Raw genomic sequence first — 55,635 nt, forward strand, 5'->3', positions numbered from 1 at the left:
GGAAGTGCAGCTGGTCATCACCGACCGGACCCTGTTCACCGGCCGGCACGGGGAAACCGTACCCGGCGGGGAAACCGTGCCCGGCGGGGACGCTTCGCCAGGAAGGACGGGAGCGCCGGTAGCGCCTGGACGGCTGAGCGGCGTTGGAGTGCCGGTAGCACCCGGAGGGCCGGGCCGGTCCGGAACAGGATCACTTGGAACGCTGGGGCCTTGGGATGCTGGCGGCACGGCTGGGCCATTGGGAGGGTCGGGCGGGGACGCGCCCGCTTACTTCCCCGGGTACGGGATCGTCCCCGGAGGATGGGCCCGGGACCTGATCCGCTCCGCCCTCGGACTTGGGAACAACCAGCAACCTTGCCCGGCGGCGGCCGGCCGGCAGGAATCTCCACCGGGTGCGGGTGCCGGTGCCGGTGCCGGTGCCCAAGCTTCAGCTCCACCTGACGAACAGCGAACCCCGGTGACCCTGCGGCGCCTCTACCTGGACCCGGTGTCCGGGGAACTGACAGCGATGGAGTCCAAGGCCCGGGCCTTCCCGGCCGGCCTGGCACGGATGATCCGCACCCGGGACCAAACCTGCCGTACACCCTGGTGCGACGCTCCGATCCGGCACATCGACCACATCGAACCCCATGCGGAAGGCGGGCCCACCAGCTACGCCAACGGACAAGGACTCTGCGAAGCCTGCAACCAGGCCAAGGAAGCACCAGGATGGAATTCATCGTCCACTCCAGTCAGTTCCCGCAGGAATGACGTCTCACCCCGGCACACCGTCCGAACAACGACGCCCACCGGGCACACCTACATCTCCACTGCGCCACCCCTGCCGGGAAACCCGGCGGTGGCCTGAACGCGGTCCCGGCCGATGTCATCCCGCCAGAGGATGACAACGGCCGGCAAGCCCGTGTCAGTCGCCGAAACGCAGAAGAACCTTGCTGCTGACCGACGCGTTCCTGGCAACCTCAAACGCTTCCAGCGCATCCTCCACGGCGAACTCGTGGGTGATCACCGGATCCGCCTGCAGGGTTCCGTCGGCCAGTGCCGCAATAACCTCATCGATTTCGTCGTTGAACCGGAAGGAGCCCACCAGTTCGAGCTCCCGCGTGATCGCCAGGGAAATCAGCGCCGGCTGCTCCCCCGACGGCAGCAAGCCAACCATCACAACGCGTCCGCCGCGGGTCGCACCCTGCACGGCAGACATCAGTCCGCGGTAACTGCCGGACGATTCGAAGCAAATGTCGGCATCCACCGCGGCAATACCCTCGGCATCAGTGGCCAGCAGACTGCGGTCAGCACCAACGGCACGCGCGGTTTCCAGCGGGAACTCGTGCATGTCCGTCGTGATGATCTCACCCGCGCCGCGTGCCCGAAGCACCGCGGTGATCAGCGCACCGATCGGGCCCGAGCCAGTGACCAGCACCCGTTTGCCGCGGACATCGCCGGCCCGGGAAACCGCGTGCCAAGCCACAGCCGCAGGCTCCACGAGCGCGGCCCGCCGCAGCGGCAGGGTCTCCGGAAGGACGCGGAGCATCCGCGCCGGCAGGTTCACGAACCGGGCAAAGGCACCCTCGGTATGCGGGAACCGGGCAGCACTGCCCAGATACGTGCAGCCCGGTGACAGGTTGGGCCGGCCCTCAGGGTACCGGGACCCGTCTCCGGGACCGGGCGTCGCCGGATGAACGGCCACGGCAGTCCCTTCGGCCGGTCCGGTACCGTCGGCAGCAGCGCGGGCAACCCGGCCCACCACCTCGTGGCCCAGCAGCATCGGCGCCTTCAGGATTGATTCCCCGGCAGCTCCGTGCTGCCAGTAGTGCAGGTCGGACCCGCACACCCCGCCGTAGACGATCTCGACAACAGCCTCATCGGCCGCCGGAGTTCCAGGCTCCACGGGTTCAACCCGCAGGTCACCGGCTCCGTGGGCTACTACTCCTAGAGTTTCCATGGTTTTCCTCCTCAGACCACAGTGGTCATGCCGCCGTCAATGAAGACGACCTGCCCGTTGACGAACTTAGATGCATCCGACGCCAGCCAAATCGCCGGACCGACGATGTCCTCCACGCTGCCCCACCGGTGCGCCGGGGTGCGCCCGAGGATCCAGGAGTTGAACGCCTCGTCATCGACCAGGTTCTGGGTCATCTCCGTGTGGATGTAGCCCGGAGCAATGGCATTGATCTGCAGGCCCTCGGCGGCCCACTCGGCCGTCATGGCGCGGGTCAGGTTGCGGATGCCGCCCTTGGACGCGGTGTACGGCGCGATCGTCGGCCGCGCCAGGTCAGTCTGCACGGAGGCAATGTTGATGATCTTGCCCCGGCCGCGGGGAATCATGTGCCGCGCCGCTTCACGGCCCACCAGGAAAGCACTGGTCAGGTTGGTGCGCAGCACGCGTTCCCAGTCCTCGACGTCGAGCTCCAGCATCGGCACCCGGTGCTGCACACCGGCGTTGTTCACCAGGATCTCCAGCGGACCGACTTCGCGCTCAACCCAGGCAACGCCGTCGGCCGCTTCAGCAGCGTCCGTGACGTCGAAGCGGCGGGCGAAGATGCGGTCCTCACCGAACTCGGCGGCCAGGGCGGCACGAGCGCCCTCCAGCCGGTCCGCATCCAGGCCGTTCAGGACAACGACGGCGCCGGCAGCTGCCAGCCCGCGGGCAATCGCGTTGCCGATCCCCCGGCTGGAACCGGTGACCAGGGCAACCCGCCCGGAAATATCAAACATGTCTGCAGCCATCGCTGCCGCTCCTCTCCGGCACCCGGGAAGTCCGGGTACCAAAACGGCCGGGAGCAAGGCTGCTCCCGGCCGGATGGATGTACTAGAACCCTGAGGCGACCAGGTAGATCGCGAGGGCCAGGATGAAGCCGACGACGCCGATCAGCGCCTGGCCAACGGTCCAGGTCTTCAGCGTGGTCTTGGTGTCCATCTGGAAGAACCGGCTGACCAGCCAGAAGCCGGAGTCGTTGACGTGGCCGGCGAAGACCGAGCCGGCGGCCAGCGCCAGCACAATCGCCACGGTCTGCACCGCGTTGAAGTCCGGGTTGTCCAGGACCACGGGCTGCACGAGGGCGGCTGCGGTCGTGAGGGCAACGGTGGCCGAACCCTGTGCGACACGCACGATTGCAGCGATCACGAAGCCGGCCACGATGACCGGCAGGCCAATGGCGTCGAGTGAATCAGCAATGGCGTTGCCGATTCCGCTGGCACGCAGGACACCGCCGAACATTCCACCGGCACCGGTGATCAGGATGATGGAGCAGACCGGGCCGAGCGCGGAGTCCACGACGGTCTCGATCAGGGTGCCCTTCTTGCCCTGGCGGCGGCCGAGCAGCCACATGGCCAGGAAGACGGTGATCAGCAGGGCAACCGGCGTTTCGCCGAGCATGCGCAGGATCTGGACCCAGGTGTCTTCCTTGTTGACCAGTTCCGCAGTGGCGGCCATGTTCAGGCCGGTGTTGAGGAAGATCAGGACGAACGGGAGCAGCAGCAGCGTGATGATCGTGCCCAGGCTCGGTGCGGAACGGAATTCGGACTCGGCCGATCCCTTCGGGGCATCAAGGATGGAGGGCACGGGGATGTTGAACTTGCGGCCCAGGAAGTGGCCGAACAGGTAACCGGTCAGGTACCAGGTGGGGATGGCGACGAGCAGGCCGAAGATCAGGACCAGTCCGACGTCGGCGCCCAGCAGGCCGGTAGCGGCCACGGGGCCGGGGTGCGGCGGCACGAAGATGTGCATCGCGGAGAAGGCGGCGGCTGCCGGGAACGCGTAGGTCAGCAGCGAGCCGCCCATGCGGCGGGCAACCGTGAAGATAATCGGCAGCATGACCACAAGGCCGGCGTCGAAGAAGATGGGGAAGCCGAACAGCAGCGAGGCGACCGAAAGTGCCAGCGAGGCACGCTTCTGGCCGAACTTGTTGATCAGCGCGTTGGTGAGCACTTCGGCTCCGCCGGAGACCTCCAGCATGCGGCCCAGCATGGCACCCAGACCGACCAGCAGGGCCACGCTGCCAAGGGTGGTACCGAATCCGCTGAGCAGCGTCGGCACAATATCCACCGCCTGGATACCGGTCGCGACTGCGGTCAGCAGGCTGACCACGATCAGCGCCAGGAAGGCGTGGATACGGAATTTCATGATCATCACGAGCAGCAGGGCAATTGCTGCAACGGCGATCAGCAGGAGGCCGGGAGTACCCAGCGTCCAGTTGAGCTCAAGATCGGTCATCGTTGTCCTATCAGGATGGGATTCAGTGCCGGGATCAGGATCCGGCAGGGGTGAACGCAGCTGCAGCGGCCGCCGCGATTTCATCTAGGCTCAGCGTGATGCTCAGCCGGATCCCGGCCTCATCCTCGCCGAGGGGTTCAAGGGTGGCAAACTGCGAGTCCAGCAGGGTTGGCGGCATGTACTCGTGGTCGCGCCGGCTCAGCCGATCCGCAATCAGTTCGCGGGAGCCTTCCAGGTGGATGAACCGGGTGCCCGGCGCGTAGGAGCGGATCAGGTCACGGTACTGGCGCTTCAGCGACGAACAGGCCACCACGGTAGCGGTCCCGTTTTCGAGTCCGGCGGCCAGCTCACGGCCAATTGCGCGCAGCCAGGGCTCGCGGTCTTCGTCCGTCAGTGGATGCCCTGAGGCCATCTTTGCCTTGTTGCTGGCCGGGTGGAGGTCATCACCGTCCAGGAACGGAAGCCCCAGCCGGGCAGCTACTGCCTGTCCGGCGGTGGACTTGCCGCAGCCCTGTACACCCATCACCACAAGCGGGGGATATTGCTCGTTCGCCAACGACATGGCAAAACTCCTCAGACGCGCCATTACATCTGATTTGGTCGTGGCCATGCCAGTAATAAATCAGATTTATCAGGACCAAGATAGCACCAACCTCGACGGCGGCAAATCCTACGGACACCCGGATACCCCTAGAGGTATTTTGATTTATACCCCTGGGGGTATTACCGTTGAAGTACCCCGATCCCCCAAAGGAGTACCCATGCTTATCGAACGCATCTATGACGAGGACCTGGCGCAGGCCAGCTACTTCATCGGCTGCCAGCGCCTGGGCGAGGCGATCGTCGTCGACGCCCGCCGCGACGTCGCCCCCTACCTTGACCTCGCTGCTGCGAACGGTATGAAAATCACCGCGGTGACCGAAACCCACATCCACGCCGACTATCTCTCCGGCACCCGTGAACTGGCCGCCGCCACCGGTGCGCAGATCTACATTTCCGGGGAAGGCGGAGCGGACTGGCAGTACGGTTTCGAAGGCACCCGGATGTACGACGGCGATGCCATCACGATCGGCAACCTCACCGTCAAGGCCCTCCACACCCCGGGCCACACCCCCGAACACCTCTCCTACCTGGTGACCGACGGCGCCTTCACCGACCAGGCGGGCTACCTGCTCTCCGGCGACTTTGTCTTCGCCGGAGACCTCGGCCGCCCGGACCTGCTCGACGAAGCAGCCGGCGGCGTCGACACCCGCTTCGAGGGTGCCAGGCAGATGTTCGCCAGTCTGCGGGACAAGTTCCTCACCCTGCCCGACTACGTCCAGGTGCACCCCGGCCACGGTGCCGGCAGTGCCTGCGGTAAGGCGCTGGGCGCCATCCCCTCCTCCACGGTGGGCTACGAGCGCCTCTACGCGTGGTGGGGCAAGTACCTGGCCGCCAATGACGAGCAGGGCTTCATTCACGAACTCCTCGACGGCCAGCCCGAGGCCCACGCCTACTTCGCCCGCATGAAGAAGCAGAATAAGCAGGGCCCGGCAGTGATGGGTCCGCGGAAGCCGCTCGAGGAAATCCCGGCCGCCGACCTCGTCTCCCGGCTCGAATCCCGGGAAGCCACCTTCGTGGACACCCGCAGCGTCCCCGAGCTCCACGCGGGCACCGTCCCGGGCGCCCTGCACATTCCCGCCGCCGGCAAGACCGCCAGCTTCGGCGCCTGGGCCGTTGACCCGGAGTCAGAGCGCACCCGCCCGCTGGTCCTGCTCACCGCGAACCAGAACCAGGCCCACGCCGTCCGGGATTCCCTGGCGCGCGTTGGCGTTGACGACGTCGCCGGTTTCGTCACCAGCCTGGAAGGCCTCCCGCAGGCCGCACCGGCCACCATTTCCGCCACAGAGCTGGATTCCTTCGACGCCGCCATGGTGCTGGACGTCCGTGCCCGCACCGAGCATGCGGCCGGCAACATCCCCGGATCACACCAGCTGCACGGCGGCCGTGCCTTGTGGAACCTGGACGAGCTGCCCTCTGACGGCACGATCGTGGCGTACTGCGCGTCCGGCATGCGCAGCTCGATCGTCGGCAACGCCCTGCGCAACGCCGGGTACGACGTCGTCGAACTCGAAGGCGCCTACCCCGCCTGGGCAGCCGCCCACGCTTCCTAGCAGCAGCGAAAAACCCCGGCCTGCCTGTGCGGGCCAGGGTTCTCGCTGTCCGGGGGATTTTGCTGTCCGGGGTTTATGGTCGCCGGGTCCTGAGGCGCACCAGCCGCAGCACAACGCCCGCGGCGAAAACCGCCAGCCCGCCGAGCACCGAGGAAAGGGGCAGCGTCAGGGCCAGTACGGTGCAGGAAAACGCACCCAGAACCTGGAGGGCGCGGGGATAGCGGCGGTCGGACGCCGGCTGCGTCAGGGCCGCCAGATTGGCCACGAGGTAGTAGACCAGCACGCCGAAGGATGAGAAACCGATGGCCCCGCGCAGGTCGGCAACAAGAATCACGCAGCAGACCACGACGGCGAGCGCCACTTCTGCGCGGTGCGGCACCTGGTACTTCGGATGGATTCCGGCCAGCCAGCCGGGCAGGTCTCCCCCGCGGGCCATGGCCAGGGTTGTGCGGCCAAGCCCTGCGATGAGCGCCAGCAAGGCCCCAAGGGACGCCGCGGCAGCACCGATCCGCACCACCGGCCCGGCCCAGGCCAGCGGACCGGATTCGACGGCGGCGGCCAGCGGCGCAGGCGTGGCGGCAACGCCGTCGGGCCCCAGGGCGGCCAGCAGCGTCACGGCGACCACCGCGTATACCGCCAGGGCCAGGCCGAGCGCCAGGGTGACTGCGCGCGGAATCGTACGCCGGGGGTCGCGGACCTCTTCTCCCATGGTGGCGATCCGGGCGTACCCGGCAAAGGCAAAAAAGAGCAGGCCGGCGGACTGCAGGATCCCGTACCATCCGCCCGCCAGGAGCCCGTCGGAGAGGAAAGCCCCCGCCTCGGGGCCGGTACCTGCCCAGGCGGCAACCACCCCCAGGGCCAGGGCAGCGAGCACCACGGCAACAATAATCCGCGTCAGCAGGGCCGTGCGGGTAATGCCGCGGTAGTTGACGGCGGCCAGGAGGACGACGGCGGCCACCGCCACGGGCCGTTCCCAGCCGGCGGGTGCCGCATAGGCTGCGAAGGTCATGGCCATGGCCGCCGCACTGGCGGTCTTGCCGATAACGAACCCCCAGCCGGCGAGGAAACCGGGCCAGGGCCCCAGGCGTTTCCGCCCGTACACGTAGGTCCCGCCGGATGCGGGATAGGCCGCGGCCAGCTGGGCCGAGGAGGTGGCGTTGCAGAAGGCCACCAGTCCGGCCACGGCGAGCCCGATCAGCAGGCCGGATCCGGCGAAGGCCGCAGCGGGAGTAAAGGCGGCAAAAACCCCTGCTCCGATCATGGAGCCGAGGCCGATGAGTGTGGCGTCCGCCGTGCCGAGCCGGCGGGCCAGTGCCGGTGAATCGGAAGGTCCGGAAGGTCCGGAAGGTCCGGAACTGACGATTGGCGGCCGGGGTTCGTTGCCCATACGGCAAGTATGCCCCGGCCGCCGCAGTGTTACATGCCCAGGATTTCCTGGACCAGCACGAACCCGCCCATGGCGAGCACGAACCAGCCGAAGGCCTTCCGCAGCGCCGCCTCCGGAATCCGGCCCACCAGCCTGGCACCGATGAGCGAGCCGATGATCGCCATCGCGGTGACGGCCAGCGTCATGCTCCAGTCGATCTGGACGGTGGTCAGATAGCCGGCCAGTCCGGCGAAGGACTTCATGGCGATGACCACGAGCGAGGTACCCACCGCCAGGGCCATGGGCATGCCGCCGAGCAGCGCCAGGGCAGGCACCACCAGGAACCCGCCGCCGGCGCCCACCAGGCCGGTCACCAGGCCAACCAGGGCGCCGTCCGCCAGGATGCGCAGGAGCGGCAGGTCTGAATAGGCCTTGTCCGGATCAACGTTGCGCCGCCCGCGAAGCATGGCAATCGACGTCGCGATCATCATCAGGGCGAACGCGATCATCAGCACCACGGACGGAATCCGGCTGCCCAGCAGGCCGCCGGCAAACGCGCCGGCCATTCCGGCGGCGCCGAAGATGAGTCCGGTCTTCCAGCGCACGCGGCCGTTGCGGGCGTGGCCGATCACGCTGACCGCCGACGTCACGCCGACCACGAACAGCGACGAGGCGATGGCTTCCTTGGCACCGAACCCGGCCACGTAGACCAGGATCGGCACGGTCAGGATCGAGCCGCCGCCGCCCAGCAGGCCGAGCGACAGCCCGATCAGCAGGGACAGGCTGAGCACCAGCACAAGGGTGCCCGTCATGAGGCCGCCGGTCCATCCTGGGTGGGCCGGACCTTGGGCAGTGACTGGATCGCGGATTCACGGGTGGGTTCGGACGCCGTCTTGTTCCACGGCATTTTGGCCAGTGCCGCGCCCATGGCGCAGGAGTTGGTGGCTGCGGAGAAGGTCAGCCCGGCGCCGATGCCACCGGTCAGCATGCGCAGCTTCGGGGACACGAGGCGTCCGCCGACAAGTCCCAGGACGACGGCGGAACCGGCCACCATGCGGACCTGGCGTTCAAGGTCCCAGCGCTTCTGGCCGCGGACAACGTCCCCGCCGGCCGATGCAAAGGCAGGGACGCCGCCGGTCAGGACGTGGGCTGATCCGATGCCTGCACCGCCGAGGCGGGTGCGGGCCTGCTCGGCGCGGGTGCCGGACTGGCACACGAGGACAACCCGCTTGCCCAGCCGTTCGGCCAGCTCGTCGGTGTGCTCGGAGAGCAGTGGAAGCGGCACGTTGTAGGAGCCGCGGATGTGCATGGCTTCGAACTCGGCCGCGAATCGGACGTCGATGATGATCAGGTCATCCGGATCCTTCATCCAGGTCCGGAGGGTCTCGGCGTCGATGGAGGTTACGGCCGCCGGGGTATGGGCAGTCATGGAGGTCCTTTCGCAGGGAGGGGGAAACTCCACGATCCCATATACCTATGGGGGTATGCAAAACACCCCCGGGGGTATCTGACTAAGGCCTCTGTTCCCCGCCGCTCCAGTCTGAGAGGGTGGCCCCATGGAAACGGTGCTGCTCGGCCTGGCCGTGGGGCTGGCAGTGGGCGCTGTCGTCGGGCTGGTCGGAGCCGGCGGCGCGATCATCGCCGTGCCTGCACTGGTTTACGTGGTGGGGCTGGAACCCGACGAGGCTGTGCCAACCTCCCTGATCGTCGTCGGACTGGCGTCGGTGGCCGGCGCACTGCCGCGGCTACGCCGGGACGTAAGCTGGCCGCTGGTACTTCTCATTGCCATCCCGGGAATCCCCGCGTCCTGGGCCGGGACCGCCGTGGGAGAGCTGCTCGATCCGGACTGGCTCATGCTGTGCTTCGCCCTGGTCATGATCCTCGCCGGAGCGCGGATGCTGGCCAGCGCCGGGAACGGCAGGCCAGGTGCGCGGTCGGCGGAGCAGGGCGGCTGGGGCGGGCTGGCCCTGCGCGGCATTCCCGTGGGGCTGCTGGTCGGCTTCCTCACCGGCATGCTCGGGGTAGGCGGCGGATTCCTCATCATTCCCGCACTGACCCTGCTGCTGCGGGTACCAATGCCCCGCGCCACCGGCACGTCGCTTGTGATCATCGCAGTGAACTCAGCGTCCGGTTTCGCCGCCCATCTGGACGGCCTGAGCATCGACTGGACCCTGGCCCTGAGCTTCGCCGCTGTGGCGGTTGCCGCCTCACTGGCTGCCGCACGGCTGGCCCACCGGCTCAACGAAGCGCTGGTGAGCCGGATCTTCGCGGCGGTTATCTTTACCGTCGCCGCGGGCGTCCTGGTGCAGACCGTGCCGCATCTGCTGCCCGGCCAGGCTGCCGCAGCTCCGGCAGATCCACCGGCCGCCGGCGCCAGCCTGGCATCGAGCCGGCTGAGTTTCGGCGAACGGAGCCTCAACGTGCTGGTGGAGAACCACACTTCGGAGGACCTGGTGATCAGCGCCGCCCAGCTGGAGAGCGGCGCATACTCCGGACCCGCACCGTGGACACCGGCCGACGGCGATGCCACCACCCTCCGGCCCGGCGGCAGGGTGGCCCTTCCCGTCAACCTGCCGGAGGCTGCCTGCGGGGAGAGGGAAACAGATTTCGACGCACACGTCCGGCTGGCGCTTGGGACCGGCAGGGAGCTGGTTCTCCCGGCGGAAGACCCCTACGGGACGGTAGCCCAGGCACACGGGCAGGATTGCCTGCAGCAGGAGGTCGACGCCGTTGCATCCTTTGCCCTGGTGCCGGACCTGGAGGTCGCAGCGGACGGGCGGACCGCCGTCGTCCGCATTCGGGTGACGCCGAGCGGCGGTTCCGGTTCGGTCAGGGTGCGGATCGACTCGACGACGCTGCTGAGCGAAGCCCCGGAGCGTCCCTGGCCGCGGGAAGTCGCGGTGGAAGCCGCAGACGAGACGTCGGTGATCGAACTTCAGGCGGTGCCGGCGCGCTGCGATGCGCATGGACTGGCCGAAGACAAGGCTGGAACGAGGTTTCCGCTGGAGGTGGAGGTTGCCGGCGCGCGAAGCGGCCAGCTGCGGCTGGAACCGCCGCCGGAATTCACGGCTGCGGTGTACGGTTTTGTCCGATCCGCCTGTTCCCTGCGGTAGTGCACGCAGATCACGCCGTTGTGATCTGCGTTACAGGTGATGCTACCAAGCGGCCGGAGCAAAAGGCCAAACGGCAGTGCCTCCCCCGCCGCGACCTGCAACGACGTCCGCGCGCGGGGAGTGTCGGGGGTGCGTGAGACGATAAAACCATGCCTGCAACCCTGCCCCTGATCGATGTCACGGACATCATCCGCGTGGTTGGCGGTTCCGCGTTCCAGCGGGGGCAGGGTTACGCGAAAGGCGGGGCCGTAGACTCCCTGGACTGGGACGCGGCGGGCGGCGTTTTGCGGGCCCGCGTGCACGGCCATTCCAGCACGCCGTACAACACCATGCTGGTCCTGGAAGCGAAGCGGCAGGGAGATTACCGATTGGTGGACAACCACTGCAGCTGCCCCGTGGGGTTTGACTGCAAGCACGTTGCCGCCGTGGCACTGCATAGCAACACTGAACACCTCATTGGCCGGCAGGAACTGCGCAGCGCTTCCGCTACCCCGGCGGTGCCCGCCTGGCAGGCCTCGCTGCAGGATCTGCTGGCCGGATCGGCAAGCAGTGAACCACTCAAGGTCACCCCGCTGGGCCTGCAGTTCGAGCTGCGCCGGCGCGACGGCGGCGCATCCGGGGTGTGGGGGCCGCCGGCTGCCCGCCGGAGCGTCCGGGCACCAGCCTGGCGGCTTGGCGTGCGCCCCGTGGTCCGCAATGCCCGCGGCGCCTGGGTCAAGAACAACCTTGCCTGGACCAACCTTGCCTACCAGACGTACGGGCTGAAGCTGGACCCGGAACAGCACCGCTGGTTCTCCCAGTTCCCGGCACTGCACCGCTCCAACGGCGTCAGCTACTTTGGCCAGAACGACTCCTGGCTTTACCTGGATGACTTCGCCAACCCCCTGCTGTGGCAGCTCTTGTCCGAAGCCCGCCGCCTGGGTGTTGAATTCGTGGGGACCAAGAAGGACGTCAGCGTGCAGGTGGGCTCCGAAGCCGTCCTGGCCCTGGACGTGCGCTCGGCCCTGACCGACGCAGCGGCCCCGTTGCAGCTGCTGCCCAGCCTGGAGATTGACGGGCAGTCCTACCCGCTGGATACCGCCGGCGTCATTGGCAGCCACGGGCTGTACGTGCAGGCGGCCGGCGGACTGATCCTGCTGGCGCCCAGCCCGCGGACGCTCACCGAACAGGACCGCACCCTCCTGGCCGGAAACGCGCCCGTTACCATCCCGGAATCGGACACTGCACTGTTCCTGGAGAAGTTCTACCCCAAGCTCCGGCAGGTCATTCCGGTCACCAGCAGCGACGAATCGGTCCGGTTCCCCGAGGTTGAGCCGCCCATCCTGGTGCTCACCGCCGGGTTCCAGCCGGAGGATGAGCTGGCGCTTGAATGGGAGTTCGAGTACCGGCAGGGCACCTCCTCCACCCGGATGCCGCTGGACAGCCGGCCCTCCCCTACGGACCCCGCGGCACGGGATGTTGGGGCCGAAACCGAGCTGCTGGAATCAGCACGCCAGATACTGGGCCGGGCCCCGCACAACACCGTGCTGCACGAGATCGAGACCGCCGAGTTCAGTGAGTACATCCTGCCGAAACTGCAAAAGGCCGACGGCGTCCGCGTGGACATCCTCGGCGAGCGGCCGGACTACCGTGAACTGACGTCGGCTCCGCAGCTGAAGATCACCACCGTTGAAACCGAACGCCGGGACTGGTTCGACCTCGCGGTGATGATCACCGTAGAAGGCCGGCAGGTGGCCTTTGCGGACGTCTTCAAGGCGATCGCCAAGGGCAAGACCAAGATCAAACTGGTGGACAACACCTACCTGTCCCTGGACCGGCCTGAGTTTGAACGGCTGCATGCCCTGATTGAGGAAGCCCAGGCACTGCAGGAATGGGACACCGGCGAGCTGGGGATCAGCCGCTACCAGGCCGGACTCTGGGCCGAGCTGGAGGAACTGGCCGAGGAAACCGAGCAGGCAGCGGCGTGGCGCAGCGCCGTCAGCGGACTGCTGGAACTTGAATCCGTGGAACCCGTCCCGCTGCCGGCAGGATTGAACGCCGAGCTCCGCCCCTACCAGGTGCAGGGCTACAACTGGCTGGCTTTCCTGTGGGAACACGGCCTGGGCGGAGTCCTGGCGGACGACATGGGCCTGGGCAAGACGCTGCAGACCCTGGCACTGATCGCCCGTGCCCGCGAACAGCAGGCGGCAGCTGGAGCAACCGGCCGCCCGTTCCTGGTTGTTGCCCCAACATCGGTGGTCCCCAACTGGATTTCCGAAGCCGCCCGGTTCACGCCGGGCCTGCGGACCGTATCCATTCCGGACACCAGCGCCAAGTCCCGGCGTCAGTTGGGCGACCTGATTTCCGGAGCGGACATTGTGGTGACGTCCTACGCGGTGTTCCGCCTGGACTTCGCTGCTTACCGCGCACAGGAGTGGGACGGACTCATCCTGGACGAGGCGCAGTTCGTGAAGAACCGTACGACGCGCGCCAACCAGTGTGCGCGGGACCTTCCGGCGCCGTTCAAGCTGGCCATCACCGGCACCCCCATGGAAAACAACCTCATGGAACTCTGGTCCATGTTCGCGATTGTGGCTCCGGGATTGTTCCCCTCCCCGCGGCGCTTCGCCGAGGAGTACCAGCGGCGGATCGAGAAGTCCCAGGACATGGCCCAGCTGGGCAAGCTCCGCCGACGGATCAAGCCCCTGATGCTGCGCCGCACCAAGGAAGCCGTCGCCTCGGACCTGCCTGCCAAGCAGGAACAGGTGCTGGAAGTGGACCTCACCCCCAAGCACCGCAAGATCTACGAGACCCATCTGCAGCGCGAGCGGCAGAAACTGATGGGCCTGATCCAGGACATGGACCGCAACCGGATGATCGTCTTCCGGTCGCTGACCCTGCTGCGCATGCTGAGCCTCGATGCGTCCCTGGTGGATCCGGAGAACTCCGGGGTGCCGTCCGCGAAACTCGATGCGCTGCTGGAGCAGCTCGAAGACGTGACCGCCGAGGGGCACCGCGCCCTGGTCTTCAGCCAGTTCACGTCCTTTTTGAAGCTGGCCGCCCAGCGGCTGGAAGACGCCGGAATTCCCTACGCCTATCTGGACGGATCCACCCGCAACCGGGCGGAAGTGATTTCCGCGTTCAAGGATGGCCAGGCTCCGGTCTTCCTGATCAGCCTGAAGGCCGGCGGGTTCGGGCTGAACCTGACCGAGGCAGACTATGTCTTCCTCCTTGACCCCTGGTGGAACCCGGCGACGGAAGCCCAGGCGGTGGACCGCACCCACCGGATCGGGCAGAAACGTTCCGTGATGGTCTACCGGATGGTGGCGCGGGGAACCATCGAGGAAAAGGTCATGGCGCTGAAGGAACAGAAAGCCGCCCTGTTCTCCTCGGTGATGGACGACGACGCCGTGTTCAGCTCCGCGCTCACTGCCGAGGACATCCGCGAACTGCTGCAGTAGCTCCGCTCGCTGCCGCCGGCGCCACAGCGGCCGGTGAATTCAGGCACAGCGCCCGGGCCTCAATCCGCCCCCGATCCGCGCGTTTGCAGGCTTTCCGGCCTTTTCCCGAAAATTCTACACATAGTAGAAGTCGCTAACTTGGGATTCATGAGCCTGAAGGAAGCCGTCCGCCCCGTTGAGGCACCCCCGGCGGACAGCGATGAACTGGTGCACGTTTTCTGCACCCCCTGCAAGCGCCGGGCCCTGCAGCACGCCCGGCGGCCCAAGCCGTACTGCGGCAAGACGATGCCCAACCGCCCGCTTCGCAGCGACAACGCCCATCTGCCCATCTGTGTGGTGTGCGTTGAACTGGCGCGCTCCGGCCCCTGCCCTTCCTGCGGAATGCAGGCCCGCCTCTAGGCGGCCATTCCCAGCGCCGGTCGCGGTTTGTACAGTGGGTGGATGGCTACCCAGGAACGTCCCATAGGCTTTTGGCTCAAGCTGCTGGACCAGCTGGTCGATGAGCAGTTCGGCGCGAGTTTCGAAGAACACGGTGTCACCCGTCGGCAGTGGCAGATGATGAACCTGCTCACCAACGGGCCCGCCAGCGAGAAGGAACTCTCCGACCAGCTCAAACCTTTCTTTCCCGCTGTGGAAGCCGGCACCTCGGGAGAGCTCATTGAGGAACTCGCCGAAAGCGGCTGGGTTGCAGTGAGCGACGGCCAGTACTCGCTGACGGACCTCGGGACGCGCAGCCTGGAAAATCTCCGCGGTGCCGTCGAGCGCATCCGGGACCAGCTGACGGTCGATGTTTCCGAGGAAGAATACGCCGCCCTGGTTTCGGTGATGCAGCGGATGGCCGCCAACCTGGGCTGGAAGGACGGACCGGAAACCCAGGACACGCCCGGCATGTGATCGCCGGCCCCGGGGGCGGCACCGCCAGGAGGGGTAGTCTCCTGGCATGGGGAAACAGGTCTACGTGGAAATACCGGTCCGGGCACCGCTCGAGCGGTTGTGGGAGCTGACCCAGGACCCACAGAACCATCCCCGGTGGGACCTGAGGTTTACCGCGATCATTCCCGCTCCCGGCACGGCCCCGCAGGAATTCCGCTACGAGTTCAGGCTGCCGCTGCACACTATCCACGGCACCGGAACATCCCTCGGCACCCGGGGGCAGGGCAAGGCCACCTCCGTCCTGAAGTTCACCACCCGGGACGTACTCTCGCCCATTGGACCGGGAGCCGGATACTGGCGCTATGTTCCCGGACCGGACGGGATCCGGTTCATCACCGGCTACCACTTTTCACCCGGCTGGGGTCCGCTGGGCCGCTGGCTGGATGCCCCGCTCATCCGCCCGGCACTCGGCTGGGCTACGGCGTGGAGCTTCGACCGGCTGCGCCTCTGGGCGGAAGACGGCATCCCGCCCGAACGCGCCCTCCGGGCCTGGCTGCTGGACACCGGCCTCCGTACCGCAGCGGTGGCCGGAACACTGTGCCTGCTGATCCGGCGCCCTGGGGCTGGCACCGCCCTTGCCGCTGCCGCAGCGGTGGCTGGCGCCGGGATGCTTCCGGCGGCCGGTAGCGTTCCACGGGCCGCGCACTGCCTCCGGCACGCACCGGACAGGCAGTCCTCCCGCCCACCGGCCTCCCTCGCAGCGCTGCCGGAGCCGGCATGAACGCGCCCGGGAACGCCGGACAGTCCGTCTTCGCCCGGGCCATGGGGGATGATTTCCACCGGCTGCACCCCATGCTCCAGCGCCGGTTCTCGGTGGATCCGAAGGCCGGCTACGCCTGTGTGGGCCGCGGCGTTTTCTCGGAAGTCCGCCGGGGTGCATGGTGGACGGTGCCGTTCCTGAAATTCGGCGCCTTCCGCAACATCCTGTTCCCGGAGCGCGGCCGCAACGTGCCGTTCAGCATTGAAAACTACCCGTACGTGGACAGCTTTGGCCGCACCACCGTCACGTTCACCCGCACCCTTGAACTGCGCCCCGGGCGCCCGCGGCGGTTCGACGCCAGCATGGTCTACAGCGCGCGGCGTGGAACGGTGGTGGACTATCTGGGCACCCATCAGCACCTGGCCACGGACCTGGACCTGGGTGTCCGCGAAGACGGCTCGCTTCACCTGCGCACGGGGGCGCTGCGTTTCCACGAAGGCCCGTTGAGCTTCACCGTTCCGCGCTTCCTGACCGGCACGGCGGATCTCTACGAGGCGTACGACGACGAGCGGCAGGTCTACACGATCCAGCTGCAGGTACGGAACCCGGTTTTCGGCTTCCTGTTCGGTTACCGCGGTGAGTTCGCCTGCACTTTTCCGCCGGTTGCGGGAACCGGGGTGCCGGACCGGCTCCGGCCGGTGCGGGAGGAAATCCGGGACTAGCGCATCTCCACCCGGCGTCGGTCAGGCTCCGGCAGGCGCAAGACGGGAAAGGTGACGCATCAGTGCCCGGGCCGTGCCGTCGTCGAGCACCAGGTCCGTGATCACGCCGGCGCGCAGCGCCGCGATCAGCCCGGGCACTTTATGCTCCCCCGAAACAACGCAGAGCCGGCGGGGAATCCGCTTCAGCTCCCGCGGCGTGGGTCCGGACGCCCGGCGGTTCAGCCCGATGTCCGCGTAGCTGCCGTCCTCGCGCAGGAAGACCGTGCAGACATCGCCCACTACCCGGTGCGCGGCGAACTCGCGAAACGCGTCCTCGGTCAGATAGCCGCCGCTGTACACCTCTGACGGCGAGGGCCCTTCGAATGCCCCCACACTGAACACGGCAAGATCCGCTTCGGCACGCACCGCCAAGACCCGCCGCACCGTGGATTCCTGCCACATCAGCTCCCTGGTCCGCTCATCGTCGAAGAAGGCAGGCGCCGGAAACTGGATCAGCGCGGCGTCAAAGGACGCCGCCATCTGCGGCAGCAGCCCGGGGGAAGCGTTCAGCTGCGCAGACCGGGCACTCACCGCGCCGTTCATCTGCACCACCGTCGCGTCCCGGGTCAGCTTCGGCTGGAGTACAGCCGCTACCGCCGACGTCGTGGTGCCCCAGGCCACCGCCATGGTCATCCCGTCCTCGAACCAGTCGTGGATCAGCACCGCGGCATGCCGGGCGGCGGCATCCAGCCGCTTGGCAGTGTTTGCCGTGGCGGGGACCGCAGCCAGATAGGCAGTCACGCCGAAGGACTTCTGCAGGGTGCGCACCAGCTCGCTGCCCGTGTCCACCGGGGCCGAAAGGGTGATGCGGACGATCCCCCGGTCCCGTGCAGCCTGCAGCATCCGCGAGACGGTGGATCGAGAGACATTGAACCGTTCAGCGACCGCTTCCATGGTCGCGCCCTGGACGTAGTACAGCTCGGCTGCACGGTACAGATCGGCATCTTCGTGCATGGCATTCCCTCCGAGTGCGCACATCCGTTCATCTGCTTTGATCGTACTCCCAACGGAGGCCTATGGTTCGACGAAGACTCCGGGCCTTTTCGCCCGGTCCGTTAGCGAAAGGCCACCCCATGTCACCTCGCCTGCCCTCAGCCGGAAACCGCGACGCCGTCCTCGACGAGCTCGCCGATGGTCCCGAACTCGACGTCCTCGTGGTGGGAGGCGGGGTGACCGGCGCAGGCATTGCCCTGGACGCCGTCTCCCGCGGTCTGCGCACTGCCATTGTCGAAGCCCAGGACTGGGCCGGCGGCACCTCCCAGTGGTCTTCCAAGCTGGTCCACGGCGGCCTGCGCTACCTGCAGCAGCTGGATTTCAAGCTGGTAGCCGAGGCCCTGCGGGAGCGTGAGCTGCTGCTCGATTCGCTGGCACCGCACCTGGTCAAGCCAGTGCCGTTCCTGTACCCCATCACCCACCGTGCCTGGGAACGCCCCTACGTCGCCGCCGGCATCGGCCTCTACGACGCCCTCGCGCACGTCGGCGCCAAGAACGCCACCATGCCGATCCAGCGCCACCTCGGCCTGAAGGGGGTCAAAGAGGCCTTCCCCGACGTCAAGGACGGAAGCATGGTCGGCGCCATCAAGTACTGGGACGGCAAGGTCGACGACGCCCGCCTGGTCCTGACCCTGGTCCGCACCGCCGCTCGCCTGGGCGCCACGGCCGTTCCCCGGGCCAAGGCCGTCTCCTTCCCGCAGGATGACTCCGGCCGGGTATCTGGTGCCGTGATCCGCGACCTGGAGACCGGCCGCGACCGCACTGTCCGCGCCAAGTCCGTGATTACCGCCACCGGTGTGTGGACTGAGAAAACCCAGGACCTCGCCGGCGCCGACGGCGGCCTGAAGGTCCTTGCCTCGAAGGGCATCCACATCATCGTGCCGCGCGAGCGCATTTCCGGCGAGTCCGGCCTGATCCTGCAGACCGAGAAGTCCGTGCTGTTCGTGATTCCGTGGGAGCGCTACTGGATCATCGGGACCACTGACACTCCGTACCACCAGGAACTGTCCACACCCGTGGCTACGAGCGCGGACATCGACTACGTCATCGAGCACGCCAACGTGGTGCTGGACAAGCCCCTGACCCGCGACGACGTGATTGGGACGTACGCGGGCCTGCGACCGCTGCTGCAGCCGGGCACCAAGGGCGACGAGCAGTCCACCAAGATCTCCCGCGAGCACACCGTGACCGAGGTGCTGCCGGGCCTGGTGGCGATCGCCGGCGGCAAGCTCACCACCTACCGGGTTATGGCGGAGGACGCGGTGGACCTGGCGCTGGGCTCACGCGCCAAGGACCTTCCCTCGGTCACGGCCAAGACCCCGCTGCTCGGCGCCGACGGCTATTTGCCGCTGACCCGCCAGGCCGGTTCGCTTGGCGCGCCGTACGGCTGGACCGAACAGCAGGTCATGCGGATGCTGGACCGCTACGGCTCGGCCATCTCCGAGATCACTGAACTCGTGGACGAGCGGCCAGAACTGGCCGCTCCGCTGCAGGGCGCCCCGGCTTACCTGCGTGCTGAGATCGTGCATGGCTGCACCCATGAGGGCGCCCTGCATCTGGAAGATCTGTTCGACGTGCGCACCCGCCTCACCTGGGAAGCCCCGAACCACGGCTTGGACGCCGTCGAGGAGATTGCCGATCTGGCCGCCGAAGCGCTGGGCTGGGACCAGGCCCGCCGCGACGCTGAGGTGCGCTCTTACCGCGACCGCTGCGCGGCACAGGACGCCGCAGCCGCGATCGCAGACGAGCCCGCCGCCGCAGCCGTGCGGTCCGAGGTGCCGGATGTTGTCGAGGCCGTGGCACTGGCCGCGCGCTGAGCAGAGAGGTGCGGTTAGCGTCCCCGCCTTCCGCGCGGGGACGCGCCACGCCTACCTGCTCCGGCTAGTGTCCCTTGAACGCCTCCGCGAGCCACCAGGCACCGCCGTCGGAGGCAATCTTGGCGTCAATGACCAGGGGTACGGTCCGCGGACCTTCCAGCCAGCCGGTTACCGCGGCCAGGTCTGACGGAGTGCGGACCGTGATGCCGTCTGCTCCGTAGCCGCGGGCAATCGCCGCGATGTCCGTGTCCGGGAAGGTGACGGTTTCCATGTCCGTGCCCGCGGCGTCGTTCGCGGCACCAAAGTGGTGCACCTCGGCACCGTAAGCGGCATCGTTGTACACGATCACCACGAGCGGCAGGCCCAGGCGAACGGCAGTCTCAAGTTCCGAGATAGCCATCAGGAATCCGCCGTCCCCGGTGCCCAGGACAGGCAGCCGGTCCGGGCGGGCCAGCGCAGCACCGATCGCGGTGCCCAGGCCCAGGCCAATGGACTGGAAGGCCTGGGTGAAACAGAAACCGAACTCGTCCGGCACGGACAAGTGGGTGGCGGGGTAGCCCATGAAATTGCCCGAATCCACGGAGACCAGGCGCTCGGCGGGCAGCAGCGCATCAAGTTCCAGGGTCAGCGCCCTCGGGTCGATCCGCTCGGACGTTGACAGGTCCTCTACCGGCACGTTCTGCCAGCGTGCGCCCGCGTCAATGCGGGCTGCCGTTTCGGGAGTGCGGTACTTCGCGGGCGGCTCCGCCTGGCTGGCCTGCAGCTCGGCCAGGACGTCGGCGGCCGTAGCGGCACAGTCACCAATCACGCCGAGGTGAATCTCCCGGTTGGCGCCCAGCGCCGAATCGTCCAGGTCCACCTGCACCACCACCGCGTCCGGGTTGATCAGCGAACCGTGGCGCATGGTCCACATGTTCAGGGTGCAACCCCAGCCGATGAGCGCGTCCGCGTCACGGATCAGCGCGGCCGTCTCCGGAGTTGAAAATCCGCCGGAGATGCCGAGGTTGAATTCCTCCCCTTCGAACAGTCCGTTCGCAACGGCCGAGGTGGCCAGCAGCGCGCCGGACTGGGCGGCGAGGGCCTTGAGTTCTTCGGCAGCGTACCGCGCACCGCGGCCGGCCACGAACACCGGCCGTTTCGCGGTGCTGAGCACGTCTGCCAGGCCGCGCACCAGGCTGGCGTTGGGCCGGACGAAACCGGTAGGCGCCACCGGTGGCACCCGGCGGGGCGTACCGGCGGGAACGGGCTGTGCCTGGACGTCCAACGGAACGCTGAGCACAACGGTGCGGCGTTCATTCTGCGCGGTTCGGAACGCCCGGACTGTGTCTGCGACGGCGCTCTGGGCTGAGTGCACACGTTCCGGCACGGCCCCCAGGCTGCGGGCCAGCCCGTCCTGGTCAATCCGGAAGTTTGACCGCACGGCTGAGCCGGCGGCGTCGGCGGTCAGGACGATCATCGGTGTCCGGGACTTGGCGGCTTCCCCGATGCCGGTGGCAGCGTTGGTGAGGCCGCAGCCCTGGTGGGTGGTCAGGATCGACACCAGCCCTGACATGCGCGAAAAGGCATCGGCCATCGTTGCCGCGCCGCCCTCGTGCCGCGCGGCGGTGAAGGGCACACCGTTCTCCCGCAGTGCATTGGTCAGGTGGAAGTTGCCGCTGCCCACCACTCCGAAGGCGTGGGCGGCGCCCAGCTGGGCCAAGGTGCGGCCTACCAGCCCGGCAATGTTCATCTGGTCCAACGTCTGACTCCTGTGATGGCGCGGGCGAGGTCTACCAGAATCCTAGGACCGCGCGGCTGCCGGGGCACAAATGGCCGTGCGTCATGTTGCGACCCAGTCGGGCTGTCCGGCGGGGTTCCCCGGTATTCTCAGGCAAACGATTTTCGACCTTGGACAGGAACCGAACATGTCTCTTCCCAGCACTGAACCCGGGTTGATCCAGAACCTGATCGGGGCCCTCGACGGCGGCGCCCTGGAGGTCGTGGACCTCACGGCTCCGCTGTCCGCGGGTATTCCCACGCTGAAGCTGCCGGACCCGTTCGTGAACCTGATCGACTTCAGCCTGGAGCAGGTCAGCGCCTTCGATGAGCCGGGTCCGTTCTGGAAGCACAACAACATCCACACCGGTGAGCACATCGGCACGCACGTGGATGCGCCGTCGCACTGGATCACCGGGCGGGACGGGGACGATGTTTCCCAGATCCCGGTCCGCCGGCTGGTGGGACCCGCCGTCGTGATGGATTTCAGTGCCGAGGCAGCCACGGACCCGGATTTCCTGGTGGAGCCGGAGCACATCCAGGCCTGGGAAGCGGAACACGGGGCGTTGCCCGACGGCGCGTGGCTGCTGCTGCGCACCGGCTGGGACAAATACATAGACGACGCCGATGCGTTTCTGAACTTCGACGACACCGGTTCGCACACCCCCGGAATCTCCGCGGCGTGCGCCAGGTGGCTGGCCGACGAGACCCCGATTGCAGGCCTGGGCGTTGAGACAGTGGGGATCGACGCCGGCAACGCCGGTGCCTTCGATCCGCCGTTCCCGGCGCACTACTACCTGCTGGGCAACAACAAGTACGGGGTCACGCTGCTGCAGAACCTGGCGGCGCTTCCGGCCACCGGCGCCATGGTGGTGGTCTCCCCGCTGAAGATCGTGGGCGGTACGGCCAGCCCGGCCCGTGTCCTGGCGTTCGTGGAACGCTAGTACCCCTTTTCGGGGTCCACGAGTCCCTCGGGCGGCCTCCGGTTAGCCTCGGGGCTGGATCTGTGCCAGCAGCTGCTCGAAAGGCAGCGACTCACCCGTGCTGCGGGAAGGCCGGTCAACCGGGGCGTCGCCAAGCAGGGCCACGAGCTCCGCTGCGGCACGCCGGACGCGGTCATCGAGTGCGGAAACCCCGTCGCTGCCGGCGCCCCAGTCATCCGGAGCGGCGTAGACGGCGGTGGGAGCCACCCGCGCCCGCAGGTAGGCAAAGAGCGGACGCAGCGCGAAGTCCAGCACCATGGAGTGCCGTGCGCTTCCTCCGGTGGCCCCGGCCAGGACGGGCTTTCCATCCAGGGCGTCCTTGTCCATGACGTCGAAGAAGGACTTGAAGAGGCCGCTCATGGAGGCACTGAAGACCGGTGACACCGCAATCAGCGCGTCGGCGTCCGCGACTTCGTTGAACAGGGTTTCAAGCTTCGGCGCCGCGTAACCGGAAACCATGGCGTTGGCGATGTCGACGGCGTACTCGCGCAGTTCGTACGTAGTGACGACGGCGTCGTGCCCCAGCTCCCGGAGGCGGTCCTGGGCCGCCGCACCCAGCTGGTCCGCCAGCATTCGGCTGGAGGACGGCACTCCCAGTCCGGCGGTTACTGCAACAATCCTGCGTTCGGCCACAACGGCACCTTCCTTACATCCAATAGATACATGTTATTGCATCTATCTCGGCAACGGTGCGTGCCCCGTAATAATTCCCTTCCTTACCTAGGATGAATCCATGCATGCGAATCCGTTCTCCAGCCCCGTGGTGCTCGAGGGCAGCACTGTCCGGCTGGAACCCCTGTCCCCCGAGCACGTCCCGGAGCTGACCGACGCCGTTCGAGACGGGGAACTGTGGAACCTCTGGTACACCCGCATTCCCGCCCCGGACGCAATGGCGGCGGAAGTGGAGTCCCGGCTGCAGCAGCAGGCCGCCGGCAGCATGGCCCCGTGGGCGATCCGCCGCCTGGACACCGGCGTACTGTGCGGCATGACTACCTACATGAACATCAAGGCGGAACACCGCCGGGTGGAGATTGGCTCAACCTGGCTGGCGGCCAGCGCCCAGCGGACGTCGATCAACGCAGAGGCGAAGTACCTGCTGCTCTCCCGCGCCTTCGAGGACCTTGACTGCATCGCCGTCGAATTCCGCACCCACTGGCATAACCACGCGTCCCGGGCGGCGATCGCCCGTCTCGGCGCCAAGCAGGATGGCGTCCTGCGCTCGAACGAACTGTGGCTGGACGGCTCCCGCCGCGACGTGGTGGTGTTCTCGATCCTGGAAGGCGAATGGTCATCGGTCCGGCTGGGCCTCAGGCACCGGCTCCGCCGCGAACTCGGCTAGGACGCGGCCAGGGCTCAGCCGCGCATCGCAGCGTACACAACGTAGTTGTCATCGAACGTTCCCGTCGCCGGGTCGAAACCGTCGCAGGTGATCAGCCGCAGTTCCGGGCCGGCGGTATTGCCGTACACCTCCAGGGTGGGAAAACTGTCCTTCCCATACTGCTCGGCACGCTCAACCGTGAACTCCACGGTAGAGCCATCCTGCCGTCCCACTTCCACAACGTCCCCGGGCACCAGGGCGCGCAGGTCCGCGAAAACGCCCGGCCCGCCACCGGTTGCGTTCACATGCCCGAGCAGTACCGCCGGGCCCGGCTGACCGGGTGCCGGAGAACCTGAATACCAGCTGGCCGGAGCGCCCGGGCCTTCCGGCGGAACCTCCAGCGAGCCGTCCTCTCGGAGCCCCAGATGCAGCAGGTCGCCCTGTGTTCCGGTGGCCGGGATCGCAAGGCTCTGCGGAAGCGAAACCGGTGCGGGAGTCTCCGTGCCGGGGCCGGAGGGTGCCGGTGCCGGAACGGCTGCCGCGGACGACGGCGCAGCGGAGGAGGCTGCAGCGGAGGACGGCGCATCCGGTGCCGGTGCCGCTGAGCAGGCACCCAGCACCAGCAGCAGGGACGCCGCGCAGGAGATCAATCCTGCGCGGCGTCCGCTGTGGATCGCTGAGTCCTTAGCCACGGGCGCGGCGGCGGGCCAGCACGGCTCCGGCCAGGGCCAGTACTCCGGCACCCGCACCGGCTGCTGCCAGGGTGGTTCCGTCTACTGCGCCGGCGGTTTCGACGCCGGTGTCAGCGCCGCCTTCGGGCATGGCGCCCATCTGGGAAACGGCCAGGGTTCCGCAGGCTGCCGGCAGGGTTGCCGCGGCAGGCAGGGACGGGTCCAGGTCCGACATCTTCGCGGCTGCTGCCTCCGGCATCTTGGACGGATCAACGCCGTGGACCACCACAACTGCCGTGCCGTTTTCCAGTGACTGGGCGGTCTCCGGGTTTACTTCGAAGGTCCGCTCGTAGTTGTACGCCGATCCGCCGGGGAATCGCTCGACGGCAAGGCCCGAGTCCGCACTGGTATCACCCTCGGTGGTCAGCGAGGTGCCGATGTGACCGTAGAAGGGATGCCCCTCGGTGGTGTTGACGACGCCGTCGCCGTCGGTATCCGCGTCCGGGCCGGGGCAGACGCCCTGTGCGGCAATGTGGATGTGCTGGGCGTGTGGGAAGGGGCCGTCCATGAAGGTCTCCGCCGCGCCGGTAACGTTGACGGTCACTTTGGCTTCAGTCCCGTGCACCTCCACCATCGCCTGGCCGGTGGTGCCCGAGTTGTTCATGCTGTTGAGGGTTGCCTGGCCGGACCATGAATCCGGTCCGTGGGCGAACGACGGCGTTGCGGAAAGAGCAAGGGCACCAAGTGCAAGGGTGGGAACGGCGAGCAGCCGCAGCTTCGTATTCATGATCGGTTTCCTTCATCTGCTGAGTCGGTAAATCGGTGTGAATGCACAAGGAGTTCGGAGCCGGACGGCATCCGGATGGGTCCGGATCAGGAATTTTTTTCCCGGCTGAGGGGAAAGCGGATCCGGCTGGCACACGGGCCTCCCGGTATGGCAGAGTTCACCACCTGAGTGTGTCCGCGGACCTCAGCCGTGGACTCCGCCGCTGAAAGGGATGAGCAGTGCAAGCCGATGACTGAGCCGGGTACAGCGCCGGGCGACCAGTTCGGCGTTCCCGTGCTGGGCCGGACGGTTCCGGACCTGGCCGATCTGGTGCGCCGCAGTGCGGGCGGAGATGAGGCCGCCTTTGCGGACCTGTACGATGCCACGTCCGCCAGGGTTTACGGTTTAGCGGTACGGGTAACCCGTTCTCCTGAAATTGCTGCCGAGGTGGTGCAGGAGGTCTATCTCATGGCCTGGGAACAATCAGGGCGTTTCGCTCCGTCCCGGGGATCAGTCCTGGGCTGGCTCTGCACCCTTGCCCACCGCAGGGCCGTGGACCGGGTTCGCCAGGTGGCGAGCGAACGGAACCGTGAGCAAACGTATGAGGATCAGCGCCCGACGACGGCGGCAGACCAGACCTGGGAGCAGGTGGAGCAGTCCATGGCAGTCCAGGAAGTGCGGGACGGGCTTGGAACGCTCAGCCCGCTCCAGCGTGAGGCGGTGGCCCTGGCGTATTACGAAGGCTGCACCCATCAGGAGGTTGCCCGCGCGCTGAACATTCCGCTCGGGACGGCAAAGGCCCGGATACGGGACGGCTTGAACAACCTGAGATCTGCGCTGGGGGGACGGCGATGAACAACCAGCATTCCGGCAGCGGGCTGCACGAACTTGCACCGCTTTTCGCCATCGACGCCCTCGAGCCGGCGGAGCGGGCCGCATTCGAAGAACACCTTGCCGGCTGCGCCCGCTGCCGGTCCGAGGTCGCCGACTTCGCTGACGTGTCCGCCCATCTGGCCGCCGCTACCGAGCAGGAGCCTCCCGCGGAGCTGCGTTCATCAGTCCTCGCATCGATTCACGGAACCCGCCAGGCGCAAGTGACCCGCATCCGGCCGGCAGCGCCAACCCGGGCTCCCCTCCACCGCCGGCGCCGCCGCGTACTGCTGGCCGCCGCAGCCGCAGCCCTCCTGCTCCCGGCCGCGGGCCTGGCCGGCTGGGCGCTGGGTGTGCAGTCCGAGCAGCGCCAGCAGCAGGCGCAGCAGCAGCAGGACCGCGAGGACCGTCTCCTGGCCGCGCCGGATCTTGCCGTCCAGAACCTTGAGGTGGACGGGCAGCCGACCACGCTGCTCCTTTCAGAACAAGAAGACGCTGCCCTGTTCCTGGCCGGAAACCTCCCTGATCCGGGTGCGGACCGCGAGTACCAGCTGTGGCTGCTCGAAGACGGCACCCCCATCCCTGACGTGCATTTCGGCGGAGGCGACGTCCGGGTGTGGCTCAACGGGGAGGTCTCCCGTGCCGGGACCGTGGCACTGACGATCGAGCCGTCCGGCGGTTCGACGACGCCGACCTTCCCGCTGGTGGCTGCGGCGGAAATCTGAGCCCAGCCGGTTTCTTAGTCCTTGCGGTGCAGTGCGCTCCGGAAACCACACCGACAATTTCAGCCTTATTGGGGAGGACGGGACGGCATCCTCCGGCTAGGCTGGCTTGGTCATGCGCCGGCGGACCCTGCAGCCGCCGGCACAAAACCGCATCGCAGACACTTATGAGGGGAACTATGTCCGAGCAGCAGCCTCCGGCAAACAACTACAGCTACAACGCCTACGCCGGCAACCAGCCCGCGGCAGCGCCGGCAGCACCGGTGCGTCCCAAGCAGGTTGACCTTGGCTTCTGGCTGCTGATCGCAGCGGCCGTTGTCTCAGCAATCAGCATCCCGGTAACACTCTCCTGGATGAACTCCGACGACTTCCGGAACTCGCTCGTGGAGACGAGCGCCGTTGCCATTAGCGCTTCCGAGCTCGACGCGGTTATCGCGTTCAGTACCGCACTGTCGATTTTCTTCGCTGTCGTCAGCATCGCCGTCGCCGTGCTGGTCGCGCTGTTTGTCCGTAAGGGCTACAACTGGGCACGCATCGTCGCCACCGTCTTCGCCGTCCTGGGCCTGTTCGGCCTGGCCAACCTCACCACCGCCGGCTCGCTGATGGCCGTGCTCACGGTTCTCGGCATCGTGCTGCCGGTGGCTGCGGTCATCATGCTGTGGATGAAGCCGTCCACCGAGTACTTCAACGGCTCCAAGGCCTACCGCCAGTTCAAGAAGTACAACCCGGGAGCCTAGCCTCCACGAACAGCGAAGGGGCCGGTACCGAGAGGTGCCGGCCCCTTCGCTGTCTCCCGGAAGCGTCAGCGGGCGGCCGCCCGTCCGGCTGCGCGGCCGCTGAAGAGGCAGCCTCCCAGGAAGGTTCCCTCCAGCGACCGGTACCCGTGCATCCCGCCACCGCCGAACCCGGCGGCTTCCCCGGCCGCAAACAGGCCCGGGACGGGGATGCCGTCGGCTCCCAGCACCCGCGAGTCCAGATCGGTTTCGAGCCCGCCCAGGGTCTTGCGGGTCAGCACGGACAGCCGCACCGCGATCAACGGTCCGTCCTTGGGATCCAGGATGGGCCGCGGGGCGGCCGTACGGATCAGCCGGTCCCCCAGATAGGTCCGCGCCCCGCGAATGGCCGTAATCTGAGCATCCTTGCTAAAGGGGTTGGCGATCTCCCGGTCACGGGCCTGAAGCTCCGCAAGCACTGACTCCGCCGAGAGCACCGGCGCCTTCCCGTCCGTCGAGGACTTGGCCAGCTCGTTCATGGCCGCCACCAGTTCCGGAACGCTGCCGGCCGTGAGGAAGTCCTCTCCGTGGTCGAGGAACTTCTGCACCGGCCCCGGTACATCCGCGGTGGCCCGGCCCAGCACTCCGCGCAGGGATTTGCCGGTCAGGTCCGGATTCTGTTCCGAGCCCGAAAGCGCGAATTCCTTCCGGATGATCGCCTTGTTCAGGACGAACCAGCTGTAGTCGTACCCCGTGCCGCGCAGGTGCTGGAGCGTCCCGAGAGTGTCGAACCCAGGAAAGAGCGGGCCCGGCAGCCGCTTCCCGGTGGCGTCGAGCCACAGCGAGGACGGCCCGGGAAGAATCCGGATGCCGTGATTCGGCCACACCGGGTTCCAGTTCTTAATTCCCTCCACGTAATGCCACATCCGGTCCGGGTTGATCACCCGTCCCCCGGCATCCTGCGACGCCCTGATCCCGCGTCCGTCCACATGTCCCGGAACCCCGCTCAGCATCGCCGTGGGCGGTGCGCCGAGCCGCTGGGGCCAGGCGGCGCGCACCAGGTCATGGTCGCCGCCAATACCACCGGTTGTCACGACGACGGCGCCGGCAGAGAATTCGAATTCACCCACCGTGGCGCGCTCCGCAGCCCGGCCGCGCGGCGTCGTCGTCCGCTCCAGGACTGTCCCGCGCACTCCGGTTACGGTGCCCGCAGTGCTGACCAGTGATTCCATCCGGTGATTGCACGCCAGCCGCACCAGGCCGCTCTCGACGCCGGAGCGCACCTTGGCCACAAACGGTGCGGTAATACCGGGCCCGGTTCCCCAGGTGATGTGGAAGCGGGGCACGGAGTTGCCGGGACCGCTGGCGCCGTAGCCGCCGCGTTCCGCCCAGCCAACCACGGGGAAGACGCGGTGTCCCAGCTGATGCAGCCAGGCCCGTTTCTCGCCCGCCGCAAAATTGACGTAAGCCTCCGCCCAGCGGCGCGGCCAGTAATCCTCCTCGCGGTCAAAGCCAGCCGTCCCCTGCCAGTCCTGCCAGGCAAGCTCCACTGAATCCCTGACTCGGAGGCGGCGCTGCTCCGGGGAATCCACGAAGAAGAGGCCGCCAAAGGACCACCAGGCTTGGCCTCCCAGCCCTTGCTCCCCCTCCTGCTCCAGCAGGATCACCGACCGGCCGGCGTCCACCAGCTCGGCTGCGGCTACCAGGCCGGCAAGGCCGGCACCCACCACAATGACATCCGCGTCTCTTGGCTGCATCCGGCAAACGCTACCGGCAGATGCATCCGCTGCCTAGGGATGTTCCCGGCCCCGCAGACCCTGTTGGGAGCGCAGGCAGGTTCCTAGACTGGAAAGGCAGTTGCCGTAAACCAGCCATGGAGGCACTCATGAGCACTACCCCGAATGACGAAAACCGGACTCACAACGAGGAACCCTCGGAAGGCGAAGAGACGTCCCACGCTGACTCTTCGAGGGACCATGCCCAGAACGCTGCGGAAGGCGACGAGGGCCAGTCATAGGAGATGCCTTCCGTTCCCGGTGCCCTAAGGGAGCCGGGAACGAAAGGCATCTTCCGGAAAGACCTCGGGCAGGGTTGGGTCAGGATGCTTTGGCCCTGCCTGTATTGCGTTTGGCGTCTGCCACGACATCGGCATCCTTGCTGTGGTCCACGACCGGCCCGGTCCCGGCGATCTCCCTCAGTTGCTCAATGCCCGCAGCCGCAGCTTCCTTGGTGGGGAACATCGCAGACACTGCCATGAGCGCTCCGTCGCCGGAAATGAGCTTGATCCGGAAAGCGCCGTCGTGGGCGTCAACCAGCTTGAAGTAGCCCGACATCTCTTACCTCCTTGTAAGGGGTACCTTCAGTGCGGTTAATACTAAGCCGACTTAGTGATTTTGGGACCCCCCTTCGCAGCAAGTGTGGACTGCCGATGCAGGATCGAGACCTTGCGGGCCGGGGGGGGCTAGCGGCTGCGCGATGTTCCGGTGGTCAGGGCCTGGAGGATTTCCTCCTGGGTGGCCGGCAGGGACGTCAGCAGGGCGGCCAGCATCCTGGCCTGCACCGGCGCAAGATCCCCTCCCGGAATGGCACCGGCGCGGACCAGGTCCAGGCCGCCGCCGGCGCCGTACGCAGGAACCACCGGGCCGGCAGGCACCCGGGTGCACAGGACCACCGGGCAGCCTCCGTGCACCGCGTCCTGCACCGCTTCCGCAAACCCCTCGCCGGCATTGCCCATGCCCGTTCCGGCCAGGACAATCGCGCTGGCTCCGGTGTGGACGGCGTGGTTGAAAAGCTCCGGACCCGTGCCGAGGGCGCAGACGATGATTTCCACGCGGGCGTTGTCGAAGTCCTCGCCCGGCATGGGCAGCGGCGCGGGGCGGACGGGAATGGCCGTGACATGCAGCGTCCCGGCAACAAAGTGGGCTACCTCCACTCCCCCGGCGAACGGGTTGGCGGCCACAGTGTGGACTTTCCTTGCTCCGCGCGCTGACTGGACCTGGCCGGCGAAGGAAATCAGCACGCCTGCGTTACGCAGTCCGGCCGCCGCAGCGGCAGTTACGGCTTCTTCCAGGTTGGCCGGGCCGTCAGCGACGGGGCTGTCCGCCGGGCGCTGCGCACCGGTGAAGACCACCGGTTTGGGGGAAACGTGCACCAGGTCCAGCGCAAAGGCCGTCTCCTCCATGGTGTCGGTGCCGTGGGTGACCACAACGCCGTCGACGGCCTCATCCGCCACGGCAGCACGGACCGCTTCCGCAATGATCCGCACGTCCGCCAAACGCAGCCGGAAACTGTTGGCGTTTGTTATGTCCTGGACGGAATAGCTGTGCCGCCCGGACAGGGAGGCCGCGATGTCTTCGGCGCGTCCAGCCGACGCTGCGCCGTCCCGGCCGGTACGTGAGGCAATGGTCCCTCCGGTCGCCAAGATTTTGATGTGGGCCATGGAACAACAGTCCTCTCGCCGGTCACCATAGCCAACATATGCCTGCCCCGCACCGGTTGGCTAGGAGCCCGCCGCTTCCGGCGGCACCGGCGGGCAAACCAGTGAAGGGACCTAGACTGACGGCATGGCAGATACGGTTTCCGCGGAACAGCGCAGCCGCAACATGTCCCGGATCCGTTCCAAGAACACCAAGCCCGAGCTCAAGGTCCGCCGCCTCCTGCACCGTTCCGGTTACCGCTTCCGCCTGCACGGAGCGGCCGCCGGCGGCTCCCTGCCCGGCAAGCCGGATCTGGTGTTCGCTGGCCGGCGCAAGGTCATCTTCGTCAACGGCTGTTTTTGGCACACGCACTCCTGCCCCGCAGGCACCCACGCACCGGCTACCAACCCCGAGTTCTGGGCGGCCAAGCGGGCCCGCACGGTGGAGCGGGACGAGGCAGCGCTCCGGGCGCTGGCGTCCGCCGGCTGGGAGGCGCTGGTGGTGTGGGAATGCGAGCTCCGCGACCCCTCCGCCCTGGAAACAGAGCTGGCCGCTTTCCTCGGACCGCCCGGCCAACCAGCCTCGGTAGACTCAGCAGACACACTGCACCCAACCCAAGGGATATCTGATGACTAAGGACTCACGCTCGCTGCGCGGCGTGCTCTTTGACGTGGACGGCACCCTGGTGGACTCCAACTACCTGCATACCGTGGCGTGGTGGCAGGCGTTCCGCCGCCTGGACTATGACATTCCCATGGCCAACATCCACCGGGCGATCGGCATGGGCGGAGACAAGCTCATTGGCCATCTGCTGGGCGGTGATCCCGAACCCGAGGTCGAGGAAAAGCTCGATTCCAGCCACGGAGCAATCTTCTCCACCTCCTGGCCTGCGCTGCGGGCGTTCGACGGCGCCGCTGACCTGCTGCGTGCCTGCGCGTCCCGGGACCTCGCCGTCGTTCTGGCTTCCTCCGCTTCGGAACCGGAACTGCAGGCTCTCCGCCAGGCGATCGACGCCGACGACGCGATCACCTCTGCCACCAGTTCCTCCGATGCCGAAGAGAGCAAACCCGCTCCGGACATCCTCCAGGCGGCACTGGATTCGGCAGAGCTGGAAGCCGGCGCCACCGTCTTCGTGGGCGACTCGGTATGGGACGTGAAATCTGCCGCTGCCCTGGGGATCCTCACTATCGGCCTGACCTGCGGAGGGACCAGCGAAGCCGAGCTGCGCGACGCCGGAGCCGAACAGGTCTTCGAGTCCCCGCGGGACCTGCTGGAGAACCTGCAGGACAGCCTGCTCGGCCCTGCCCAGAGGGCCTAGGCCCGCATCCAGGCAACGACGAAAGGACACGCTATGACTACAGAACCCACCGGACCGGCCAACGACGCCGAGGATCCCCTGGGCCCGAGCGCCCCGCAGCCGGAGCCCACCGGTTCACCCCGGACGCCGGGCAGCAGCGACGATTCGGCCGGAAACATCCGTGAAGATCAGGGCACCCATGCGGCCGGTACCGTGCCCCCTACCGGCGAGGAAGACATCCCCTCCGCGGGCTGAACGGCTGCAGGTCCCGGGGCTAGGCCAGGCCGGCCCGGCGCAGCGCATCTGCCATGGCGCTGTCCGGGGCCGCCTGGGGCCGGCGCGGCGCGTTGCCCGCTGTGCCGCCCCGGGGCTTTGCACCGCCCTGCGCGTTCCGCCCGCCCTGGCCGCTTGGCTGCGGCCGTTTGCTCTGCGGCCGGGAACCACGGGCGCTGCCCTGCCCGGCGGCGGCACCCGGTGCCGGGGCGTCGTCATCCAGGCGGAGGCTGAGCGAGATCCGCTTCCGTTCCGGATCTGCTTCCATCACCTTGACCTTGACCACCTGGCCCGACTTCACGACGTCGTGCGGGTCGGAAACGAAGGATGAGGACATCGCGGAGATGTGGACCAGCCCGTCCTGGTGGACTCCGATGTCCACGAACGCACCGAAGGCCGCCACATTGGTGACCACGCCGTCGAGCACCATGCCCGGACGCAGGTCCGCGATCTTCTCGATGCCTTCGGAGAAGGTGGCGGTCTTGAACGCCGGCCGCGGGTCACGGCCGGGTTTGCGCAGCTCGGAGAGGATGTCCAGGACGGTGGGCAGGCCGGTGGACTCATCCACGAATTCGGCCGGGTCCAGGCCCGTGAGCTCCGCACCGGAAGGCGTCATGTCGGCCTTGGCCGCAGCCAGGATCCGGCGGGCGATTCCATAGGATTCAGGGTGCACGCTGGACGCGTCCAGCGGCTCGCTGCCCCCGGTGATCCGCAGGAAGCCGGCGCACTGCTCGAAGGCCCTGGCCCCCAGCCGGGGCACCTTCAGGAGGTCCTTTCGGCTGGCGAACGGTCCATTGGCGTTACGGTGGGCCACAATGTTTTCGCTCAGCAGGGGACCGACGCCGGCAACACGGCTCAGCAGCGCCGGAGACGCGGTGTTTACGTCCACGCCCACGGCGTTGACGCAGTCTTCAACGACGGCATCCAGGGACCGGTCCAGCTTCGCTGCCGTGACGTCATGCTGGTACTGGCCCACGCCGATGGACTTGGGATCAATCTTCACCAGTTCGGCCAGCGGATCCTGCAGCCTGCGGGCAATCGAGACCGCACCTCGCAGGGACACGTCCATGCCCGGCAGTTCGGCAGCTGCCAGGGCCGACGCGGAGTAGACCGACGCACCGGCTTCGGAAACCACCAGCTTCTCCAGTTTGGCGTCCGGCAGCAGGCGGATCAGTTCGGTGGCCAGCTTGTCAGTTTCCCGGGAGGCCGTGCCGTTGCCGATGGCCACGAGCTCCACCCGGTGCTTCTTCACCAGGTCCGCGAGGCGCACCAGGGCCTCGTCCCACTTGCGCGCCGGCGCATGCGGATAGACGGTGTCCGTGGCCGTGACCTTGCCGGTCCCGTCCACCACGGCCACTTTGACACCGGTGCGCAGGCCGGGATCCAGGCCAAGGGTGGCCCGGTTCCCGGCGGGCGCGGCCAGCAGCACATCGCGCAGGTTCGCCGCGAACACCCGAACTGCCTCCGCTTCGGCGTCCTGGAACAGGCGGACCCGCAGGTCTACTGAAAGTTTGGCGAGGATGCGGCGCCACGCCAGCTGGACAGTCTGCTGCAGCCACGCGCCGGCAGGTCCCCCGGCAGCGGCAGCACCCAGCCGGAAGGCAACGGAGTTCTCGAAGCGCTGCCGGGCAGCAGCCAGGGCCTCGGCGTCCGCCGGATCAGCCTCGGCCAGTCCCAGTTCCAGGATGCCTTCCTTCTCGGCGCGGAGCAGTGCCAGCACGCGGTGGGACGGCATTCCGGACGGAGACTGGGAGAAGTCGAAGTAGTCGGAGTACTTCTGCCCCTCGGCTTCCTTTCCGGCCCTGACCTGCGAGCGCAGCCGGCCCTGCTTCCAGAGCTTCTCACGCGCTTCGGTCAGCAGGTCGGCGTCCTGCCCGGCACGTTCAACCAGGATGGCGCGGGCACCGGCCAGGGCTTCTGCGGCGTCGGGAACCGCTTCGTTCACGTACCGGCCGGCTTCGGCTTCGGGGTCCAGCGCCGGGTTGGCCAGCAGCGCATCGGCCAGCGGCTCCAGCCCGGCTTCGCGGGCAATCTGGGCCTTGGTACGCCGTTTGGTCTTGTACGGAAGGTAGATGTCCTCCAGCCGGGACTTCGTCTCCGCCGATTCAACGGCCGCACGAAGCTCAGCGGTGAGCTTGCCCTGGGCTTCGATCGCCTCCAGGACGGCGCGGCGGCGTTCGGAAAGTTCACGCAGGTACCGCAGCCGCTCGTCGAGTTCGCGCAGCTGCGTGTCATCCAGGGTTCCGGTTGCTTCCTTGCGGTAGCGGGCAATGAACGGAACGGTGGAACCACTGTCCAGGAGCTCGACGGCGGCACGCACCTGCCAGGGAGCCACCCCCAGTTCGGCGGCGATCTGGGCGTAGATCCGGGCTGCGGCACCGGCACCGGTGGACAGGTCAGCGGACTGGCGGGCGGGCTGCGGGGCGTTGGCGGGACTCACCCGCCCAATTCTTCCCCATGACCGGACCAGGCGGCCAACCCCGAACCCGGACGGCGTGCCTGGCGGCAGGACCCCTTCTGACACATTGGCACATGATCTGCGGAACGGGAGCACCCATGGGGTAGAACATAGGGATGCCGGACGCCCCGAGGGTGGACGGCAGTTCAACGTTTCAATGACGAAAGGTCGAAGATGACTCAGCCTGCACCGCTCGCCCCTCCCGCTGCCCGAGAGCCGGAGGTGAAGAGCGCCGGCCATGTCATTGTCGATTCCCTCATTGCCCACGGCGTCAAGCGCACCTATGTTGTGCCCGGAGAGAGCTTCCTCGATGTCCTGGACGGCCTGCACAACAGTCCCATCGAAACCGTGGTCTGCCGGCACGAGGGCGGTGCCGCCTACATGGCGGAAGCGGACGGCAAGATGAACCAGCTTCCCGGCGTCGCGATGGTGACCCGCGGGCCGGGTGCGGCGAACGCGCACGTGGGGCTGCACACTGCCTGGCAGGATTCCACGCCCATGGTGCTCTTCGTGGGGCTGATTCCCTTCGAGCACCGGGACCGGGAGGCGTTCCAGGAGTTCGACATCAAGGCCTGGTTCAACACCGGAGCCAAGCGCGTCATGGTGCTGGACCATCCGGAGCGCGCGTCCGAGATCGTGGCCGAAGCGTTCTTCGCCGCCATGAGCGGGCGTCCCGGCCCCGTCGTCGTCGGCCTGCCCGAAGACATCATCCGCAAGGAAGTCTCCGCATCCCTCCATCCCCCGATTCCGGTAGCGCCCGGCGGCATGACCGTCACCGACTGGAAGGCGCTGCAGGCCGCCCTCAAGGAAGCGGACAAGCCACTGTTCGTCACCGGCGGCAACGACTGGACGCAGGAGGGAGCCGATACCCTGACCCGCTGGCTGGAAGAGCACCATCTGCCGGCCGCGGCGGAATGGCGCTGCGAAGGAACCATCTCCTTCGACTCCCCGTCCTACGTGGGTCCCATCGGCTACGGGCGGCCCAAGCCCACCTATGACCTGCTGGAAGAAACCGACCTGCTGGTCTTCGTCGGCACTGTTCCCGGAGACGTGATCACGGACGGCTTTGTGGTTCGCCAGGACTGGGAGAAGAAGAACTTCCTCGTCACCATTGATCCTTCGCTGCGCGGGCGCTCCGGCCCCGTGTCCTACCAGATTGTGGCCAAGCCGGACGTGTTTGTGCGGGACCTGGTGATGATGGACCTTCCGGTGAAGGAAGAGTGGAAGGCGTGGACGTCCCGGATGCGCGGTGAGCAGGAGAAGTTCGCGGCGCTTCCGCCCGCGGAACCGGCAACCGGCCAGGCCCGCATGGACACCCTGATGGCGAACCTTGTGCCAACGCTGCCCGAGGACGCCATGATCACCCTTGGCGCCGGCGAGCACACCAACTGGGCACACCGCTACTTCCCCACCCGCCGCTACGCCTCAATGCTCAGCGCCCGCAACGGGTCAATGGGCTACTCGGTGCCCTCCGCCATCGCCGCGTCCCTGGCACATCCGGGACGGCGGGTGGTCACGATCGCCGGCGACGGCGAGTTCATGATGAATGGCCAGGAGCTTGCCACGGCGGCACAGTACGGCGCCACCCCGCTTGTGGTGGTGATGGACAACCAGGAATACGGCACCATCCGCACCCACCAGGAGCGGCATTACCCGGAGCGGATCTCCGGCACCCAGCTGAAGAACCCGGACTTCGCGCTGATGGCGCAGGCGTTCGGCGGGTTCGGCGTGCGGGTGGAGAACGACGCCGATGTCCCCGCCGCAGTTGAGGCGGCACTGAAAGCCATCGACGAAGAGGGCAAGTTCGCGCTGATCCACCTGATCGTGGAGCAGCGGGTCAAGGCCTACTAGGCCGGGTGTTCCCCCGGGCCCCGCTGGGCCCGGGGGACCGACGCCGGCTAGCTGCTGCTGTCCCGCAGCGCGCTTGCAACCCTTTCGGTCTCAGCCTCAAACCGGGTGAGCAGGCGAACCAGCTCCGCCCGGTCCCGTGGACTCCAACCCTGGAGAAGCAGGTCAACCAGGGTATTCCCGGAACGCCGCAGCGCTTGTCCTGCCTGAGCGCCGGCCTCTGTGAGGTCTATCAGCGAGGCCCGCGAATCAACCGGATCCGGCATCCTCCGGACTAGGCCGGCTTCTTCCAGGCGAGCCGTGATCTTGGAAATGTTGGAGGCACCGGTGACCATGCGTTCGCTCAGCGCCGACGGCCGCTGAGCGCCTGAATTGTTGAGGATCGACAGCAGCGTCAGCGCGGCAGAGTCCAGCACCACGCCCTCGCGGGCTGCCACGGCCGTGGTGAAGCCGGGAGCCGTCCACTGTGCCAGCAGTCGATTCAGGAGTTCAATCAGTACTGCATTCTGCTCGGTTGCCATAGCTACGCTTCGGTGCCTCCGTCTACCGGCAGCACAACACCGGTGATGAAGGATGCCTGGTCTGAGAGCAGGAATGCCACGGCGTCGGCGATGTCTTCCGGCTGTCCCAGCCGCTTCATGGGGATCTCTGCAGCGTAGCCGGCCTTGGCATCCTCCGGCAGCGATGTCAGGGCAGCGGTTTCAATGGCGCCCGGCGCCACGGCGTTGACCCGGATACCCAACTCAGCACATTCCTTGGCGACGCTGCGAGTCAGGGAGACCACCCCGTGCTTGGCTGCACCGTACGGGGTCAGGTTTGGCGTGGCACTGATCCCTGCCAGCGAGGCAATGTTGACGATTGCTCCGCGACCCTGGCCGGTGAAGTGCGCCATCTGGCCCTGGAGTGCGAGGAAGGTCCCCCGAAGAGTCACATTGATGGTCCGGTCCCAATCCGCGGCGCTGATCTCCTGTACCGGTTTTGGCATGGCGCCCACCCCGGCGTTGTTCACGGCCAGGTCCAACCGGCCAAAGGTTTCCAGGGCAAAGGGGACGAGCGTACCCACTTCGTCCGGGCTGGACACGTCTGCGTGAACATAGGCCGCAGCGCCGCCCGCGGCTTCGATGAGCGCTACAGTTTCAGCGCCGGCCTCGTCATTGACGTCGGATACGACGACGGCGGCTCCTTCAGCGGCCAGCCGCAGGGCGATGGCCCGGCCAATGCCGGCTCCTGCCGCGGTGACGAGTGCTGCCTGGTTCTCGAAAAGCATGCCCACTTCTTTCTGGGGGTCCAAATTTACTGTCGTCCGGACAGCATATACCCGGGTGCACTGCTTCGGGCGACCGCCCTTCCCACGTTCTGTGACACGAGTTCACTCGTGGGGTCCCAACAGCCCACACCGGCATCACGCGATGGGAACGCCGGTGCGCCAAGCACGTCACATCTGGGTTCGGGCCCGCGGCGGCAGTGACCACCTGTCCGCGCCGCGTCCTCAAGTCCATGCCTCTCCCCCACCGTCTCCAGCTACTCGTCTTCGCTGCTCAGCACCCGTCGGCGGGTGCTGAGCAGCTGCACTTCAGGACGGTAGGCAACCAGCCGCTCTGCGTTGTCCAGCACCTCCACCACGTGCGCGCGGTCAGCTGAGACAATCCCGATACCAATCTCCGCCCTGCGGTGCAGATCCAGCTGGCCTGTCTCGGCAGCGGAGACGGCAAACCTGCGTGCCAGTTCCGCCACGAGCGGCCGCACCACGGAGCGCTTCTGCTTGAGGGAATGTACGTCATCCAGCAGCAGGTCGAACTCAAGGGTTCCCGTCCACATGGCATTCATCCTTGCCGTGGATGGGGATCTGTCAATGGCCGGTTGCGCCCGGAGGGTTCAACCGGGCCCTGCTGCGGTGCTACGTTCGGACACATGACGCCGCCCCAGACAGCGCGTTCCATCCCAGCTCCCGCCTCCGTCGCTCCGGGCCGGCCGCATGCATAACCACGGTGATTTCCCGGCAGAGTCCCTCTTCCTCATTCCGGCAGTCGCTGCGGTTGCCGCTTACTGGGCCGGAGCACGATCCCCGAGAGCCGGCACCTGGCCATACCGGCGGCTCGTGTCCTTCCTGGCCGGGGTTCTTACCGTCCTGCTGACAGTGCTGGAGCCGCTGGCGGGTTGGGCACACACCGATTTTGGAGCGCTGGCAATTTCGCATGTCCTGGCCGGGATGGCCGGCCCCTTGCTGCTGGTCCTCTCCCACCCCGTGGAGCTGGCGCTGAGGACACTCGACACCGTCCCGGCAGCGCGGCTGCGCCGAAGCGTCCGTTCTCCAGCCGCCCGTTTCCTGACCCACCCGGGAACCACCACGGTGCTCGTAGCGGCCGGCATGTGGGCCATGTTCCACACCCCGGTGTTGACTGCCATGCAGCAGTCCATGCCGGTGCACTGGCTGGTCACCGCGTACCTCACGGCCACCGGATGCCTGTTCACCGCTGCCGTCCTCAACTGCGGTCCGTCGCCGCACGGACTCCGCCTGCGGGCGGGGGCGCTCGCGGCCACCGCAGCCCTGCACGCGGGTTCGGCAGTCTGGCTGCTGGCCTTCCCGCCCGCGGGCACCGGCAGCACTCCTGCCGGTGCGCTGGTTCTGCTGGTGTCCGGACTGGCGGTGCAGACCGTCCTGGCACTGCTCCTGCTGGGGCAGCAGCGGGGCACTGCCCGGCTGCTGCCCCAGGTGCGCGGTGCCTGAGTTCCCTGCCTAGAGAACCTGCGGGAATCCCAGGTCGATTTCCGACGTCGCCGGGTCCGGCCAGCGGGTGGTAACCACCTTGCCGCGGGTGTAGAAACGGATCGAATCCGGGCCGTACATGTGCGTATCGCCGAAGAGCGAATCCTTCCAGCCGCCAAAGGAGAAGGATCCCACCGGCACCGGAATGGGCACGTTGACGCCCACCATGCCGGCCTCGACGTCGAACTCGAATGCCCGGGCGGCCCCGCCGTCGCGCGTGAAGATCGCCGTGCCGTTGCCGTACTGGTTTTCGTTGACCAGCCGCACCGCATCCGCGTAGGTCTCCACGCGGACCACGGAGAGGACGGGGCCGAAGATCTCATCGTCGTAGGCCTTCATGCCCGGCTTCACGTGGTCCAGCAGGCTGACACCCAGGAAGAACCCGTCGCCGTCGAAAGCCGTGTCCCGGCCGTCCACCACCACGGTGGCGCCCTCATCCGCGGCACCGGCCACATAGGAAGCCACCTTGTCCCGGTGCTCGGCAGTAATCAGCGGACCCATCTGGGAGGAGGGATCAGTGCCCGGGCCAATCTTGAGGTCCACCATCCGCGAGCGCACGGCTTCCACCAGATCATCGGCAATGTTTCCCACGGCCACCAGCACGCTGACGGCCATGCAGCGCTCCCCCGCGGACCCGTAGGCTGCGGAAACCGCCGCGTCGGCCGCCATGTCCAGGTCTGCGTCCGGCAGCACCACCATGTGGTTCTTGGCCCCGCCCAGGGCCTGGACCCGTTTGCCGTGTTCGGCGGCCCGGCGGTAGATGGTGCGGGCAATCGGCGTTGATCCCACAAAACTGACGGCCTTCACAACCGGATGCTCCAGCAGCACATCAACCGCTTCCTTATCCCCGTGCACCACGTTCAGCACACCGTCCGGAAGCCCGGCTTCGGCGAACAGCTCAGCGATGAACACGGCTGCGGACGGATCCTTTTCGCTCGGCTTCAGCAGCACGGTATTGCCGCACGCCAAGGCGCTGCCGATCATCCACAGCGGCACCATGGCCGGAAAGTTGAACGGGGTAATGCACGCCACCACGCCTACCGGCTGGCGGATTGAATGGACGTCGACGCCGGTGGCCACCTGCTCCGACCGCTCGCCCTTCAGGCCCAGGGCGAGCGCGGACGCGAATTCAATGTTCTCCAGCCCCCGGGTGATCTCACCCTCGGCGTCGGAAAGCACCTTGCCGTGCTCGCTCGTGAGGATCGCGGCGAGTTCTGCCTTACGTTCGGTCAGCAGCTCACGGACCTTGAAGAAGATCGCCGTGCGCCGCGCCAGGGACGTGGCCCGCCACGCCGGAAGGGCTTCCTGGGCGGCCTGGATTGCCTCTTCCACGCGGGCGGCGGACGCCAGCGCCACTTCTTTTTCCTGGGCGCCGGTGGCCGGGTTGAAGACCGGGCCGTACCGCTCGGCCTCGGAGACCTGCCTGCCGTTGATGATGTGGGGAATGCGCTGCATGAAGAGCTCTCTTCGGTAGGGCGCCGCTACGGCGCAGGGACCTGGTCGGGGGTGGCAGCGAGCGAGCCGTCCACCAGTTTCACGATCATGGAGCAGTCCTTCCCGGACTGCCCGGCGTCGATCAGCCGCGCGAACAGCTGCTGGACGTGTTCGCCGATTTCAAGCGGCGTGCCTGTATCCCTCGCGGCCGCGATGGCCAGGTTGATGTCCTTATTCGCCAGCTCGGTGGTGAAAGTAGGTTCGAAGTTATTGTTCGACGCCGCCGTGGAGACGACCCCGGGCACCGGATACCAGGTGCGCAGCGCCCAGCTGTCCCCGGAGGAAACGGAGGCGATGTCCCAGAAAACCTGCTTGTCCAGTCCCAGCCTCTCGGCCAGCACGGCGCCCTCAGCGGTCGCTGCCAGGTTGATGAAGAGCATGAGGTTGTTGCAGATCTTCGCGGCCTGGCCGGTGGCGGCCCCTCCGGTGGGAATCACGTTCCCGGCCATCGGCTCTATGAAGCCGGAGGCATCGGCCACCGCGTCCGGGGCGCCGCCCACCATGAAGGTGAGCGTTCCGGCCTGCGCTCCGCTCATTCCGCCGGAGACCGGGGCGTCTACGAAGCGGAAGCCGGCGGCAGCAGCGGCGTCGTGCAGTGCCTGAGCCGATTCGACGTCGATCGTGGAGGAATCGACCAGCAGCGTCTCCGTGGACGCATGGGCCAGGACTCCGTCCGGCCCCAGGTAGACCGCCCGGGAATGCTCGCCCTTGGGGAGCATCGTGAACACCACGTCTGCTCCGGCAACCGCTTCCGCGATGCTGCCCACCGCCTGGACTCCTGCTGCCTCGGCAGCAGCCACGGCCCGCGGGCTGAGGTCGAATCCGCGCACGGTGTGACCGGCCTTCACCAGGTTCCCTGCCATGGGTGCCCCCATGTTTCCCAGTCCGATCCATCCAACTTCCGCCATCGCTAAGCTCCTTTGCCTAGTTGTGCTGCCTGAGTTGTGCTGAGCCTGCGCCGCCCGGTTGGTGCTGCGCAGCTGCCGCGCGTCCGCCGCGGAACCAGCGTGGCACCTGCGCTAGAGTGCGTTCAAGACCAGAATCCACAGACCCCCTGTGCACCCGTGCACACCGTGGAGAGGAGGAACGGCCCTGGATACCACCAGCCGGCTGCCAAGCCCGGATGACCTGCTGATCCTGCTCACCGTGGCGCGGCTGGGACGTTTCACCGCCGTCGCCGAGACCCTGGGGACCACCCACACCACCATTTCGCGGCGGATCATTGCGCTGGAGAAACAACTCGGCGGCCGGACGCTGTCCCGGACACCGCGCGGCTGGGAACTGACGGCGCTGGGGGCGCAGGCGGTCCGGGCCGCCGAATCCATTGAAGAGAGCCTTGGCGCGCTGCGCTGTGCATTGGCGGACAATGCCGATCCCCTCGCCGGCGTGGTGCGGATCAGCACCGTGGACGGTTTCGGTTCCGAATTCGTCACCCCTGCCTTGGTGAAGCTGCAGGCCTCGCACCCGAACATCAGCGTTGAAATGTTCTCCGCCACCCGCAAGGTCAGCCAGAACCGTTCCGGCGTGGACCTGGAGGTGGTGGTGGGGCATACGGACGTCCGCACCGCCCATGCGATCCTGCTGGGCCATTACGTGCTGCGGCTCTACGCAGCCGAAGGGTATCTGCGCCGCCACGGCACCCCGCAGGTTCCGGCTGACCTGGCCAGGCACTGCTTTGTCTCCTACGTGGAGTCCGCACTGCTGGTCGAGGAACTGGGACACCGGTCCACCGGGCTGCCGGATCCGAGGTCCAGTTTCCAGGCCACCAGCATTTTCGCGCAGGTGGAGGCGGTGCGCCGGGAGGCCGGGGTTGGCCTGCTGCCCAACTTCATGGTCGCCGGACGGGACGGCTTCGTGCCGGTACTGGCGGACTCCTTCGAACGGCGACTGACGATTTGGGCGGTGGCCCGCCCGGAAGCCCTGCGCTCGGCGCGGGTCCAGGCGGTCATCGAGGCCATCCACGCAGAAGCCGCTGCCCGCCAGGAGCACCTGGACTTCTGACCGGCAGCGGCGTTCGGCAACGGGTGGTGCCTAGTCCGCGGCAGCGGCGGTCCGCTTCTCCTCGGCTGCCTTGGACGCGGCCAGCAGGTCCGCGGTGCCCTGTGCGTCGGCGGCATCCACGTCGTGCAGGGAAATGCCGTTGGTTTCCCGCAGCAGCAGCACCGAGATAGCCGTGATGACGCAGGCACCCAGCAGGTACAGCGCCACCGGAGTGGATGAATCGAACTCCGCCAGCAGCGACGTAGCGATAATTGGAGCCAGCGAACCGGCCACGATCGACGTCACTTGGTAGCCCAGGGAGACACCGGAGTACCGCATCCGGGTGGGGAACATTTCCGCCATGATGGACGGCTGGCCGGCGTACATCAAGGCATGGAACAGCAGGCCAATGGTCACCGCAGCCAGGATCATCAGGTCATTGGCCGTGTCCATCATGGGGAAGGCAAAGAAGCCCCAGGTGGCCCCCAGCACGGCGCCTGCCATGTACACGGGCCGGCGGCCCAGTGAGTCGGACAGCTTTCCGGCGAGGGGAACCGCGCAGAAGTGGATAAAGTGCGCAACGAGCAGCAGCAGCAGGATCCGTGAGGTATCGGTGTCCACCACGATCCGCAGGTAGGTGATGGAGAACGTGACCACCAGGTAGTACAGGATGTTCTCCGCGAAGCGCAGGCCCATGGCGGTGAATACGCCGCGCGGGTACCGGCGGAACACCTCCATCACGCCGTAGCCCTTGGCCTCCTGCTCCACTTCCTTCTGTGCTTCCAGGAAGATGGGGGCATCCGAGACCTTGGTGCGGATGTAGTAGCCCACCAGCACGATCACCGCGGAGAGCCAGAACGCCACCCGCCAGCCCCAGCCCAGGAACGCGGCTTCGCTGAGGGTCGCTGAGAGGACGAACAGGACGCCGGTCGCCAGGAGGTTGCCCATCGGAACAGCGGACTGCGGCCAGCTGGACCAGAAGCCGCGGGATTTGTTCGGGCTGTGCTCGGCAACGAGCAGCACGGCACCTCCCCATTCCCCGCCGACGGCGAAGCCCTGGATAAAGCGCAGCGCCACCAGCATTGCCGGAGCCCAGTAGCCGATCGAATCGAACCCTGGCAGGCAGCCCATCAGGAAGGTGGATACACCCACCAGGATGATGCTCAGCTGCAGCAGCTTCTTGCGGCCGAACTTGTCCCCGAAATGTCCAAAGACGATTCCGCCCACGGGCCGCGCCACGAACCCGACGGCGTAGGTCACGAATGCGGCAATGATGCCGTCCAGCTCGGTGTTGGCGTTGGGAAAGAACAGACGGCTGAAAACGAGGGTCGACGCCGCGGCGTAGAGGAAGAATTCGTACCACTCCACGACCGTTCCGGCCATGGACGCCACAACAACCTTGCGCAGGCCTTCCGGCACCGGTGCCTTCTGCCGCCTGCCCTGCCTGGGAATATCAGTGCTCATCCACTCTCTCCTTTGGTGTCTTCGTTGACACTGCAGCACCGCGCAGGGCGCGGGACGCCCCCGTGCGGAGTAACCAAGAGTATGGTGCGCTGCGGGCCGCCCGCTCAACCGCCAAAACCGCATGGCGTATCTGCACAAATGCACAGCCCCTTCAGGTACGGCGGACCCGGTGCGCCCGGTTCGCCGCGCCGCGCCATTGTGCCCCGAAGGTAGTTCACCTAACAATGGAGGATGACAGTTACGCTCAGATCACTGGAAACTGCTGTCCCTTCTACCGTCCTGGTGCAGGACCAGGTCCGCGACGTCTTCGCCGCCCAGCCCGGGCTCACCCGCCTGGGTACCCGACTTGTGAACACCTGCTTCAACGGCGCGGACATCGACACCCGCCGCACCGCCCTCGAGGAGCTGACCCTGGCTTCCACGGTGGAAAACCCCCAGTTCTTCGATCCGCAGACCGGGCTGCTGCTGATGCCCTCCACCAAGACCCGCAACGACATTTTCGCCGCCGAGGCCACCAAGCTGTTCATCGAAGCCGGCCGGAAGGCCGTGGACAACTGCCCCGGAATCGGTCCGGAAGACATCACCCACGTCATCACCGTCTCCTGCACCGGGTTCTTCAACCCCGGCCCGGACTACAAACTGGTGCGTGCCCTGGGCCTGAACCCGTCGGTGCAGCGCTATCACCTGGGCTTCATGGGCTGCTATGCCGCGTTCCCGGCGATGCGGGCCGCCAAATCCTTCTGCGACGCAGACCCCGACGCCGTTGTGCTGGTGGTCAGCGCCGAGCTCTGCTCCCTGCATGTCCGGTCCTCCAATGACCCGGACATCATCATGGGTTCCTCGCTCTTTGCGGACGGCGCCGCGGCTGCCGTCATCACTGCGCGGGACCTTCCCGGGGACAGCCCCGCGATTGTGCTTGACCACTTCGAGACAACCCTCACCCCGGTGGGTGAGGAATCCATGGCCTGGAACATTGGCGACCACGGTTTTGAAATGGTGCTCGGCACCTACGTACCGCACATCATTGACGACCACATTGTCGGCGCCCTCGAACCGCTGCTGGCCAAGGACCCGTCCCTCGCTCCGCTCGCATACAACGAGATTGGGCACTGGGCCATCCACCCCGGCGGCCGCAGCATCCTGGACAAGGTGGAAGCGAAGCTGGAGCTTTCGGAGGAACAGCTGGTTCCGGCCCGGGAAACCCTGCGCAACTTCGGCAACATGAGTTCGGCCACCGTGATGTTCGTGCTGAAGCACATCCTGGACCAGCCCTTTACGGGCGGCAACGAGCGGATCTGCTCCATGGCGTTCGGGCCCGGGCTGACCGTTGAGACCGGGCTGTTCACCCGGGTTCCCGGAAGCGGTGCGGCGGCAGCGGCGGACGCGCTCGCGGCGGAGCCGGTTCCTGCCGCCGTCGGCTAGCGCGGTGGGCCTGCTGAATACGGAAGCTCCCCCGTTCCTGCCGCCGGACCTCAGCCGGCGCGCGGTGCACGCGGTGGAAGAAATGGACCGCCCGGATTGTGATCCCGTTCGCCTGGAACGGACCTACGCGCAGTTCCCGCTGATCAATGCGGTGGTTTCCGGGTGGCGGCGGAATTACCTCCGGTACGTCCGGCCCGTGCTCGCAGCGCAGGGCGGAGGGACGGTACTGGATATCGGAGCCGGCGGCGGAGACCTGGCCCGCGCTCTGGCCCGCTGGGCCCGGCGCGACGGCCTGGCTGTGCAGGTCACCGGCATCGATCCCGACCCGCGGGCCCATGCCTATGCCGCCGGCCGCCCGGCTCCCGACGGCTGCAGTTTCCGCGCGGCGCTGAGCTCGGATCTGGTGGCCGAGGGAGCGGTGTTCGACGTCGTTGTTTCCAACCATGTGCTGCACCATCTGGACGACGCCGCGTTCCAGGGCATCTGCGCCGACTCGGAGAAGCTGGCCGGATTCCTTGCCCTGCACAGCGACATTGAGCGGAGCCCCTGGGCGTACGGCCTGTTTTCCGCCGGGACACTGCCGTTCTTCCACGGCTCCTTCATCCGCCGGGACGGACTGACCTCAATCCGGCGCAGCTACACGGCCGAAGAGTTCCGGGCTGCGGCCCCGGCCGGGTGGGAGGCCCTGCAGGCGCGCCCGTGGCAGAACCTGCTGCTGTACCGGGCAACCGGCGGCACCGGGGGCAGGCAGTGAACCGCCCGGAAGTCGACGTCGTGATTGTGGGCGGAGGCCCGGTGGGACTGTTCCTGGCCATCCTGGCCCTGCAGGACGGCCTGCGGGTACGGATCTATGAGGCACGGACCACCCGAAGCTCCCACTCCCGGGCGATCGGCATCCACCCGCCGGGGATGGCTGCGCTGGAAGCTACCGGCGTCAGTGCGCAGCTCGCGGCCGAGGGCGTGCAGATCCGCACCGGATCGGCGCGCATGCGGGACACCGAGCTGGTCTCCCTCAGCTTCGCGAAGACCTCCACTGCCTACCCGTATGTACTGGCGCTTCCGCAGGAACGAACCGAGTCCGTGCTGCAGGCGCGCCTGGAGGAACTCGATCCGCAGGCGCTCCGGCGCGGGCACCGGGTCACGGCCCTGCATGACGATGGCTCCGGCGTGTCCGTTGCCGGCACGAACGCTGCCGGCGGTTTCACCGTGCAGGCCTCCTGGGTAGTGGCGGCCGACGGCGCCCGGTCTTCCGTGCGCGGATTGCTGGGGATCCGGGCCTCCGGGAAACTCCTGCGTGATTCATACCTGATGGGCGACTTCCCCGACAACACGGGAGACGGACCCGTGGGAGTGCTGTATCTGGAGCCGGAGGGCATCGTGGAGTCCTTCCCGCTGCCCGGCGGCAAGCGCCGCTGGGTGGCCCATACCCGGACGCTGCAGTCCGACGCCGATGCCAAGGACCTGGCGCGGCTTGTCGCGGAGCGCACCGGCCGGGCCCCGGACGCTGCAGCCAGCACCATGTTCAGTGCCTTCCCGGTCCGCACCACCGCCCTGAAGCGGCTCGTCCACGGGCGCACCGTGCTGATTGGCGACGCGGCCCATGAAGTCAGTCCGATCGGCGGACAGGGAATGACGCTGGGCTGGGTGGACGCCGCGGAGCTGGCACCGCTGCTGACCGCCGCAGTGCGGGGCGCTGATGTTGGGCTCGCGGCCTTCGACCGCCGGCGCCGCCGTGCCGCCGCTGTTGCCTCGGCCCAGGCGCGGCTCAACATGGCGCTGGGACGTCCGCTGCCGGCGCCGCTCATGCGGGCACGGAACAGGGTGCTCGCCGGACTGTTCCGCTCCCGTACGCTCAGCGACGCCGTGGCCCGCCGGTTCACCATGCAGTAGCCCGCCGGTTCCCGGCGCCGCAGTGCCCTAGTGCCCGCTGCGGTCCAGGGTTACCGTGCGCAGGTCCAGGCGGCGCAGCACCCGGTCCACGGCTTCCGGGTCCATGCCGGACTGCCGGCGTGCGGCCAGGACTTCCTGCCGCGCCGCAGCCAGGGCCTCCCGCTGCACCGCGTCCATCACTTCCAGCGTGGCCTTCATCTGCAGCATCTTCTGCGGGTCCGCTTCCGAGTCCCGTTCAAGGATCGAGTGCAGGGAAGACATCCGCCGGGCCAGTGCCGCCCGGCGTTCCGCCGGCAGCTTGTCCGCGGCCCGGGACCGCTTCATGGTTTCCAGGGCTACGCGCTCGGCACGCCGGGCCAGTTCGCGTTCCTGCTTGGCGACGGCGCCGTGGTCGCTGGGCAGTTTGAGCCGGCGCATCAGCCACGGCAGGGTCAGCCCGGGCAGCACCAGGGTGACCAGCAGCACTGCTCCTGCACACACGATCATGAAGTTCCGGCCGGGGAGCGGTTCTCCGGCCAGTGTGGTGGCGGGCATGGCGAGGGCCAGGGCCAGGGTGGCGAGGCCGCGCATGCCGCACCAGGTCAGGACGAGGACTTCCTTCAGGGAGCCGGGCACGCGGTTGAGCCGCGCCGTGCCGCCGAACCGGTACAGCCCGTACATCCAGGCAAAGCGCACCAGGACCACTGCCGCACAGACCGCGGCGACGCCGGGAATGAACGCGAAGATCTCCCGGCCTTCGTCTTCAATGACATACCGCATTTCGATTCCCACCAGGCCAAAGGCGACGCCGGTGGTCAGGAGCTCCACGACTTCCCAGAACGCGGTGCGGGTCAGGCGTTCCTCGGAGTCCTGCGGCCGTGCCCGGCGCCCAAGCTCCAGGGCCGTCACCACGACGGCGATAACACCGGAGAAGTGCACCTCTTCCGCGAGGATGTACACCGCGTAGGGCGCCACGAGGGTGACCGCAGAGCGGGCCACCAGGTTGGGGACGAAGCGGTTTAGCGCACCCACCAGCCAGCCCATGGCCAGGCCCAGCACCACTGCACCGGCGGCGCCGATCAGGAAACTCGGCACGATCGACCAGCCCACCTCCCCGCCGCTGATGGAAGCCGTCACGGCAGCTTGGAAGATCACAATGGCAATCGCGTCGTTGAACAGTCCTTCGGTCTGCAGGACGGTGATGAGCCGGCGCGGCATGCTGACCTTGCCGGCCACCGCTTCCACCGCCACGGGATCCGGCGGAGCCACAATGGCACCCAGCGCGATGGCTGCAGGCAGCCCCAGTGCGGGAACCATTGCCCACGCCACACCGGCCGCGACTCCAACGGTTACGGCAACCAGCGCCACCGCGAGCAGCACCAGGGAGCGCCACCGGAGGCGGAAAACAGACCACGAGCTGCGCTGGGCAGCGGCGTAAAGCAGCGGCGGCAGGAAGAGCGGCAGGATCAGTTCGGGATCAATGTGGATCTCCGGGATCATCGGCAGGAAGGCGAACAGCGCCGAGAACACCAGCATGAGCACCGGATAGGGCAGCCGGACCCGTTCGCCTATGCCCACCACCAGCACCGTGCCGAACAGCAGGCCTATGAGCAGGATCAGGAAATCCATCAGCAGCGCCCCGTTCCCGCGGCGCCGGTGCGTTCACTTGCTTTGACCACCGTCAACCTCCTCTAGTTGCCTAAGGTAACTTTACCGCCGGCAACTTGAAGGTTCCTGCGGCTAGCTGCCCAGGTGTGTGGGAGCGAAAAGCCTCAGCAGTGTTTGGACCACCACGACGTTCGGTCCTTCCTGGGCGAAGGATTCCTCCAGTGCCTGCCGGACGCCGGCAGGATCAGTGCACCGTGCCGGAACTCCGAAGGATTCTGCGAGCTTCACGAAGTCCGGCCCGGCCAGCTCGGTGGCCGTTGCCTTGCCAAAGGCGTCCACCATGTACTCCCGCAGGACGCCGTAGCCACCATCGTCCACGATCAGCCAGGTGACGGGAAGATCATGCTGCCGGGCGGTGGCCAGTTCGGCGATGGAGTACATCGCGGATCCGTCACCGGAGACCGCCAGCACACGCTCCCGGGTTCCCACGGCTGCCCCGAGGGCACCGGGGTAGCCGTAGCCCAGCCCGCCGGCTCCCTGCGCGGAGTGGAACTGGCCGGACCTGGCATCCCAGCAGCTCCACGCCCAGTAGGCGGCAATGGTCATGTCCCAGTACGTCTTCATCGCGTCCGGAACCGCAGCCCGGATGTCCGCCATGAACTTCCGCTCAAGGTTGAGGTCCTGGGCGTCCAGCCGGGCGCTCACCTTGGCGAGTGTGTCTGCGGTGACCTCTTCCGCCGTCCTGCCGTGCCAGTCCGGAGCCGTGGCCGGGGCCTGCAGTGCGGCGTCGAGCGCGGCCATGGCCTGCCCGGCGTCGGCACGGATGCCCAGCGCGGGACCATTGGATTCAAGGACCCGCGGCTCGGCGTCGATCTGGATGATGCGGCCGCGCGGAGCGAAGGTGAAGTAGTTGGACGTGACTTCACCCAGTGAGGAACCGATGACCAGCAGGACGTCCGCGTCCTCCAGGAGGTCCGTCGTGTGGCGGTCTTCCACCCATGACTGCAGGGACAGCGGATGGTTCCAGGGGAAGGCGCCGTTGCCGCCGGGTGTGCAGACCACCGGGGCATGGAGCTTCTCCGCCACCGAAAGCAGCGACTTTTCGGCCCGGCCCCGGCGGGTGCCGCCGCCGGCGATGACAGCAGGCCGTTTCGCCGCGGACAGCCACTTCACGGCTTCGGTGACGAGTTCGCTGCGCGGCGGGTTGTCGAACGGCTCCGCCAGGGCGTCTTCGACGGCGGGAACCATCACGGGGGCCAGCAGTACGTTCTGCGGGACTTCCACCCAGACCGGCCCCATGGGTGCGGAGATGGCTTCGGTCCAGGCGTCCTGGATGGCCGAGGGAATGCCGGAGGCATGCTGGATCAGCCGCTGGCTCTTCGTGACGTTCGCTGCAGACGCCTTTTGGTCATCGAGCTGGTGCAGCATGCCGCGCCGGCGGGCTCCGAGGCCCTCGATGGGAATCTGGCTGGCAACAACCACCATGGGCACGCCCGTGGCGTAGGCCTCCTGCAGTCCGGCCAGGGAGGTGAGGGCACCGGGACCGGTGGAGAGGAACAGGACGCCCACCTGGCCGGTGGCACGGCTGAACCCGTCGGCGGCGAAGGCAGCATTGTTCTCGACCCGGGAGGAGACGAACTCCAGCGTGGAGCGGGAGAGCGCGTCGAACAGGCCCAGGGCGTGCTGGCCCGGGATGCCGAAGACCGTGGTTGCTCCGAGCGCTTCCAGGGTTTCGACCACCAGGTCCCCGCCGTTGCGCACTGCGGTTCCGGGATGGGTGCTCATGACTCGAGTCCCATGAGCGTGATGAGGTCATAGGCAACGTGTGAGGCGGCCACGGCGGTGATGTCCGCATGGTCATAGGCCGGAGCCACTTCCACGACGTCGGCCCCAATGAGGTTCATCCCCCGCATGCCGCGCAGGATCTCCAGCAGCTCCCGGCTGGTGATGCCGCCCGCCTCGGGGGTGCCGGTGCCCGGGGCGTGGGCCGGGTCCAGGACGTCAATGTCCACCGAGATGTAGAGCGGCCGGTTCCCAATCCGGTCACGCAGCTTCGCGACGACTTCGTCAACGCCCTGCCGGAACACATCGGAGCTGGTGACGATGCCGAACCCGAAGCGGTGGTCTTCGTCAAGATCTTTCTTGCCGTACAGCGGTCCGCGGGTGCCCACGTGGGAGATCGCCTCGGTGTCCAGGATCCCTTCCTCCACCGCCCGGCGGAACGGCGTGCCGTGGGTGTACTCAGCACCGAAGTAGGTATCCCAGGTGTCAAGGTGGGCGTCGAAGTGCAGCATGGCTACCGGCTGGCCGGCACGCTCTGCCGCTGCACGCAGCAGCGGAAGGGCGATCGTGTGGTCCCCGCCCAGGGTCAGCAGCCGGGTCCCGCCCTCGGTCAGGTCCAGGGCCCCGGCCTGGATGGTTTCGATGGCCTCGTTGATGTTGAACGGGTTGACCGCCAGGTCACCGGCATCAGCAACCTGCAGGTTCGCGAACGGGGAGGTGTCCTGCGCCGGGTTGTAGGGACGCAGCAGGCGGGACGCCTCACGGATGTGGTTGCCGCCAAAGCGGGCGCCGGGGCGGTAGGAGACACCGGTGTCGAACGGGACACCCACAACGGCGACGTCGGCGTGTCCAACTTCGTCCAGGCGCGGAAGACGCGCGTACGTCCCGGCGCCCGCATAACGCGGAACCTGGGCTGCGTCGATGGGGCCTACCTTGCCGTTGGAGTTGATGCGCGGCTGGTTCTGGGACATGTCCACTGTTGTGTTTCTCCGGTTTCGCTAAGGGTCTGGCGCCTGGATTCCGAGCCTACCCGGCAGGGCGGCAAAAGTTATCAAATAGGCATCAAATGTTTATCGGAAGGCTAAAGTGGAACAGCCGTCGGCGTCAAGACTAGGCTGTGACTATGGCGGACCGGGTTTCCTATGCGAACAATGATGGAATGAACTACGACGTCGATGTCCTGATCGTGGGTGCCGGACCCACCGGGCTGGCCCTCGCGGCCCAGCTCGCCGGTTATGGAACGAGCTTCAGGATCATCGACCGCAGGCAGGGTCCCTCGACCCAGTCCCGGGCGCTGGCCGTGCAGCCGCGCACCCTGGAGGCGCTGCGGCCCTTCGGGATCAGCGCGGAGATGGCGCGGGGCGGAACCCCGGCACACCAGCTGCACCTCCACCTGCCGGACGAAACGGTCCAGATTGGCCTCTTCGACATCGGAATCGAAGACTCGGCCCACCAGCAGCTGCTCTTCCTGCCCCAGTCTGAAACCGAACGGATCCTCCTGAACTACCTCGGTGCCCGCGGAATCCGCGTTGAGCGCGGAGCCGAGCTCCTGGGACTCGAACGCCTAGACCCGGAGGACCCCTTCGCCGGCATGGAAGCCCGCGTCCAGCGGCAGGACCGCGGCATTGACCGGATCCGTGCGCGTTACGTGGTGGGTGCCGACGGCGCCGAAAGCACCGTGCGCCGCCGCGCCGGCATGGACTTCCGCGGTTCCGGCTACGCAGACACATTTGTCCTGGCAGATCTCGAGGTCGACGGCGTGGCTCCCGGCGCAGTGCACGCCTATCCCACCGATGACGGTTTCATGGTGCTCTTCCCGCTGGGCAACCCGGCGACCTGGCGGATGATCAGCCTCAAGGAACGCGGGGACAAGAGCGCCGTCACCCTTGAGTACCTCCAGGGCATCGCGGACAAGTTCTCCGGCGGCGGGCTCACCCTGCATGACCCGAAGTGGATCAGCTCCTTCCGGCTTTCCCACCAGATGGCCGAGTTCTTCCAGTCCGGCTCGGTGTTCCTGGCCGGCGACGCCGCGCACGTCCACTCCCCCGTGGGAGGACAGGGCATGAACACCGGCATCCAGGATGCACTGAACCTTGGCTGGAAACTTGCCCTGGGCGCTCGCGGCCTGGCGGCCGACGAACTGATCGACAGCTATGACGCCGAACGCCGGCCCGTGGCTCGCGGAATCGTCAGCTTCACTGACCGTCTCTTCAAGCTCGCAACCAGCCGCAGCGCCCTGGCAAAGCTGCCCCGCACCAAGCTCCTGCCCGCACTGGCCCCGTCCCTGGCATCCAGCGAGCGCCTGCGCGCCCGCGCGTTCCGCACGATGTCCCAGCTGGGCATCCATTACCGCGGCAGCACCATGACCGCGGCCGGAGCCAACCGCCTGCCTGCCGTACTCGCCTCGGGACCGCGGCCGGGAGACCGGCTGCCGGACGCCGTCGTGCACTACCAGCAGAAGGAACGGCGGCTGCAGGACCTGGTGTCCGCTCCGGGTTTCCATATCCTCCTCACCGGTCCGGGCTGGCCGGAGGACACCCCGCATCAGCTGCATGCGGCACTGGCCGGCCTCGGCCCGCTGCTGAGCGTGCAGCGCCTGGTGGTGGGCAGCACGCTCGCGGCCTCCGGCCCGGGCATCATCGAGGACGTCAGCGGGCTGGCGTTCGAGCGCCTTGGCCTGTCCGCCCGGCGGCCCGAGGTTCTGGTGATCCGCCCGGACGGATACATCGGTTACCGGTCCAACGGAACGGATGTCAACGGTGCCGTGGCCTATCTTGAACGGCTTACCGGCTCAGGCGCACGGTCTTCACTTCAAACGGCCTAAACGCCAGCTCCCACCGGCCGTCCTCCCGCCTGGGCAGCTGCGCGTCCGCTGCCTCCGGGCGTTCCAGCAGGTCCGTCAGGACGGCAGCGCGCGCCGGGAAACCAGCAGTTAGCACGGCGCCGGTGTGCCCTCCGAGGGACTCGTAGAGCCGCAGCACCACGTCCCCGGAACGGTCATCCGCGAGCTTGACCGTCTCCACCAGCACGCTCCCGGGCGCCAGGACGGCCAGCGGAGCCACGCTTCCGGCACCGGCCTCGTGGACCGAGCGCAGGGGAAAGTTCAGCCGGTACCCTTCCAGCACCGCTTCGGCCACGGTGGCGTCCGGCCGCAGCGAAAACCGGAGGCGGTGCACTCCCTGGTCCGCCCCCGGATCCGGAAACAGCGGCGCCCGCAGCAGTGAGGCCCGCAGCAGGGTTCCGGTGCCCGCGTCCCGGGAACCGGTCCGGGTGATGTCGTAGCCGTACGTTGAATCGTTGGCCAGGGCCACTCCCCTGCCGTGCTCCCCGGCGTGCACCCAGCGGTGGGCCGGCACCTCGAAGCGCGCATGGTCCCAGGACGTGTTCTCGTGGGTAGGCCGCTGGATGTGCCCAAACTGGATCTCAGCCGAGGCCCGGTCCGCGAGCACCGCAACCGGGAAGCCGAGCTTCAGCAGCTTCTGCCGCTCCTGCCAGTCCACGTTGATGTCCAGGTCCAGAGCGCGCCCGTCGGGGCTCACTGAAATCCGTTCCCGCAGTGACGAACTGCCGAACCTGCAGTCCAGCACCAGGCTGTCCCCGTCCGGGATCAGGTCTCCGCGAAGCGTGAGGGCGCCGGTACGGTCCGCGGCGTCGATGTCCCACGCATCCCACTGGTTCGGGGTGTCACGGAAGAGCTGGAACCGGTTCGCTTCTTCGCCCGGGACCACCAGTTCCCGGCCGCTCTCTCCGCGCAGCGAGAGCAGGGCACCTGTTGGACCAAAGCGTGCGGTGAGGCGGTCCGAGGACAGTTCCCAGCCGCCGTCGTACGCGTTGATCCGAACCGCGGCAGGCTCTGCCGGCCCGGCACCGGCGCCCATGGCAGGTATCCCCAGCAGCGCCACCGGCGCCGCGTTGAAGACGAGGGTGCCGGTGCCATCCCCAGCCAGGGCCCGCAGGGCCCGGCGCGTGATCCGCTCCAGCTGCTCCGCGGTTTCCGCATAGGCGCGCTCGGCGTCCTGGTACACCCAGGCGATGGAAGAGCCCGGCAGGATGTCGTGGAACTGTCCCAGCAGCACCGTTTTCCAGACCGCTTCAAGCTCCTGATACGGGTAGTCCGTGCCGCAGCGGACCGCAGCGGAGGCCGCCCACAGCTCCGCCTCCTTCAGCAGAGCCTCGCTGCGCCGGTTGCCGCGCTTGGTCCGGGCCTGGGAAGTGTAGGTGCCGCGGTGGAACTGCAGGTACATTTCCCCGGACCACACGGGCGGTTGCCCGTAGTCTTCCTCGGCCTGCGTGAAAAACTCCTGCGGGCTGGAAAGCCGCACTTGCGGGGACCCTTCCAGCGACGCCGTGCGGTGGGCGGCGGCAAGCATTTCGCGGGTGGGCCCTCCGCCGCCGTCGCCCCAGCCGAAGGGCACCAGCGAGAGGTTCGTGGCGCCCTTCTCACGGAACTGCCGCTGGGCCCGGGCCAGCTCCTGACCGGTCAGCGCGGAGTTGTAGGTGTCAACCGGCGGGAAATGGGTGAAGACCCGGGTTCCGTCGATCCCTTCCCACAGGAACGTGTGGTGCGGCATGGTGTCGGATTCGTTCCAGCTCAGCTTCTGGGTGAGGAACCACCGTGAACCGGCAGCACGGGTGAGCTGCGGGAGCGCTCCCGAGTAGCCGAATGAATCGGG

General features: G+C 67.5%; 51 protein-coding genes (1 of these 51 only partly in view). 25 read left to right on the plus strand and 26 right to left on the minus strand.

Annotated elements, in window-relative coordinates; genetic code table 11:
• Positions 1-457 precede the first annotated feature (457 nt).
• Complete coding sequence (locus ACSLGO_RS16550; protein WP_436401509.1) at positions 458-847, plus strand: HNH endonuclease; 390 nt, start codon at positions 458-460, stop codon at positions 845-847.
• A gap of 57 nt (positions 848-904) precedes the next feature.
• Here ACSLGO_RS16550 and ACSLGO_RS16555 read toward each other — a convergent pair whose 3' ends face one another.
• The 4 genes from ACSLGO_RS16555 to ACSLGO_RS16570 all read right to left on the minus strand — a co-directional run bounded on the left by ACSLGO_RS16555 (position 905) and on the right by ACSLGO_RS16570 (position 4,772).
• Entirely contained in the window at positions 905-1,939 is a 1,035-nt protein-coding gene (locus ACSLGO_RS16555; protein ID WP_436401510.1) for an L-idonate 5-dehydrogenase, read from the minus strand.
• An 11-nt stretch (positions 1,940-1,950) separates the two neighbouring features.
• Positions 1,951-2,724 (minus strand): SDR family oxidoreductase, encoded by a 774-nt coding sequence (locus ACSLGO_RS16560; protein ID WP_091607592.1) that lies wholly within the window; start codon positions 2,722-2,724, stop codon positions 1,951-1,953.
• 82 nt (positions 2,725-2,806) lie between these two features.
• Positions 2,807-4,210 carry a GntP family permease gene (locus ACSLGO_RS16565; RefSeq protein WP_152275279.1) on the minus strand — a complete coding sequence of 468 codons (1,404 nt, stop codon included), beginning with the start codon at positions 4,208-4,210 and terminating at the stop codon, positions 2,807-2,809.
• A gap of 34 nt (positions 4,211-4,244) precedes the next feature.
• Positions 4,245-4,772 (minus strand): gluconokinase, encoded by a 528-nt coding sequence (locus ACSLGO_RS16570; RefSeq protein ID WP_255300594.1) that lies wholly within the window; start codon positions 4,770-4,772, stop codon positions 4,245-4,247.
• A gap of 199 nt (positions 4,773-4,971) precedes the next feature.
• Here ACSLGO_RS16570 and ACSLGO_RS16575 point away from each other — a divergent pair, with 199 nt between their 5' ends.
• A complete protein-coding gene (locus ACSLGO_RS16575; protein ID WP_436401511.1) occupies positions 4,972-6,363 on the plus strand; it encodes an MBL fold metallo-hydrolase in 1,392 nt (463 codons plus the stop codon).
• A gap of 73 nt (positions 6,364-6,436) precedes the next feature.
• Here ACSLGO_RS16575 and ACSLGO_RS16580 read toward each other — a convergent pair whose 3' ends face one another.
• Genes ACSLGO_RS16580 through ACSLGO_RS16590 form a run of 3 tightly spaced genes read right to left on the minus strand, consistent with a single transcriptional unit; the run spans position 6,437 to position 9,158 of the window.
• Positions 6,437-7,750 carry an APC family permease gene (locus ACSLGO_RS16580; protein WP_436401512.1) on the minus strand — a complete coding sequence of 438 codons (1,314 nt, stop codon included), beginning with the start codon at positions 7,748-7,750 and terminating at the stop codon, positions 6,437-6,439.
• A 29-nt stretch (positions 7,751-7,779) separates the two neighbouring features.
• Positions 7,780-8,541: a sulfite exporter TauE/SafE family protein gene (locus ACSLGO_RS16585; RefSeq protein WP_325787505.1), complete on the minus strand. Its 762-nt coding sequence runs from the start codon at positions 8,539-8,541 to the stop codon at positions 7,780-7,782.
• Positions 8,538-9,158 carry a rhodanese-like domain-containing protein gene (locus tag ACSLGO_RS16590; protein WP_436401513.1) on the minus strand — a complete coding sequence of 207 codons (621 nt, stop codon included), beginning with the start codon at positions 9,156-9,158 and terminating at the stop codon, positions 8,538-8,540. The genes ACSLGO_RS16585 and ACSLGO_RS16590 overlap by 4 nt, the downstream gene beginning before the upstream one ends.
• 127 nt (positions 9,159-9,285) lie before the next feature.
• On the opposite strand from ACSLGO_RS16590, the gene ACSLGO_RS16595 reads away from it, so the two are divergent.
• The 6 genes from ACSLGO_RS16595 to ACSLGO_RS16620 all read left to right on the plus strand — a co-directional run bounded on the left by ACSLGO_RS16595 (position 9,286) and on the right by ACSLGO_RS16620 (position 16,637).
• Entirely contained in the window at positions 9,286-10,842 is a 1,557-nt protein-coding gene (locus ACSLGO_RS16595; protein WP_436401514.1) for a sulfite exporter TauE/SafE family protein, read from the plus strand.
• Between the two features lie 149 nt (positions 10,843-10,991).
• Positions 10,992-14,282 (plus strand): SNF2-related protein, encoded by a 3,291-nt coding sequence (locus tag ACSLGO_RS16600; RefSeq protein WP_377956351.1) that lies wholly within the window; start codon positions 10,992-10,994, stop codon positions 14,280-14,282.
• Positions 14,283-14,429: 147 nt separating this feature from the next.
• A complete protein-coding gene (locus ACSLGO_RS16605; protein WP_277665064.1) occupies positions 14,430-14,681 on the plus strand; it encodes a hypothetical protein in 252 nt (83 codons plus the stop codon).
• Positions 14,682-14,723: 42 nt separating this feature from the next.
• The gene (locus ACSLGO_RS16610; RefSeq protein ID WP_091607616.1) at positions 14,724-15,176 is read left to right on the plus strand and encodes a MarR family winged helix-turn-helix transcriptional regulator; all 453 of its coding nucleotides are present in this window, start codon (positions 14,724-14,726) and stop codon (positions 15,174-15,176) included.
• Positions 15,177-15,222: 46 nt separating this feature from the next.
• The gene (locus ACSLGO_RS16615; RefSeq protein WP_325787509.1) at positions 15,223-15,936 is read left to right on the plus strand and encodes an SRPBCC family protein; all 714 of its coding nucleotides are present in this window, start codon (positions 15,223-15,225) and stop codon (positions 15,934-15,936) included.
• Complete coding sequence (locus ACSLGO_RS16620; RefSeq protein WP_419242968.1) at positions 15,933-16,637, plus strand: DUF4166 domain-containing protein; 705 nt, start codon at positions 15,933-15,935, stop codon at positions 16,635-16,637. The genes ACSLGO_RS16615 and ACSLGO_RS16620 overlap by 4 nt, the downstream gene beginning before the upstream one ends.
• A 21-nt stretch (positions 16,638-16,658) precedes the next feature.
• Here ACSLGO_RS16620 and ACSLGO_RS16625 read toward each other — a convergent pair whose 3' ends face one another.
• Entirely contained in the window at positions 16,659-17,630 is a 972-nt protein-coding gene (locus ACSLGO_RS16625) for a sugar-binding transcriptional regulator (protein ID WP_325787512.1), read from the minus strand.
• Positions 17,631-17,749: 119 nt separating this feature from the next.
• Here ACSLGO_RS16625 and ACSLGO_RS16630 point away from each other — a divergent pair, with 119 nt between their 5' ends.
• The gene (locus ACSLGO_RS16630; RefSeq protein WP_436401515.1) at positions 17,750-19,486 is read left to right on the plus strand and encodes a glycerol-3-phosphate dehydrogenase/oxidase; all 1,737 of its coding nucleotides are present in this window, start codon (positions 17,750-17,752) and stop codon (positions 19,484-19,486) included.
• A gap of 64 nt (positions 19,487-19,550) precedes the next feature.
• Here ACSLGO_RS16630 and ACSLGO_RS16635 read toward each other — a convergent pair whose 3' ends face one another.
• Positions 19,551-21,215 carry a thiamine pyrophosphate-binding protein gene (locus tag ACSLGO_RS16635; RefSeq protein ID WP_419242976.1) on the minus strand — a complete coding sequence of 555 codons (1,665 nt, stop codon included), beginning with the start codon at positions 21,213-21,215 and terminating at the stop codon, positions 19,551-19,553.
• A 175-nt stretch (positions 21,216-21,390) separates the two neighbouring features.
• Here ACSLGO_RS16635 and ACSLGO_RS16640 point away from each other — a divergent pair, with 175 nt between their 5' ends.
• Positions 21,391-22,185, plus strand: a complete 795-nt coding sequence (locus ACSLGO_RS16640; protein WP_436401516.1) for a cyclase family protein — start codon at positions 21,391-21,393, stop codon at positions 22,183-22,185.
• A gap of 42 nt (positions 22,186-22,227) precedes the next feature.
• Here ACSLGO_RS16640 and ACSLGO_RS16645 read toward each other — a convergent pair whose 3' ends face one another.
• On the minus strand, positions 22,228-22,857 hold the full coding sequence (locus ACSLGO_RS16645) for an FMN reductase (protein ID WP_091607631.1): 630 nt from the start codon (positions 22,855-22,857) through the stop codon (positions 22,228-22,230).
• Between the two features lie 100 nt (positions 22,858-22,957).
• On the opposite strand from ACSLGO_RS16645, the gene ACSLGO_RS16650 reads away from it, so the two are divergent.
• Entirely contained in the window at positions 22,958-23,563 is a 606-nt protein-coding gene (locus tag ACSLGO_RS16650) for a GNAT family N-acetyltransferase (protein WP_325787517.1), read from the plus strand.
• 14 nt (positions 23,564-23,577) lie between these two features.
• Here ACSLGO_RS16650 and ACSLGO_RS16655 read toward each other — a convergent pair whose 3' ends face one another.
• Positions 23,578-24,234, minus strand: coding sequence for a class F sortase (locus ACSLGO_RS16655; RefSeq protein ID WP_226802588.1), 657 nt, complete (start codon positions 24,232-24,234; stop codon positions 23,578-23,580).
• Positions 24,227-25,000 (minus strand): hypothetical protein, encoded by a 774-nt coding sequence (locus tag ACSLGO_RS16660; protein ID WP_091607636.1) that lies wholly within the window; start codon positions 24,998-25,000, stop codon positions 24,227-24,229. Before ACSLGO_RS16660 ends, ACSLGO_RS16655 begins: the two co-directional genes overlap by 8 nt.
• Before the next feature lie 228 nt (positions 25,001-25,228).
• Here ACSLGO_RS16660 and ACSLGO_RS16665 point away from each other — a divergent pair, with 228 nt between their 5' ends.
• The 3 genes from ACSLGO_RS16665 to ACSLGO_RS16675 all read left to right on the plus strand — a co-directional run bounded on the left by ACSLGO_RS16665 (position 25,229) and on the right by ACSLGO_RS16675 (position 27,308).
• Positions 25,229-25,834 (plus strand): sigma-70 family RNA polymerase sigma factor, encoded by a 606-nt coding sequence (locus ACSLGO_RS16665; protein WP_176697646.1) that lies wholly within the window; start codon positions 25,229-25,231, stop codon positions 25,832-25,834.
• Complete coding sequence (locus ACSLGO_RS16670) at positions 25,831-26,574, plus strand: anti-sigma factor (RefSeq protein WP_263128317.1); 744 nt, start codon at positions 25,831-25,833, stop codon at positions 26,572-26,574. Before ACSLGO_RS16665 ends, ACSLGO_RS16670 begins: the two co-directional genes overlap by 4 nt.
• Before the next feature lie 176 nt (positions 26,575-26,750).
• The gene (locus tag ACSLGO_RS16675) at positions 26,751-27,308 is read left to right on the plus strand and encodes a hypothetical protein (RefSeq protein WP_091607642.1); all 558 of its coding nucleotides are present in this window, start codon (positions 26,751-26,753) and stop codon (positions 27,306-27,308) included.
• A 65-nt stretch (positions 27,309-27,373) separates the two neighbouring features.
• Here the strand turns inward: ACSLGO_RS16675 and ACSLGO_RS16680 are convergent, their stop codons facing one another.
• Entirely contained in the window at positions 27,374-29,041 is a 1,668-nt protein-coding gene (locus ACSLGO_RS16680; protein ID WP_277665069.1) for an FAD-binding dehydrogenase, read from the minus strand.
• Positions 29,042-29,169: 128 nt separating this feature from the next.
• Between ACSLGO_RS16680 and ACSLGO_RS16685 the strand changes: the two genes are divergently transcribed.
• The gene (locus tag ACSLGO_RS16685) at positions 29,170-29,301 is read left to right on the plus strand and encodes a hypothetical protein (RefSeq protein ID WP_255300596.1); all 132 of its coding nucleotides are present in this window, start codon (positions 29,170-29,172) and stop codon (positions 29,299-29,301) included.
• A gap of 79 nt (positions 29,302-29,380) precedes the next feature.
• On the opposite strand, the gene ACSLGO_RS16690 is transcribed toward ACSLGO_RS16685, so the two are convergent.
• Both ACSLGO_RS16690 and ACSLGO_RS16695 read right to left on the minus strand, forming a co-directional pair.
• Positions 29,381-29,617 carry a YegP family protein gene (locus ACSLGO_RS16690; protein ID WP_091607647.1) on the minus strand — a complete coding sequence of 79 codons (237 nt, stop codon included), beginning with the start codon at positions 29,615-29,617 and terminating at the stop codon, positions 29,381-29,383.
• A gap of 128 nt (positions 29,618-29,745) precedes the next feature.
• Positions 29,746-30,723, minus strand: a complete 978-nt coding sequence (locus ACSLGO_RS16695; RefSeq protein ID WP_436401517.1) for an asparaginase — start codon at positions 30,721-30,723, stop codon at positions 29,746-29,748.
• A 124-nt stretch (positions 30,724-30,847) separates the two neighbouring features.
• Here ACSLGO_RS16695 and ACSLGO_RS16700 point away from each other — a divergent pair, with 124 nt between their 5' ends.
• The 3 genes from ACSLGO_RS16700 to ACSLGO_RS16710 are packed head-to-tail and all read left to right on the plus strand — an operon-like array spanning position 30,848 to position 32,252.
• Entirely contained in the window at positions 30,848-31,336 is a 489-nt protein-coding gene (locus ACSLGO_RS16700; protein WP_386886844.1) for a very short patch repair endonuclease, read from the plus strand.
• On the plus strand, positions 31,329-32,018 hold the full coding sequence (locus ACSLGO_RS16705; protein WP_263128314.1) for an HAD family hydrolase: 690 nt from the start codon (positions 31,329-31,331) through the stop codon (positions 32,016-32,018). Before ACSLGO_RS16700 ends, ACSLGO_RS16705 begins: the two co-directional genes overlap by 8 nt.
• Before the next feature lie 33 nt (positions 32,019-32,051).
• Positions 32,052-32,252: a hypothetical protein gene (locus tag ACSLGO_RS16710; protein WP_325787522.1), complete on the plus strand. Its 201-nt coding sequence runs from the start codon at positions 32,052-32,054 to the stop codon at positions 32,250-32,252.
• Between the two features lie 19 nt (positions 32,253-32,271).
• Here the strand turns inward: ACSLGO_RS16710 and ACSLGO_RS16715 are convergent, their stop codons facing one another.
• Positions 32,272-34,665, minus strand: a complete 2,394-nt coding sequence (locus ACSLGO_RS16715; protein WP_436401549.1) for a Tex family protein — start codon at positions 34,663-34,665, stop codon at positions 32,272-32,274.
• Between the two features lie 237 nt (positions 34,666-34,902).
• Here ACSLGO_RS16715 and ACSLGO_RS16720 point away from each other — a divergent pair, with 237 nt between their 5' ends.
• A complete protein-coding gene (locus tag ACSLGO_RS16720) occupies positions 34,903-36,579 on the plus strand; it encodes a thiamine pyrophosphate-dependent enzyme (protein ID WP_387005721.1) in 1,677 nt (558 codons plus the stop codon).
• 47 nt (positions 36,580-36,626) lie between these two features.
• On the opposite strand, the gene ACSLGO_RS16725 is transcribed toward ACSLGO_RS16720, so the two are convergent.
• The 3 genes from ACSLGO_RS16725 to ACSLGO_RS16735 all read right to left on the minus strand — a co-directional run bounded on the left by ACSLGO_RS16725 (position 36,627) and on the right by ACSLGO_RS16735 (position 38,394).
• A complete protein-coding gene (locus ACSLGO_RS16725) occupies positions 36,627-37,097 on the minus strand; it encodes a MarR family winged helix-turn-helix transcriptional regulator (protein WP_436401519.1) in 471 nt (156 codons plus the stop codon).
• Positions 37,098-37,099: 2 nt separating this feature from the next.
• Entirely contained in the window at positions 37,100-37,843 is a 744-nt protein-coding gene (locus ACSLGO_RS16730) for an SDR family NAD(P)-dependent oxidoreductase (RefSeq protein WP_436401520.1), read from the minus strand.
• Positions 37,844-38,097: 254 nt separating this feature from the next.
• Entirely contained in the window at positions 38,098-38,394 is a 297-nt protein-coding gene (locus ACSLGO_RS16735) for a DUF503 domain-containing protein (RefSeq protein WP_152275293.1), read from the minus strand.
• 157 nt (positions 38,395-38,551) lie between these two features.
• Here ACSLGO_RS16735 and ACSLGO_RS16740 point away from each other — a divergent pair, with 157 nt between their 5' ends.
• The gene (locus ACSLGO_RS16740; RefSeq protein WP_436401521.1) at positions 38,552-39,304 is read left to right on the plus strand and encodes a cytochrome c oxidase assembly protein; all 753 of its coding nucleotides are present in this window, start codon (positions 38,552-38,554) and stop codon (positions 39,302-39,304) included.
• A gap of 9 nt (positions 39,305-39,313) precedes the next feature.
• On the opposite strand, the gene ACSLGO_RS16745 is transcribed toward ACSLGO_RS16740, so the two are convergent.
• Entirely contained in the window at positions 39,314-40,798 is a 1,485-nt protein-coding gene (locus tag ACSLGO_RS16745; RefSeq protein ID WP_091607676.1) for a CoA-acylating methylmalonate-semialdehyde dehydrogenase, read from the minus strand.
• Between the two features lie 26 nt (positions 40,799-40,824).
• Complete coding sequence (mmsB, locus tag ACSLGO_RS16750) at positions 40,825-41,817, minus strand: 3-hydroxyisobutyrate dehydrogenase (protein WP_436401551.1); 993 nt, start codon at positions 41,815-41,817, stop codon at positions 40,825-40,827.
• Positions 41,818-41,893: 76 nt separating this feature from the next.
• Here mmsB and ACSLGO_RS16755 point away from each other — a divergent pair, with 76 nt between their 5' ends.
• On the plus strand, positions 41,894-42,838 hold the full coding sequence (locus tag ACSLGO_RS16755) for a LysR family transcriptional regulator (protein ID WP_436401522.1): 945 nt from the start codon (positions 41,894-41,896) through the stop codon (positions 42,836-42,838).
• A gap of 30 nt (positions 42,839-42,868) precedes the next feature.
• On the opposite strand, the gene ACSLGO_RS16760 is transcribed toward ACSLGO_RS16755, so the two are convergent.
• A complete protein-coding gene (locus tag ACSLGO_RS16760; RefSeq protein WP_091607681.1) occupies positions 42,869-44,281 on the minus strand; it encodes an MFS transporter in 1,413 nt (470 codons plus the stop codon).
• 231 nt (positions 44,282-44,512) lie between these two features.
• Here ACSLGO_RS16760 and ACSLGO_RS16765 point away from each other — a divergent pair, with 231 nt between their 5' ends.
• From ACSLGO_RS16765 to ACSLGO_RS16775, 3 genes are read left to right on the plus strand one after another with little or no spacing between them, the layout of a single operon-like run.
• Positions 44,513-45,703 (plus strand): type III polyketide synthase, encoded by a 1,191-nt coding sequence (locus ACSLGO_RS16765; RefSeq protein WP_152275296.1) that lies wholly within the window; start codon positions 44,513-44,515, stop codon positions 45,701-45,703.
• Between the two features lie 4 nt (positions 45,704-45,707).
• Positions 45,708-46,457, plus strand: a complete 750-nt coding sequence (locus ACSLGO_RS16770; RefSeq protein WP_325787530.1) for a class I SAM-dependent methyltransferase — start codon at positions 45,708-45,710, stop codon at positions 46,455-46,457.
• Entirely contained in the window at positions 46,403-47,593 is a 1,191-nt protein-coding gene (locus ACSLGO_RS16775) for an FAD-dependent oxidoreductase (RefSeq protein WP_436401523.1), read from the plus strand. Before ACSLGO_RS16770 ends, ACSLGO_RS16775 begins: the two co-directional genes overlap by 55 nt.
• 27 nt (positions 47,594-47,620) lie before the next feature.
• Here ACSLGO_RS16775 and ACSLGO_RS16780 read toward each other — a convergent pair whose 3' ends face one another.
• The 3 genes from ACSLGO_RS16780 to speB form a co-directional block, all read right to left on the minus strand.
• Positions 47,621-49,201 (minus strand): Na+/H+ antiporter, encoded by a 1,581-nt coding sequence (locus ACSLGO_RS16780; protein ID WP_436401524.1) that lies wholly within the window; start codon positions 49,199-49,201, stop codon positions 47,621-47,623.
• A gap of 111 nt (positions 49,202-49,312) precedes the next feature.
• A complete protein-coding gene (locus ACSLGO_RS16785) occupies positions 49,313-50,965 on the minus strand; it encodes a thiamine pyrophosphate-binding protein (protein WP_436401525.1) in 1,653 nt (550 codons plus the stop codon).
• A complete protein-coding gene (speB, locus tag ACSLGO_RS16790; protein WP_436401527.1) occupies positions 50,962-51,933 on the minus strand; it encodes an agmatinase in 972 nt (323 codons plus the stop codon). The genes ACSLGO_RS16785 and speB overlap by 4 nt, the downstream gene beginning before the upstream one ends.
• 152 nt (positions 51,934-52,085) lie before the next feature.
• On the opposite strand from speB, the gene ACSLGO_RS16795 reads away from it, so the two are divergent.
• Positions 52,086-53,786 carry an FAD-dependent monooxygenase gene (locus tag ACSLGO_RS16795; RefSeq protein ID WP_436401528.1) on the plus strand — a complete coding sequence of 567 codons (1,701 nt, stop codon included), beginning with the start codon at positions 52,086-52,088 and terminating at the stop codon, positions 53,784-53,786.
• Here the strand turns inward: ACSLGO_RS16795 and ACSLGO_RS16800 are convergent.
• A protein-coding gene (locus ACSLGO_RS16800; RefSeq protein WP_436401529.1) for an alpha-mannosidase crosses the window boundary here: on the minus strand, positions 53,746-55,635 show its 3' portion. 1,110 nt of this gene lie beyond the right edge of the window; 1,890 of the gene's 3,000 nt are visible here — the last part of the coding sequence; the start codon falls outside the window, past its right edge — the gene reads right to left on this strand; it ends in the stop codon at positions 53,746-53,748. The two genes, ACSLGO_RS16795 and ACSLGO_RS16800, sit on opposite strands and share 41 nt — an antisense overlap.

The organism is Arthrobacter sp. IK3 (genome assembly GCF_051337705.1).
In the GTDB taxonomy this organism is placed as follows: Bacteria; Actinomycetota; Actinomycetes; order Actinomycetales; family Micrococcaceae; genus Arthrobacter_B; species Arthrobacter_B koreensis.

Bases quoted from the DNA above. Each gene is read 5' to 3' on its own strand.
- ACSLGO_RS16660 (WP_091607636.1), bottom strand. From the start codon at position 25,000: ATGAATACGAAGCTGCGGCTGCTCGCCGTTCCCACCCTTGCACTTGGT.
- ACSLGO_RS16745 (WP_091607676.1), bottom strand. From the start codon at position 40,798: ATGCAGCGCATTCCCCACATCATCAACGGCAGGCAGGTCTCCGAGGCC.
- ACSLGO_RS16780 (WP_436401524.1), bottom strand. From the start codon at position 49,201: ATGGATTTCCTGATCCTGCTCATAGGCCTGCTGTTCGGCACGGTGCTG.
- ACSLGO_RS16690 (WP_091607647.1), bottom strand. From the start codon at position 29,617: ATGTCGGGCTACTTCAAGCTGGTTGACGCCCACGACGGCGCTTTCCGG.
- ACSLGO_RS16565 (WP_152275279.1), bottom strand. From the start codon at position 4,210: ATGACCGATCTTGAGCTCAACTGGACGCTGGGTACTCCCGGCCTCCTG.
- ACSLGO_RS16585 (WP_325787505.1), bottom strand. From the start codon at position 8,541: ATGACGGGCACCCTTGTGCTGGTGCTCAGCCTGTCCCTGCTGATCGGG.
- ACSLGO_RS16740 (WP_436401521.1), top strand. From the start codon at position 38,552: ATGCATAACCACGGTGATTTCCCGGCAGAGTCCCTCTTCCTCATTCCG.
- ACSLGO_RS16635 (WP_419242976.1), bottom strand. From the start codon at position 21,215: ATGAACATTGCCGGGCTGGTAGGCCGCACCTTGGCCCAGCTGGGCGCC.
- ACSLGO_RS16560 (WP_091607592.1), bottom strand. From the start codon at position 2,724: ATGGCTGCAGACATGTTTGATATTTCCGGGCGGGTTGCCCTGGTCACC.
- ACSLGO_RS16570 (WP_255300594.1), bottom strand. From the start codon at position 4,772: ATGTCGTTGGCGAACGAGCAATATCCCCCGCTTGTGGTGATGGGTGTA.
- ACSLGO_RS16765 (WP_152275296.1), top strand. From the start codon at position 44,513: ATGACAGTTACGCTCAGATCACTGGAAACTGCTGTCCCTTCTACCGTC.
- ACSLGO_RS16705 (WP_263128314.1), top strand. From the start codon at position 31,329: ATGACTAAGGACTCACGCTCGCTGCGCGGCGTGCTCTTTGACGTGGAC.
- ACSLGO_RS16795 (WP_436401528.1), top strand. From the start codon at position 52,086: ATGGCGGACCGGGTTTCCTATGCGAACAATGATGGAATGAACTACGAC.
- ACSLGO_RS16730 (WP_436401520.1), bottom strand. From the start codon at position 37,843: ATGCTTTTCGAGAACCAGGCAGCACTCGTCACCGCGGCAGGAGCCGGC.
- ACSLGO_RS16640 (WP_436401516.1), top strand. From the start codon at position 21,391: ATGTCTCTTCCCAGCACTGAACCCGGGTTGATCCAGAACCTGATCGGG.
- ACSLGO_RS16605 (WP_277665064.1), top strand. From the start codon at position 14,430: ATGAGCCTGAAGGAAGCCGTCCGCCCCGTTGAGGCACCCCCGGCGGAC.
- ACSLGO_RS16695 (WP_436401517.1), bottom strand. From the start codon at position 30,723: ATGGCCCACATCAAAATCTTGGCGACCGGAGGGACCATTGCCTCACGT.
- ACSLGO_RS16680 (WP_277665069.1), bottom strand. From the start codon at position 29,041: ATGCAGCCAAGAGACGCGGATGTCATTGTGGTGGGTGCCGGCCTTGCC.
- ACSLGO_RS16575 (WP_436401511.1), top strand. From the start codon at position 4,972: ATGCTTATCGAACGCATCTATGACGAGGACCTGGCGCAGGCCAGCTAC.
- ACSLGO_RS16600 (WP_377956351.1), top strand. From the start codon at position 10,992: ATGCCTGCAACCCTGCCCCTGATCGATGTCACGGACATCATCCGCGTG.
- ACSLGO_RS16665 (WP_176697646.1), top strand. From the start codon at position 25,229: ATGACTGAGCCGGGTACAGCGCCGGGCGACCAGTTCGGCGTTCCCGTG.
- ACSLGO_RS16555 (WP_436401510.1), bottom strand. From the start codon at position 1,939: ATGGAAACTCTAGGAGTAGTAGCCCACGGAGCCGGTGACCTGCGGGTT.
- ACSLGO_RS16650 (WP_325787517.1), top strand. From the start codon at position 22,958: ATGCATGCGAATCCGTTCTCCAGCCCCGTGGTGCTCGAGGGCAGCACT.
- speB (WP_436401527.1), bottom strand. From the start codon at position 51,933: ATGTCCCAGAACCAGCCGCGCATCAACTCCAACGGCAAGGTAGGCCCC.
- ACSLGO_RS16760 (WP_091607681.1), bottom strand. From the start codon at position 44,281: ATGAGCACTGATATTCCCAGGCAGGGCAGGCGGCAGAAGGCACCGGTG.
- ACSLGO_RS16785 (WP_436401525.1), bottom strand. From the start codon at position 50,965: ATGAGCACCCATCCCGGAACCGCAGTGCGCAACGGCGGGGACCTGGTG.
- ACSLGO_RS16675 (WP_091607642.1), top strand. From the start codon at position 26,751: ATGTCCGAGCAGCAGCCTCCGGCAAACAACTACAGCTACAACGCCTAC.
- ACSLGO_RS16670 (WP_263128317.1), top strand. From the start codon at position 25,831: ATGAACAACCAGCATTCCGGCAGCGGGCTGCACGAACTTGCACCGCTT.
- ACSLGO_RS16700 (WP_386886844.1), top strand. From the start codon at position 30,848: ATGGCAGATACGGTTTCCGCGGAACAGCGCAGCCGCAACATGTCCCGG.
- ACSLGO_RS16625 (WP_325787512.1), bottom strand. From the start codon at position 17,630: ATGCACGAAGATGCCGATCTGTACCGTGCAGCCGAGCTGTACTACGTC.
- ACSLGO_RS16580 (WP_436401512.1), bottom strand. From the start codon at position 7,750: ATGGGCAACGAACCCCGGCCGCCAATCGTCAGTTCCGGACCTTCCGGA.
- ACSLGO_RS16620 (WP_419242968.1), top strand. From the start codon at position 15,933: ATGAACGCGCCCGGGAACGCCGGACAGTCCGTCTTCGCCCGGGCCATG.
- ACSLGO_RS16685 (WP_255300596.1), top strand. From the start codon at position 29,170: ATGAGCACTACCCCGAATGACGAAAACCGGACTCACAACGAGGAACCC.
- ACSLGO_RS16590 (WP_436401513.1), bottom strand. From the start codon at position 9,158: ATGACTGCCCATACCCCGGCGGCCGTAACCTCCATCGACGCCGAGACC.
- ACSLGO_RS16595 (WP_436401514.1), top strand. From the start codon at position 9,286: ATGGAAACGGTGCTGCTCGGCCTGGCCGTGGGGCTGGCAGTGGGCGCT.
- ACSLGO_RS16725 (WP_436401519.1), bottom strand. From the start codon at position 37,097: ATGGCAACCGAGCAGAATGCAGTACTGATTGAACTCCTGAATCGACTG.
- ACSLGO_RS16630 (WP_436401515.1), top strand. From the start codon at position 17,750: ATGTCACCTCGCCTGCCCTCAGCCGGAAACCGCGACGCCGTCCTCGAC.
- ACSLGO_RS16710 (WP_325787522.1), top strand. From the start codon at position 32,052: ATGACTACAGAACCCACCGGACCGGCCAACGACGCCGAGGATCCCCTG.
- ACSLGO_RS16735 (WP_152275293.1), bottom strand. From the start codon at position 38,394: ATGTGGACGGGAACCCTTGAGTTCGACCTGCTGCTGGATGACGTACAT.
- ACSLGO_RS16615 (WP_325787509.1), top strand. From the start codon at position 15,223: ATGGGGAAACAGGTCTACGTGGAAATACCGGTCCGGGCACCGCTCGAG.
- ACSLGO_RS16610 (WP_091607616.1), top strand. From the start codon at position 14,724: ATGGCTACCCAGGAACGTCCCATAGGCTTTTGGCTCAAGCTGCTGGAC.
- ACSLGO_RS16720 (WP_387005721.1), top strand. From the start codon at position 34,903: ATGACTCAGCCTGCACCGCTCGCCCCTCCCGCTGCCCGAGAGCCGGAG.